The sequence below is a fragment of the Sorangium sp. So ce1153 genome, assembly GCF_051521595.1.
GTDB lineage: Bacteria > Myxococcota_A > Polyangia > Polyangiales > Polyangiaceae > Sorangium.
Genome location: NZ_CP150361.1, coordinates 5,062,058 through 5,119,728, shown reverse-complemented (window position 1 = coordinate 5,119,728; position 57,671 = coordinate 5,062,058). Strand labels below are relative to the sequence as shown.

Genomic DNA, 57,671 nt, shown 5'->3' with positions numbered 1-57,671 from the left:
CGATTCCAGGCAGTACGCCGATCGCGCGGCGAAGGCCGGAGTCCCCGTCGATCTCCAGATCTTCGAGGGCATGCACCACGTCTTCCAGCTCGACGTCGCGCACCTCGAGACCAGCAGGAACGCGCTCGGTCGCGCCGCGCGCTTCCTCCGCGACGCCTTCGATCGCTGCTGAGAGGAACCCGCCAGAAAAGGAGAACCTCCAGTGGCCAACGAAACCCAGAAATATGATGTCGTCATCGTCGGCGGCGGGTCCGCAGGCGCCGTGCTCGCGAACCGCCTGAGCGCAAACCGGGACCGTCGGGTTCTCTTGCTGGAAGCTGGCCAGGCCTACACGCCGGCGAAGACTCCGGACGTGATCGCGAACGCGGACCGCGTGGGCGGCGATCGCGATCACGACTGGGGCTACCACACCCAGGATCACCTCGGGCTCGGTCACGACGTGAACGCGATTCGCGGCAAGGTGCTGGGCGGCAGTTCGGGCGTGAACGCGGCGGTCGCGATCCGCGCCAGGCCGTCCGACTTCGCGCGCTGGGCGACGCACGGCGTCGAAGGCTGGTCGTTCGAGGACGTGCTGCCGATCTACAAGGCGATGGAGAACACGCCCACCGGCGACGACGCCTGGCACGGGCGCACCGGCCCCTTCCCGATCCGGCAGCGGACGATGGAGGAGAACACCCCGTCGATGCGCGCGTTCGCGCTCGCCGCGGAGAGGTGCGGCCTCGCGCGCGTGACCGACTTCAACGGCGCCGAGCAGCACGGGGTGTCGCCCTACACATTGAATGTCGTCGACGGCAAGCGGATCAACACCGGCATGGCCTACCTCACGGAAGACGTACGCCGCCGGGCGAACCTGATGATCAGCGGATGCGTCGAGGTCGACAGCGTCGTATTCGAAGGCCGCCGCGCGACCGGCGTGCGGCTCGTCGGCGGCGAGACCATCGCGGCCGGTCAGGTGATCCTGTCGGCCGGCGCGTACGGCAGCCCCGCGATCCTGATGCGTTCCGGCATCGGCCCGTCGTCGCATCTGAAGGAGCTCGGCATCCCCGTCATCGTCGAGGCTCCGGTCGGCCAGCGGCTGAAGGAGCACCCGTTCTACTACAACGTCTATGCGCTGAAGCCCGAGGCCAGGTCGATGACGCCGGTCGCCGGCGCGATCATCTGGACCCGGTCCAGCGAGGCGGGCGCGGACGAGCTCGACCTTCACATCTCCGGCACGCACATCTTCGATCCGGCCCGGAGCCCGACCGGAGGGGCGATCGTGCTGGCCTGTTCGGTGACGCTGCCGAAGTCGAGGGGATCGATCCGCCTGGCGAGCCGCGATCCCCGTGCGATGCCGCTGATCCGCTTCAACTTCTTCGAGGACCGCAGCGACCTGCGGCGGATGATGGAAGCTGTGCGCCTGTCGCGCAAGATCGGCAGGACCGCGCCGTTCAGCGACGTGGTCGAGCTGGAGATGACCCCCGGCAAGGACGTGCAGGACGACGCCGCCCTGGAGAAGGTGATCATCGCGCAGGTCGACGGCTACTCCCACCCGACATCATCCGTCCCGATGGGCGGACCGAACGATCCGGGCGCGGTCGTCGATGCAGGGGGCGCGGTCCGCGGCGTCGATGGCCTGCACGTCGTCGATGCGTCGATCATGCCGGACATCATCTCGGCGCCGACGAACGTGACGACGATCATGATCGCCGAGGCCATCAGCCGGAAGCTCTGAGGCGACGAGCGCCCCGCGCCGGGAGCGCGGCCCTCGTGCGGTGGCCGCGAGCGTGAGCCGGGCGGCCCGCGCCCCTCAGGGCAGGACGCGCGTCGCCCGGGCCGCCGCGAGCTCCGCGCCGCCCGCCCACGGCGCCTGGGCCTCCAGCTTGCGCAGGACCATCCACGGCAGCGCGAGCACGCCGAACGCCGCGATCAGCAGCCGGCTCTCCTTGCCGGCATCCACCGTTGAATACGGCCGCGTGGGGATCGTGTGCCCGTCGGGCGGGCGAGGTTCGAGGGCACGGATCGCCCAGTCATCGCCGAGATTGATGACGGCAGAATTGCCGCCGAATCGGGGGAGGAACACTCGTCGAATCGAGCAGGCCCCTCACGCACCCTCTGGCACGTTTGATGCCAAACCCCGATGAGGGGTTGCGATGCCTGCCACCATCCTTTTCCTGAGCGCCAACCCTTCCGGCACCGCGCGGCTCGAGCTCGACGAGGAGTACCGCGACATCGAGGACGAGCGGATGCGAGCGCGCCTGCGCGACGCCTTCGAGCTGCGCCCCGTGCTCGCGGCGCGCATCGACGACGTGCGCCGTGCGCTCGCCCTGCACAGGCCCGCTGTGGTGCACTTCGGCGGCCACGGGCAGCACGCCGGGCCAGCCGCCGGCGGACGGGACGTACGCCCGGTACCGGGCGCCGGAGACCGCCCCGGCGAGCGCACGGAGCTCTTGCTCAACGACGACGCCGGGCGCCCCGCGCCGGTCCCCATCGAGGCGCTCGCGGAGCTGTTCCGGCTCGAGGGCGGCTCGGTGCGCTGCGTGGTGCTCAACGCCTGCGCCTCGCTCGAGCAGGCCAAGGCCATCGCGCAGCACGTGGACTGCGCCATCGGGACGTCGCGCGCCATCACCGACAAGGCTGCATTGGCCTTCGCGAAGGGGTTCTACGGCGCTCTCTTCAACGGCGACACGATCGAGAAGGCCTTCGCTTCGGGCCGCAACGAGGTCGCTCTCGTGCGCAGCGACGAGCCCACGGTGTTCGAGCTCTGCCCGCGCGTCCCGGGGACATCGGAGAAGATCCGCCTCGCGGAGCTGCCGAAGGTGCAGTTCAGGATGCCGCTCGCGCGCAATCCGTCCTTCGTCGGCCGCGACGAGGAGCTCGCGCGGCTGCACGGGATGCTTCAGGACGTGCGGCCCGGCGGCAGGCGGCCCGTGATGCTCACGGGAATGGGCGGGATCGGCAAGACGCAGCTCGCTGTCGAGTATGCCTTCAGGCACCACGCGAGCTACCGGGACGGGGTCTACTTCATCAACGCCGCCGGCGACGACTGGCGCCCGGAGCTCAAGAAGCTCGCGATCGAGCTGGGACTGAAGGCGGAAGGCGCGCCGGAGGCGGAACGGCAGCTCCGGCTGGTGGCGGCCCTCGAGGAGTACCTGCGGGCTCGGCCCGAGGCGCTTGTGATCTTCGACTTCGTCGAGAACCCCGCCGATCTCGAGACAGACCGCGCGGCCGGCCTCGTGCCGGCGAGCCTGGGATGCCGGGTGCTCGCGACGACGCGACGGCGCGACGCGCGCTTCGAGAGCATCGATGTCCCTGAATTGCCGGAGGACGCCGCGGTGGAGCTCCTGCTCTCGCGGCGGAGAGCGCGGGAGCCGGCCGACGACCCCGTCGTGGCGCGCACCATCTCCGGGCGGTTCGGCGCGATGCCGCTGGCCATCGCGCTCGCGGCGGCGTTCCTGGGCAAGAACCCCGACATCTCGCTCGCGGGCTACGCGCGCCGGATGGAAAGGTATGGACTGCTGCCGGCGACGGACACGACCGGCGTCACGCCCGAAGAGCTCGCGACGCGGCACGAGGCCACGGTGAAGGCAACGCTGCAATCGCAGTGGGACGCGCTGGAGAACGCCGACGCACGGCAAGTGCTGAAGACAGCCGCGCTGCTGGACGTCGCCGCGGACATCCCGCAGGCGCGCCTCTCGCTGCTCACCGGGCTCGAGAGCGAGGCAGAAGAAGGGTTCCCGGGCCGGCTCCACGACGCGCTCCGGGAGATCAGCGCGCTGTCGTTCCTCGAGCCGATGAGGGGGCGCGACGTTGTCCGCCTGGAGCCCCTCGTCTGGGAGTTCGCGCGGCAGAAGATCGACGCACTGGAGGCGTTCGCGGCGGCCTGCGGGGAGCGGCTTGGCGAGGCGCTCCGGGACATGGATCGGCTGCACAAGGAGGTGGCGAAGAGAAAGATCGATGAGGTGCTCACGGATCTGCGGATCGGGATCAAGCTCGCGGGGGCTCCCGGGCGACCCAGGCTGGAGGCGCTGAGCCGGCCACTGGATCGAGAGTCTCACAGCTTGCGCAGGTGGGATCCGACGAAGGCGCCCGGGTTCCTCCTCCAGCAGCTCCGCAATCGTTGCCTGGACATGGGGATCGAGGAGGTGCGGGAGCGGGCGGAAGCGAAGCTCATGGCGCAGCGGTGGTCCTGGCTGCGCGAGCGCTTTCGGACCAGCAGTGAGTCCGAGGCGCTGGTGCGCACGCTCGATGGGCACACCGATTCTGTGTCCGGCGTGGCGGTGACATCGGATGGCCGATTCGCCATTTCCGCCTCGTGGGATGATACAGTCAAGATGTGGAACCTCGATACAGGGCAGCTCCTCCGCACCCTCGAGGCTCATCCTTTTGATGTGGCCGACGTGGCGGTAACGGCGGATGGACGATTCGCCGTCTCTGCCTCGGGGGACAGCACTCTCAAGGTCTGGGACCTGGCGACGGGCCAGCTCCTCCGCACCCTCGAAGGGCATACCAGCTCCGTGAACGGTGTGGCGGTGACGACGGACGGACGAGTCGCTGTCTCCGCCTCGCAAGACAAGACGCTCAAGGTCTGGAACCTGGCGACGGGCCAGCTCCTCCGCACCCTCGAAGGGCACACCGGTCCTGTGTCCGGCGTGGCGGTGACGACGGATGGCCGATTCGCCATCTCCGCCTCGCAAGACAAGACGCTCAAGGTCTGGGACCTGGCGACGGGCCAGCTCCTCCGCACCCTCGAAGGGCATACCGATCCTGTGCTCGGCGTGGCGGTGACGGCGGATGGTCGATTCGCCGCCTCCGCCTCGCAAGACAAGACGCTCAAGGTCTGGAACCTGGCGACGGGCCAGCTCCTCCGCACCCTCGAAGGGCACACCGGTCCTGTGTCCGGCGTGGCGGTGACGACGGATGGCCGATTCGCCATCTCCGCGTCCTGGGACAAGACGCTCAAGGTATGGGATCTCGCGACGGGGCAGCTCCTCCGCACCCTCGAAGGGCATACGGATGGTGTGCGCGATGTGGCGGTGACGGCGGATGGCCGATTCGCCGTCTCCGCCGCTGCTTACTGGGACGAGACGCTCAAGGTGTGGGACCTCGCGACGGAACAGGCCGTCCGGCCCCTTGAAAAGCATACCTCCGCTGCGGTAGGCGTGGCGGCGACGGCGGATGGCCGATTCGCCGCCTCCGCCTCCTGGGACAAGACGCTCAAGGTGTGGGACCTCGGGACAGGGCAGGTCCTCCACACCCTCGAAGGGCATACCTCTGCTCTTGCCGGCGTGGCAATGACGGGGGATGGCCGCTTCGCCGTCTCCGCCTCCTGGGACAAGACGCTCAAGGTGTGGGGCCTCGCGACGGGCCAGCTCCTCCGCACCCTCGAAGGGCATACCGATACTGTGTACGGCGTGGCGGTGACGGCGGATGGCCGCTTCGCCGCCTCCGCCTCCTGGGACAAGACGCTCAAGGTGTGGGACCTCGGGACAGGGCAGCTCCTCCACACCCTCGAAGGACATACCCGTGCTGTCGCCGGCGTGGCAGTGACGGCGGATGGCCGCTTCGCCGTCTCCGCCTCCTGGGACAATACGCTCAAGGTATGGGACCTCGGGACAGGGCAGCTCCTCCGCACCCTCGAAGGGCATACCGATATTGTGGCCGGCGTGGCGGTGACGGCGGATGGCCGCTTCGCCGTCTCCGCCTCCTTGGACAAGACGCTCAAGGTATGGGATCTCGGGACAGGGCAGCTCCTCCACACCCTGGAAGGGCATACCTCGGCTGTGACCGGCGTGGCGGTGACGGCGGATGGCCGCTTCGCCGTCTCCGCCTCCCCGGACAAGACGCTCAAGGTGTGGGACCTGATAACGGCCGCGCAGCCCGTCACGATCATGGAAATCCACACTCTCGCGCGTTGCTGCGCCACCACGGCCGACGCCAAGACCATCCTCGCTGGAGACATGGCGGGCGCGCTGCACGTCCTCGACTGGATCCATCCGCCGATCCCTTGACGCACCCCGGCGCGTCGGCCGTGGCTGGCCGCCGCGCCACGCTGTCGGCACATGCATCAACGGCTCGATCGGATTGCCACCGTCATGCATACGAATTGTTGCCTAGAGTGACCTGCTGGTGTGCCGCATGGACGATGGCTCGACCCGGCAGGGCCGAGAGTAGTTCCTCACCTGTGCGGTGACTCGCTGAAGTCGTCCGCCGCTGATATCAGGCGAGGTTCGTCCGAGGCCAGTGCCTCAATCCTGGAAAGCGGCCCGAGCCCGACAGGGAGAATTGCCGACGAATCGGGGGAGGAAAACTCGTCGAATCGAGCAGGACACTCACGCATCCTCTGGTACGTTTGATGCCAAACCCCGATGAGGGGTTGCGATGCCTGCCACCATCCTTTTCCTGAGCGCCAACCCTTCCGGCACCGCGCGGCTCGAGCTCGACGAGGAGTACCGCGACATCGAGGACGAGCGGATGCGAGCTCGCCTGCGCGACGCCTTCGAGCTGCGCCCCGTGCTCGCGGCGCGCATCGACGACGTGCGCCGTGCGCTCGCCCTGCACAGGCCCGCGGTGGTGCACTTCGGCGGCCACGGGCAGCACGCCGGGCCAGCCGCCGGCGGACGGGACGTACGCCCGGTACCGGGCGCCGGAGACCGCCCCGGCGAGCGCACGGAGCTCTTGCTCAACGACGACGCCGGGCGCCCCGCGCCGGTCCCCATCGAGGCGCTCGCGGAGCTGTTCCGGCTCGAGGGCGGCTCGGTGCGCTGCGTGGTGCTCAACGCCTGCGCCTCGCTCGAGCAGGCCAAGGCCATCGCGCAGCACGTGGACTGCGCCATCGGGACGTCGCGCGCCATCACCGACAAGGCTGCATTGGCCTTCGCGAAGGGGTTCTACGGCGCTCTCTTCAACGGCGACACGATCGAGAAGGCGTTCGCTTCGGGCCGCAACGAGGTCGCTCTCGTGCGCAGCGACGAGCCCACGGTGTTCGAGCTCTGCCCGCGCGTCCCGGGGACATCGGAGAAGATCCGCCTCGCGGAGCTGCCGAAGGTGCAGTTCAGGATGCCGCTCGCGCGCAACCCGTCCTTCGTCGGCCGCGACGAGGAGCTCGCGCGGCTGCACGGGATGCTTCAGGACGTGCGGCCCGGCGGCAGGCGGCCCGTGATGCTCACGGGAATGGGCGGGATCGGCAAGACGCAGCTCGCTGTCGAGTATGCCTTCAGGTACGAAGCGAGCTATCGCGACGGGGCCTACTTCGTCAACGCCGCCGGCGACGACTGGCGGCCGGAGCTGAAGAAGCTCGCGATCGCGCTGGGACTGAAGGCGGAAGGCGCGCCGGAGGCGGAGCGGCAACTCCGGCTGGTGGCGGCGCTCGGGGACTACCTGCGGGCGCGACCCGAGGCGCTGGTGATCTTCGACTTCGTCGAGACCCCAGCCGATCTCGAGACGGACCGCGCGGCCGGCCTCGTGCCGGCGAGCCTGGGATGCCGGGTGCTCGTGACGACGCGACGGCGCGACGCGCGCTTCGAGAGCATCGATGTCCCGGTGTTACCGAAGGACGCCGCAGTGACGCTCCTGCTCTCGCAGCGGAGAGCACGGGAGCCGGCCGACGACCCCGCCGTGGCCCGCGCCATCAGCCGGCGGTTCGGCGCGATGCCGCTGGCCGTCGCGCTCGCGGCGGCGTTCCTGGGCAAGAACCCCGACATCTCGCTCGCTGGTTACGAGCGCCGGATGGAGAAGTACGGCCTGTTGCGGGCGACGGACACGACCGGCGTCACGCGCGAAGAGCTCGCGACGCGGCACGAGGCCACGATGATGGCGACGCTGCAGTCGCAGTGGGACGCGCTGGAGAACGCCGACGCACGGCAGGTGCTGAAGACGGCCGCGCTGCTGGACGTGGCCGCGGACATCCCGCAGGCGCGCCTGTCGCTGCTCACCGGGCTCGAGAGTGAGGCAGAAGAAGGGTTCCCGGGCCGGCTCCAGGGCGCGCTCCGGGAGATCAGCGCGCTGTCGTTCCTCGAGCCGATGAGGGGGCAGGACCGTGTCCGCCTGGAGCCCTTGGTGTGGGAGTTCGCGCGGCAGAAGATCGACGCCCCGGAGGCGTTCGCCGCGGCCTCCGGGGAACGGCTGGGCGAGGCGCTCCGGGACATGGATCGGCTACACAGGGAGGTGACGCAGAGGGAAATTGACGAGGTGCTCACGGATCTGCGGATCGGGGTCAAGCTCGCGGGGGCTGCCGGGCGCGCCAGGCTGGAGGCGCTGAGCCGGCCGCTGGATCGAGAGTCCAGCGTCCTGCGCAGGTGGGATCCGGCCAAAGCACCCGGGTTCCTCCTCCAGCAGCTCCGCAATCGATGCCTGGACATGGGGATCATGGAGGTGCGTGAGCGGGCGGAAGCGAAGCTCGGGGAGCACCGGTGGTCCTGGCTGCGTGAGCGGTTTCCCTTCAGCCGTGACTCCGAGGCGCTCCTCCGCATCCTCGAAGGGCATGCGAATTCTGTCCAAGGCGTGGCGGTAACATCGGATGGCCGCTTCGCCGTCTCCGCCTCCACCGACAAGACGCTCAAGGTGTGGGATCTCGCGACGGGGCAACTCCTCCGCACCCTTGAAGCGCATACCGAGCCTGTGAATGCCGTGGCGGTGACATTGGATGGCCGCTTCGCTGTCTCCGCCTCCACCGACAAGACGCTCAAGGTGTGGGACCTCGCGACGGGGCAGCCCCTCCGCACCCTCCAAGGGCATGCGGATTCTGTCGAAGGCGTGGCGGTGACATCGGATGGCCGCTTTGCCGTCTCCGCCTCCACCGACAAGACGCTCAAGGTGTGGGACCTCGCGACGGGGCAGCTCCTCCGCACCCTCCAAGGGCATACTCGTGAGGTGATGGCGGTGGCGGTGACATCGGATGGCCGCCTCGCCGTCTCCGCCTCCTGGGACGAGACGCTCAAGGTGTGGGACCTCGCGACCGGGCTTCTCCTCCGCACTCTCGAAGGGCATACCTCTCATGTCGACGGCGTGGCGGTGACATCGGATGGCCGCCTCGCCGTCTCCGCCTCCACCGACAAGACGCTCAAGGTGTGGGATCTCGCGACGGGGCAGCTCCTCCGCACCCTCCAAGGCCATACGTCTTTCGTGCAAGGCGTGGCGGTGACGTCGGATGGCCGCCTCGCCGTCTCCGCCTCCTGGGACGAGACGCTCAAGGTGTGGGATCTCGCGACGGGGCAACTCCTCCGCACCTTCGAAGAGCATACCGGGCTTGTGAATGCCGTGGCGGTGACGTCGGATGGCCGCTTCGCCGTCTCCGCCTCGGGGGACGGCGCGCTCAAGGTGTGGGACCTCGCGACCGCGCAACCCCTCCGTACCCTCGAAGGGCACGCGGATTCTGTTGAAGGCGTGGCGGTGACATCGGATGGCCACCTCGCCGTCTCCGCCTCGCAGGACCAGACGCTCAAGATGTGGAACATCGCGACCGGGCAGCTCCTCCGCACTCTCGAAGGGCATGCCTCGCCTGTGACTGCCGTGGCGGTGACATCGGATGGCCGCTTCGCCGTCTCCGCTTCGGGGGACGGCGCGCTCAAGGTGTGGAACCTCATGACCGGGCTTCTCCTCCGCACTCTTGAAGGGCATGCCTGGCCTGTGACTTCCGTGGCGGTGACGCCGGATGGCCGCCTCGCAGTCTCCGCTGCCGGGGACCAGACGCTCAAGGTGTGGGACCTCGCGACCGGGCTTCTCCTCCACACCCTCGAAGGCCATAGCACGGTGGCGGTGACGCCGGATGGCCGCTTCGCAGTCTCCGCTGCCGGGGACCGGACGCTCAAGGTGTGGGACCTCGCGGCCGGGCAGGTCCTCCGTACCCTCGAAGGCCATACCCAGGCTGTGTACCACGTGGCGATAACGTCGAATGGCCGCTTCGCCGTCTCCGCTTCCCGGGATCAGACACTCAACGTGTGGGATCTCGCGACCGGGCAGATCCTCCGCGCCCTCGAAGGACCCACCAGCTGGGCTTTCGGCATGGCGGTGACGCCGGATGGCCGCTTCGCCGTCTCCGTTTCGGCGGACAGGACGCTCAACGTGTGGGATCTGGTAGAGACGGCCCCGCCCATCACGATCCTGGCAACCCACACGTTCCTACGCTGCTGCGCCATCACGGCGGACGCCAAGGCCATCCTCGCTGGAGACTCCGCGGGCGCGCTGCACTTCCTCGACTGGATCCATCCGCCGCGCGCTTGACGCGCCCCCGGCGGGCTTGCGCTCCGGCGTCAACCGCCCAGCGGCGAGGTTCACGCGCCGCGTAGAGCGGAAACCTCACGCATGATCTGGCACGCGCGATGCGGGACCCCGATGAGGGGTTGCGATGCCTGCCACCATCCTTTTCCTGAGCGCCAATCCTTCCGGCACCAGGCAGCTCGATCTGGACGAGGAGTACCGCGACATCGAGGACGAGCGGATGCGAGCTCGCCTGCGCGACGCCTTCGAGCTGCGCCCCGTGCTCGCGGCGCGCATCGACGACGTGCGCCGTGCGCTCGCCCTGCACAGGCCCGCTGTGGTGCACTTCGGCGGCCACGGGCAGCACGCCGGGCCAGCCGCCGGCGGACGGGACGTACGCCCGGTACCGGGCGCCGGAGACCGCCCCGGCGAGCGCACGGAGCTCTTGCTCAACGACGACGCCGGGCGCCCCGCGCCGGTCCCCATCGAGGCGCTCGCGGAGCTGTTCCGGCTCGAAGGCGGCTCGGTGCGCTGCGTGGTGCTCAACGCCTGCGCCTCGCTCGAGCAGGCCATGGCCATCGCGCAGCACGTGGACTGCGCCATCGGGACGTCGCGCTCGATCACCGACAAGGCCGCGGTGGCCTTCTCGAAGGGGTTCTACGGCGCCCTCTTCAACGGCGACACGATCGAGAAGGCCTTCGCTTCGGGTCGCAACGAGGTCGCTCTCGTGCGGAGCGATGAGCCCGAGGTGTTCGAGCTCTGCCCGCGTGTGCCGGGGACATCGGAGAAGATCCGCCTCGCGGAGCTGCCGAAGGTGCAATTCAGGATGCCGCTCGCGCGCAACCCGTCCTTCGTCGGCCGCGACGAGGAGCTCGCGCGGCTGCACGGGATGATTCAGGACCCGCAGCCCGGCGGTAGGCGGCCCGTGATGCTCACGGGAATGGGCGGGATCGGCAAGACCCAGCTCGCTGTCGAGTATGCGTTCAGGTACGAAGCGAGCTATCGCGACGGGGTCTTCTTCGTCAACGCCGCCAGCGACGACTGGCGGCCGGAGCTGAAAAAGCTCGCGATCGAGCTGGGGCTGAAGGCGGAAGGCGCGCCGGAGGCGGAGCGGCAGCTCCGCCTGGTGGCGGCGCTCGGGGATTACCTGCGGGCGCGGCCCGAGGCGCTGGTGATTTTCGACTATGTCGAGCACCCCACCGATCTCGAGACGGACCGCGCGGCCGGCCTCGTGCCGGCGAGCCTCGGGTGCCGCGTGCTCGTTACCACGAGACGGCGCGACGCGCGCTTCGAGAGCATCGATGTCCCGGTGTTTCCGGAGGACGCCGCGGTGCAGCTCCTGCTCTCGCAGCGGAGGGCACGGGAGCCGGCCGACGACCCCGCCGTGGCGCGCACCATCAGCCGGCGATTCGGCGCGATGCCGCTGGCCATCGCGCTCGCGGCGGCGTTCCTGGGCAAGAACCCCGAGATCCCGCTCGCGGACTACGCGCTTCGGATGGAGAAGTATGGACTGCTGCTGGCGACGGACACGACCGGCGTCGCGCCCGAGGAGCTCGCGACGCGGCACGAGGCCACGGTCAAGGCAACGCTGCAATCGCAGTGGGACGCGCTGGAGAACGCCGACGCACGGCTGGTGCTGAAGACAGCCGCGCTGCTGGACGTCGCCGCGGAGATCCCGCGAGCGCGCCTCTCGCTGCTCACCGGGCTCGAGAGCGAGGCAGAAGAAGGGTTCCCGGGTCGGCTCCAGGGCGCGCTCCGGGAGATCGGCGCGCTGTCGTTCCTCGAGCCGATGAGGGGGCGCGACGTCGTCCGCCTGGAGCCTCTGGTGTGGGAGTTTGCGAAGCAGCACATCGACGCACCGGAGGCGTTCGCCGCGACCTCCGGGGAACGGCTGGGTGAGGCGCTCCGGGACATGGATCGGCTGCACAAGGAGGTGGCGAAGAGAAAGATCGATGAGGTGCTCACGGATCTACGGATCGGGATCAAGCTCGCGGGAGCAGCCGGGCGAGCCAGGCTGGAAGCGCTGAGCCGGCCGCTGGATCGAGAGTCCAGCATCCTGCGCAGGTGGGATCCGGCAAAGGCACCCGGATTCCTCCTCCAGCAGCTCCGCAATCGATGCCTGGACATGGGGATCGAGGAGGTGCGGGAGCGGGCGGAAGCGAAGCTCGGCGAGCACCGGTCGTCCTGGTTGCGCGAGCGGTTTCCCTTCAGCCGTGACTCCGAGGCGCTCCTCCGCACCCTCGAAGGGCATACCGATGCTGTAGACGGAGTGGCGATAACGTCGGATGGCCGCATCGCCGTCTCCGCCTCCTGGGATAAGACCCTCAAGGTGTGGGACCTCGCGACGGGGCAGCTCCTCCGCACCCTCGAAGGGCATACCGATGCTGTGATGGGCGTGGCAGTGACGCCGGATGGCCGCATCGCCGTCTCCGCCTCCTTGGATAAGACCCTCAAGGTGTGGGACCTCGCGACGGGGCAGCTCCTCCGCACCCTCGAAGGGCATACCGATGTTGTGTCCGGCGTGGCGGTGACGCCGGATGGCCGCATCGCCGTCTCCGCCTCCTCGGATAAGACCCTCAAGGTGTGGGATCTCGCGACGGGGCAGCTCCTCCGCACCCTCGAAGGGCATACCGATGTTGTGTCCGGCGTGGCGGTGACGCCGGATGGCCGCATCGCCGTCTCCGCCTCCTCGGATAAGACCCTCAAGGTGTGGGACCTCGCGACGGGGCAGGTCCTCCGCACCCTCAAAGGGCATACCTTTTTTGTGGCGGGCGTGGCGGTGACGCCTGATGGCCGCATCGCCGTCTCCGCCTCCCGGGATAACACCCTCATGGTGTGGGACCTCGCGACGGGGCAGGTCCTCCGCACCCTCGAAGGGCATACCTTTTTTGTGACGGGCGTTGCGGTGACGCCGGATGGCCGCATCGCCGTCTCCGCCTCCTTGGATAAGACCCTCAAGGTGTGGGACCTCGCGACGGGGCAGGTCCTCCGCACCCTCGAAGGGAATACCTTTTTTGTGGCGGGCGTGGCGGTGACGCCGGATGGCCGCATCGCCGTCTCCACCTCCTGGGATAAGACCCTCAAGGTGTGGGACCTCGCGACGGGGCAGGTCCTCCGCACCCTCGAAGGGCATACCAGTGATGTAGGCGGAGTGGCGATAACGTCGGATGGCCGCATCGCCGTCTCCGCCTCCTTGGATAAGACCCTCAAGGTGTGGAACCTCGCGACGGGGCAGGTCCTCCGCACCCTCGAAGGGAATACCAGTAATGTATACGGAGTGGCGATAACATCGGATGGCCGCATCGCCGTCTCCGCCTCCTGGGATAAGACCCTCAAGGTGTGGGACCTCGCGACGGGGCAGGTCCTCCGCACCCTCGAAGGGAATACCAGTAATGTATACGGAGTGGCGATAACATCGGATGGCCGCATCGCCGTCTCCGCCTCCTGGGATAAGACCCTCAAGGTGTGGGACCTCGCGACGGGGCAGGTCCTCCGCACCCTCGAAGGGCATACCGCTGAGGTGCTAGGCGTGGCGGTGACGCCGGATGGCCGCATCGCCGTCTCCGCCTCCAGGGATAAGACCCTCAAGGTGTGGGACCTCTCGACGGGGCAGGTCCTCCGCACCCTCGAAGGGCATACCGCCGGGGTGCTAGGCTTGGCGGTGACGCCGGACGGCCGCATCGCCGTCTCCGCCTCCTGGGATAGGACCCTCAAGGTGTGGGACCTCGCGACGGGGCAGGTCCTCCGCACCCTCGAAGGGCATACCGCTGGGGTGCTAGGCGTGGCGGTGACGCCGGACGGCCGCATCGCCGTCTCCGCCTCCTGGGATAAGACCCTCAAGGTGTGGGACCTTGTAGAGACCGCCCAGCCCATCACGACGCTGGAAACCCATACGTTCATGTATTGCTGCGCCACCACGGCGGACGCCAGGACCATCCTCGCTGGAGACTCTGCGGGCATGCTGCACATCCTCGACTGGCTCCATCCGCCGGTCCCTTGACCCGCCCCCGGCGCGGCGGCCGCGGGCTGGCCGCCGCCCCCCTCGCCCATCGAGGCTCACGTCCTCTTCGTGACGACGCGGAACTGCCTTGCGGTCCAGTCCTCCCCCGGCGCGGATCTCGGGCGCACCTCGCGCTCCGTGTTCTCGTCCGCGTCGAGCGCCTCGCGCAGCCGGTAGAGCGCGTCGTGCGCGGCGGCGTCCCTCGTGGTCAGCGACCGGGTCACGGGCTCGTCGATCGGCGTGTGCAGCAGCCACCAGTAATCTGTATCGCCGACGGTCGCGAAGATCTTGATGATGTCGGTCGACGAGGCGCGCCCCTCGGACAAGAAGAACTGCAACGCGAAAAGGCTCTCCTTCCTGGCAGCCACGGTGGAATACCGCCGCGTGGGCGTCAGGTGCCCCTCGGGCGGCGCGGGTTCGAGGGCGCGGATCCCGTAATCGTCGCCGAGGTCGATGATGGCGACGTTGACATGGCTGTTGCTGTCGTTCACCACGCGGACGAACACCCAGGCGTCAGGCTTCATCACGTACGCGTCGCCGCTCGGCTCGATCACGGTCCCGCCCAGAGGTGGCTTGTCGTGCGACCACTCCGGCGGCGGGGCGAGGAGCTCGATGCGGAGCATGTCCTTCAGCCCTGAAAACGGGGCGGCAACCTCCTGGATGGTCTGATACCGGAGCAGATGGATCAGCCGATCGACCACGGCCCTGGCGGCCTCGGGTGCGTCGACCGACACCGTCCCCACATTCGGAACGGGCTTCCCTGACGCGTCCCAGATCTCGTAGCGTCGATCCTTGTCGATGGCCACCTGGTAATAGTCCGGTGTCCTGCCGGTGCGGAGCTCGAGGAACCCTCGCCCTCCCCGCTCGATCTCGTCTCTCACGGCGCCGAGCGCCTGCTCCTGATCGGTCCCGGGCGGCAGGTCGTCCCGGTGAAAGAGATTGACCGCGCGCCGCAGCGCGATCTCACCCACGTCCTCGAGAACCGCAGGAGCGCCCGGCTTGACGGACGCGATCGCGCCCTCCTCCAGCTTCGCCCAGCTCTCCACGGCCATCGTCGTCTCGACGATGGCGGTGCCCACGCGCCTGTCGCGCTCCGTGAAGTTCGTCGTCTCCGGGAGGTAGATCCCGAACCTGGCGCCCTCGCGGGTCCCCGTCACCTGGCCGGCACCGAGCTTCACCCTCCCCTTCGCCATGTCGATCTCGTTGACCCTCACCGTGCTCACGACCGGCCGCAGCTGTCTCCCGAGGACCTGCCGCGCCCCCTGACCCAGGAGCTGGGGTGTCTGCGACGGGAACCTGCTCTGGACGCCGGCGAGCACGCGCTCGTAGAGCGCCTTCCAGGTCTGGTCGGCGCTCAGCCCGTCGAGCGCCTCGAGGAACGCCGTGGTCAGCACGCCTTGCCGGCCGCCCTTCGCGTCCACCTCCAGCGCTGACTCGACGTCGCGGCACGCCGCGAGGAGCACGTAGTCCCTGGCCTCGGGGAGCCAGGTCGTCCCGATTGCCGCGCGCCGCCCGCTGCCCGTGGCCGCGAGCCGCTGCCACGCGGCGCACAGCTCGTCGTGGGGAGCCACGCCGCCCGTCGGGCGCTCGGTCGTGTCGAGCGTGGGATCGACGCCCTCCGGGGCGCCCGTCGCGCACCGCGGCGCGACGTCGTCTCCACGCGTCGCGCCGCCGGAGTGGCAGCTGTCGAGCACGACGCTCACGGTCGCCTGGTTCTTCGTCGTGAGCGCGTCGAGGTAGTACGCGATGTCGAGATCGCGCAGGTTGCGCGTCGAGGTGTCGCCGATGTCCGTGGGCACGAGCGTCTCGTCGTACCCGTCACGCCCCTTCAGGTCGGGGAAGCTCGTGAGGATGCGGCCCCCGTGGCCGGAGTAATGGATGTACACATGGTCGCCGGGCTGCGTCTCGGCGAGCAGCCTGTCCAGCTCCGCCTTGATGTTGGCGTACGTGGGCCAGGCGCTCCTCGGTCCACCGGGCTGGCCGATCCCGACGTTGGGCGCGACGAGCTTTCTGATCGTGTACGGCATCGGGATCCGGGCACGCAGGAGCTTCTCGACGCGGTCGACGTCGCTCACGCACCCGAGCAACGACCGGTACTCGGCGGTGTTCGGGAGCCGGTTCGGGTAATAGAAATCGATGCCGATGAGCAGCGCCCGGAAGGCCGGGCTCGCGTCCCGAGCGCTGGTCGTCCCCACATCGTCAGACTCCGATTTTGGTAGACCGTTCATGATGTTCCTCGAACGCGTGGGTTATGAAGGCTGCGCCTCGGAGCCAGATCTCGGCCGTGCGGATGGGCCTTCGGTTATATCCATGTGCGGCCCTGTCGCCTTGTTGGACAACCAGCGCGCGGGATGGTCGTACAGCGTGGCTACCTTCAACCCGGTACATCGAATCGTGAACACGAGAGGTCAAGGGAACCCTCTCGCGCTCTCCTCGTTGTCAGCGATCTCCGCGGCATGTGCCCCCTTCATCGGGGCAGATCCGGGCTGGAGGAGATTCCATATCAAAATGAAATCATTGGATTTTTGAAGCAAGCAGCTCCGCTCGGTGACAGAGCTCTCGGAGTCGCGCTGGCTGGGCACGCGCCTCGGCCTCGTGCGACCAGCGTGGCGGCTGCGCGCCTCGCGCCGCCCCGCTGGCGCTTGCTCTCGCGCCGCGGCGCGCCCGGCGCCGCCCGTCCCCCGCCCCCCGCCCCTCAGGGCAGGACGCGCGTCGCCCGGGCCGCCGCGAGCTCCGCGCCGCCCGCCCACGGCGCCTGCCGGTCGCCCAGCGAGGCGCGCACCCGCGCGACCTCGTCCTTCGTGATCGCCGGCGCGCTGTTCCCCCAGCTCGACCGGACGTAGGTGAGCACCAGCGCGATCTCGTCGTCCGTGAGGGTCACGCCGAGGTTGGGCATCACGTCGTTGTACACCGCGCCGTTCACCTCCATCGGGCCGGCGGCGCCGAGCAGCACGAGCCGGATCGGGGTCTCCGGATCGTCGAGCACCCATGAAGAGCCGACGAGCGACGGATAGCGGCCAGGCTTCCCTTCCCCCCTTGCCTGGTGACAGCCGGTGCACGAGCGGTAATAGATCTTGCCGCCCTGGGCGAGGTCATCGGCCGTGACGCCGGCGGCCAGGTCGCCGCGCGGCGGCAGCGCGCGGGCCTCCAGCTTGCGCAGGACCATCCACGGCAGCGCGAGCACGCCGAACGCCACGATCAGCAGGATCACCACGACGTGGGCCGTGTTCTGCTCTCCGTCCCGCGCCTCGTCGCGCTTGCTCGTCGTACCCACGGGCGCTCCTCCGCCGCACATGAAGCGCAGGCGGCCGCGGCCGTCAAGGGCCCATCCAGCGGCCACCGCTGACTCCGGCGCTGAACCCCGGCGTCCGCGCGCCCGAGCCGCGGTGGCGGACTGGCGTCCTAGGCCGTGGCAGCGGCCAGCGGCGCGCTCGCCACCGCCGGGCTCTCGCTCCTCGCCGCGGAGGCGCGCTGCGCCTTCTTGCGGGTGACGCTGCGCTTTCCGTCGATGCTGACGGGCACGTCGCCGTCCACCGTCACCCGGCGCACCAGGCGGTGCTGATGGCCGTAGTCGTTGATCGCGTAGTGCTGGGTGGCGCGGTTGTCCCAGACCGCCACGTCGCCCACGGCCCACCGCCACCGGACGGTGTTCTCGAGGCGCGTGACGTGGTCCTGGAGCACCTGGAAGAGGTGCGCGGAGTCGTGGGAGGAGACGCCGAGGATGTTCTTGACGAAGTGACCGAGCACCAGCGACCGCTCCCCCGTCTCGGGGTGGACGCGCACGACGGGGTGCTCCGTCTCGTAGACCGTCGACGTGAACACCTCCTGGTAGCGCCGCTCGTCCTCCGGCGACACCTCTGGCCGCCGCGCCTGGTAGTCGTACTGGTTGCTGTGGACCGCCCACAGCTTGTCCGCGAGCTCGCGCAGCGCGGGCGACAGCTCCTCGTACGCGGCGACCGTGTTGGCCCAGACCGTGTCGCCGCCGTACTGCGGGATCACGAGCGCCCGCAGGATCGACGCCTTCGGGTACGCGTCGACGAACGTGACGTCGGTGTGCCACGAGTTCGCGCGACCGCCGTACCGCGAGTCGAGCTCGTGGATGTAGTCCGTCCCCTGGACGACCGGGACCGTCGGGTGCGCGACGGGCTTGCCGTCGAACAGGGCGGTCAGCGACTCCTGGGTGACGTTGTCGAGGTGGTGCTGGTTGCGGAAGAAGATCACCTTGTAACGCAGCCACGCCTTGCGGATCTCGCTCACCGTGGCGGCGTCGAGATCGGCCGAGAGGCGCACGCCGCGCACCTCCGCGCCGATCCGGCCGGCGACCGGCACGATCTCGAGGACATTGCTGCTCTGGTTCTGTGTGGCGCTCATGCGGAGTTCTCCTGGTGGCTTGTTCAGCCGGTCCGAATCGTGAGTCTGGATCGTGGGATAGCGTCGCGACGTGGGGCGCGGCAGGCCGGCGGCCCGCTCAGTGCGACGCCGGTTTATGTGCGATGGCGAAGAGCCGCTTCCCCTCGAGCCGGATGCCCTCGGGCGTCCGGAAGGCCTCGAGCTCGCGCTGGATCTCCTCGATGGCCTGGCTGCGCAGCGACTCCGGCAGGTGGCCGAGGAAGTTGCCGAACGAGCTCGCCTGGGAGAAGGCGATGGCGGCGCGCCCGTCGGGTTGATACTGCACGTTCTCCTGGGCCTCGATCTTCTGCACGGCGAAGCCCGCGCCGCCGAGCAGCCCGGAGAGCTCCTCGGCCGTCACCCAGTGGGGCGCGCCGGCCTGGGACTCCGGGTAGCGCGCGTAGGGCTCCCGCGACAGCACCTGCTTCTTGATCGCCTGCAGCCGGTGCGGGTGGTCCTTCGCGCCCGTGGTGAGCCCGATCCGGCCGCCCGGCTTGAGCACGCGATGGATCTGCCGCAGCGGCTCGGTCTTCTCGGGCAGCCAGTGGAAGACGGCATTGAGGTACACGACATCGAAGCTGCCCGAGGGGATCTCGTCGAGCGCGTAGGCGTTGCCGACCCGGAAGGAGAGGTTCGCCTTCGCCTTGCGCTGGGCGATCTCCACGCGCAGCGGCAGCGGGTCGATCCCGAGCACCTTGCCTGTCGGCCCGACGATACCCGCCACGTGCTCCGCGAGCAGCCCGGTGCCGCTGCCGATGTCGAGCGCGTGCTCGCCGGCGCGCACGCCGAGCTCGGCGATCAGCCGCTGGCCATGGCGGAACTGCCGCTCGGCGCTGCGAACCTCGTAGTCCTGCGCGAGCTGCGGCGTATCGAAGACGAGACTGAGTCCACTCATGCGACGGCCTCCGCGGAAACGCGTTGTCCTGGGGCGCTCTCGGCAGGGCGACGCCCTGGTCCGCGCCTCTCCATCCCTCTGCGCCGGCGTCCGGCGTCCCTCGCGCTTCGCACGCGCCGTGCCAGGCGTTTCCGTGCTTCCCGGCCGGGTCTCGCCCGAGGGGTGCTGCGTCACGAGCACGCCGTCAGCAGCTCCTGCTGCGCACGCCGCACCTCGCCCGCCGAGAGCGCGTGAGCGACGGCGCCGTCGACAGGCCGCTCTCTGCTCACCGGGACGGGCGAGATCCGCTCCCGGAGTGCGTTGTACAGCGCAAGCGGATCACTCGGCGCTACCGCTGCGATCCCTTCGCCGCCGCCCCGCCAGCGCTCGTCGTGCCCCAGCTCCCGACCGCGGTGATCGGCGCGGGCGTCTCGACGTGCGCACCGATAGAGCAAAGCTTCGTTTCCACTGTATTTGCTCTCGCGGTGAGCCGATCCGAGGGCGAGCCGCTACTGCCTGACGAGTGCTCCGCAGGCTCTCGCTTTCGCTCATCCCTCCCCATCAGTCCGTTGCCACGGAGCGGCGCGCTCCAGCTCGTTGGGGGGCAGAGCCGCGATGGCGCGCCAGGCGGAACACAGCACGTCCCTCGAGATGATTCTCTGATTTGCTCACTGGAGCATTGATCAACCCGAACAGTTTCGACATGTCCTACACCGTAGCAGCGCCTCTCCGGGGGGAACTGCACGATAGTTCAACTTCACAAAATCAATCTTGTTGTTCGATGATGGGACTTCAGCGCGCCCAGAGCGGGCGAAGGGCGACATCGATGTACAGATCCTTGAATCATGAGCAGGCGCGTCCCCTTGGAAGGCTTCGGTCAGCTGTCTCGGTAGCGTTGATCCTGGCCAGTGGCTGCACGGGAGACCTGGGCGACACTGAAACCAGAGATTCCACGGACGACCCCACGGGGGGGAACCCCACCACGGTGGACCCGAGCGCCTGCGCGGACGGCTCGGTGCGCCCCGGGCGAGCGCCGCTGCGGCGGCTGACCCGCTTCGAGTACAACAACACTGTCCGCGACCTCTTCGGTGACACGACCGATCCGGCCTTCTCGCTGCCGAGCGAGGATGTCGGAAACGGCTTTGGCAACGACGCGGACACGCTGTCGGTCTCGAGCCTGCTGGCCGAGCAGCTGGGCACCGTCGCGGAGGGCGTCGCCCGGCGCGCGACCGCCACCCCCGACGCGCTCGCGAAGCTCGCCCCTTGCGCGAGCAACGTGAGCCCGCAGAGCGAGGAGGCGTGCGCGCGCACCATCGTCGAGCGGATCGCGCCGCTCGCTTACCGGAGGCCGCTCGCCGCTGGCGAGGCGGACGAGCTCCTCGCGCTGTACAGCGTCGGGCGGACGGACGCGACGTTCGACGTCGGCATCGCGACGGTGATCGAGGCGCTGCTCCAGTCGCCAGATTTCCTCTACCGCATCGAGTGGGGCACGTCCGACCCTGAGCACCCCAAGCTCCGCCGGCCCACGGGCGACGAGATGGCGACGCGGCTCTCGTACCTGTTCTGGGGCACGACGCCGGACGACGACCTGCGCCTGGCGGCGCAGGCAGGTGAGCTCTCGACGAAGGAAGGCGTGCGCGCGCACGCCGAGCGCATGCTCGACCACCCTCGGGCCCGGACCACCATCCGGTTCTTCTTCGACAACCTGCTCCCCATCAGCAACCTCGCGGATCTCGAGCGGAAAGCGGAGACGTTCCCGACCTTCTCTCGACAGATCGGCGCGTTCATGCGCGAGGAGACGCAGCGGTTCCTCGAGCACGAGATCTTCGAGGGGACCGGCACCTGGGCGTCCGTCTTGACGGCCCCGTACACGTTCATGAATGGACCTCTCGCGGCGTTCTACGGCGTCTCCGGCGTGACGGGCGACGAGTTCCAGCAGGTGCAGCTCGACACGACCCAGCGCCTCGGGCTCCTCACCCAGGCGGGCCTGATGGCCGGGACGACGCACTCGAACAACACGAACCCCGTGGTCCGCGGCTCGTTCGTGCTCCAGAAGCTGATGTGCCAGAAGATCCCGCTCCCCATGGGCGACATCCTGGAGCGGGTGAAGCCGCCGGATCCGTACTCCGGCGCGACGGCGCGCGAACGCTACAGCCAGCACAGCCAGGACGAGGTCTGCCGGACGTGCCATCAGTACCTGGATCCGGTCGGCTTCACGTTCGAGAACTACGACGCGGTCGGGCTGTTCCGCACGACAGAGAACGACGTCACCATCGACGCGAGCGGCTCGCTCCCGGGCACGCCGGGCACGGTGAACAACGCGACCGAGCTGGTGCAGAAGCTCGCCGAGGCCGAGGAGGTGCATGACTGCTTCGCGACGCGCTGGGCCGAGTACGGCTACGGTCTCACCCTGCGCGCCGAGGACACTTGCACCAAGCAGGCGATAACGACCGCTTTCAAGGCGTCCGGGCACAACGTGAAGCAGCTCCTCATCGAGCTCACGCAGACGGATGCTTTCCACTACATCGCGGATGCCGCCCAGGAGTGATGGTCATGTCCAACTTTCGTTTGAGCCGACGTGCCGTGCTGCGGGGCGCTGGCGCCATCGCCATCGCGCTCCCCTGGCTGGAGATCATGGGCCCCGAGCGCACGGCGCGCGCGGCCCCCGCCCCCGCCAAGCGTTTCCTCGCCGTCTACACGCCGGGCGGGACCGTGATCGATCGCTGGCGGCCGACCGGGAACGAGACGAGCTTCACCCTGGGCCCCATCCTGTCGCCGCTCGCGCCGGTGCAGGACCGGCTGCTCGTCGTCGACGGCCTCGACATGAAGAGCGCGCGCGGTGAGCAGCACCAGGCCGGCATCATCGCCTGGCTCACGGGCAGCGCTCAGGAGGGCTCCACGAACGGCGGCTACGGGAACGGGCCGTCCATCGATCAGGTGATCGCCTCGCAGATCTCCGCCGGCATCAAGGCGAAGGCGAGCATCCAGATCGCCGTGCGCTGGGCGACGGGCAAGTCCCACGGCCTGCTGTCGCCGATGAACGCCGCGAATTTCGAGAACGCCGCGCCGTTCAAGCCGATCCCGCCGCGCCTCGACCCGACGGAGATCTTCACCGAGCTCTTCGGCTCGCTCGATCCCAGCGCCGGCAACGAGGCCGCCCGTCGCCTCGCGCGAAAGAAGTCGATCCTCGACTTCCTCGACGGGCGCTACTCCGCCCTGTCCGCGCGGCTCGGCGCCGCCGACAGGCAGAAGATCGACCAGCACCTGACGAAGATCCGCGAGATCGAGATGAGCATCAACAACGTGCCGGTCGAGACGAGCGCGTGCAAGGCGCCGGAGCGGGTCGACACGTCCGACTACAACCCGCGCACGGGGCTCAACTCCTCCGACACCGGCTCGATCAAGGACACCTCGACCGACGCGGCGATCCCCAAGGTCGGCAAGCTCATGATGGACATGCTGGTGATGTCGCTCGCCTGCGACATCACCGCGGTCGGCACGCTGCAGTGGAGCGACACCGAGGCGAAGCACACCTTCCCCTGGCTCAACCTGACCGAGCACCACCATTTCTACCAGCACGACGGCGGCTTCAAGCCGAACGAGTGCGAGCGCATCTGCAACTGGTATTCGAAGCAGCACCTCTACCTCATCGAGGAGATGGCGAAGATCGACATGGGCGGACACTCGCTGCTCGACGAGAGCGTCGTCTTCTTCGGGTCCGAGCTCTCGGACCCGCCGAGTCACAAGAAGGACAACATGCCGTTCCTGCTGGCCGGCGGCGGCGGCGGCCTGCGCGGCGGGCGCTGGCTCCGTTACCCGAACCGCCCGCACAACGATCTGCTCGTCTCGATCTTGAACCTGTTCGGCGACCCCCGGACGACGTTCGGCGACCAGCGGTACTGCACCGGGCCACTCACGAACCTGACGTAGCCATCCCGGGGGGCGGGGCACCAGCTGCTTCGACAGGAACGAGACGACGTCCGGCAGTTCCAGTTTCTAGACCGGCGCTCACGCCGGAGTGGTGTTACATGAGAGTATATCTTCTTACGATCCCCGTGATGATGGCCGCCCTTGCCTGCGGCTCCGATGGCGACCCGTCCCCGGCAGACCAGGGCACCTCCAGCTCCACGAGCGCTGGCGGCTCAGGCGGGGGAGTCGAGGCGGGCACCAGCGCGAGCTCCTCCAGCAGCGCGAGCTCCGGCGGGGCCGGCGGCAGCGGTGAGACCGGCGGCAGCGGTGGGGCTGGCGGCAGCGGTGGGGCCGGCGGCAGCGGCGGGGCTGGCGGCAGCGGCGGCGAAGACCCGAGCACCGCGGCCGCCAGCATCGACGGCTTTCGCTGGGAGATGCCGTGCGATCGAGACCCGGGCGGCAGCGACGAGTGTTCGACGTCCGCGCGGGTCGACGAGAAAAGGACGTTCGGCGGCTCGCCCGACACGACCTACCAAGTGACGGTCCGTCTACGCGGCGTCGTCGAGACGATGAAGTACAAGGGCGGCACGCCCGACGGCATGCACTTCCGCGTGGGCGGTACGCCCGACAACGCGACATACAACATCTACAGCATCACTGTCTCCGACCCGCCGGAGGTCTATTACCTCAACGACAGCCCCGCCGTGGGTCACGACACGTTCATCATCGATCACACGAAGACCATTCCAATCCGGGGTGGAGCCACCGTGTCTTTCCTCGGCGATGGCCAGAATGCTATAGAGATCGCCAACTTCAAGCATCTGGTCGTGGACGGTATCCCCCCGGCGCCCGAGCCTTATGTCGGTCAGTTCATACAGCTCGATGTGCAGTCCGTCGAGGTCGCGCAGCCCTGACGGCGCTCCGTGACACCGGGAGCTGCGCAGGGCGGGCGCAGCTCTCAGCACCGCGCCCACGTCGCGCCCACGTCACGCCCACGTCACGGTAGAGCACGACACCCCAGGGGACCGACTGGGAAGGCAGGTATCGCCGGGCGACGGCGATACCTGCTCGTCTTGGACCGATACGTGATGTGACCGGATGGCCGGTCCGGGCCGGCCGCCCGGGTGCCTCAGCGGACGTGGATGTCCGGCTTCGGCGCCGGGGCCATCCCCTCGCCGATGTGGAAGCTCGGGTGGGGCGGCTGGTTGTAGGCGCCGTTCTGCCACGAGATGGCGACGCGGTACTGCGGATCGTGCATCAGGGTGTGGATCCGGTTCCCGGCGACCTGGCTCGTCGTGAAGATACGGATCGAGTTGCCGCAGCGGAAAATCACCTCCTCGCGCCAGTCGCCCAGGATGTCCGCGCTGAGGGTCGGGCTGCTCTTCGTGCCGTTGTTCGCGGTGCACCCGTCGGCCGTGAAGTTGCCGCCCTCGCCATCGACCTGGCGGATGCCGTTGCCGTCGAGGAGCTCGCGGCTCAGGTCGGCGTCCCACCAGATGAGGAAATTCGACGACGCGGGGCGGTTCCCGACGCCGTTGCCGTCCGAGCCGCGCAGCAGCTGGCTGTTGTTGACCCACGCCTCGCTCCCCGGGCTGCGAGGATCGACGTCCGCCGCCACGCCCCGGCCAGGGCCCTCCTCGCCGCCGTTGCCCGGCCCCTTCCAGATGACCTCGCACGTGCGGGCGTCGCGCATGGCGTACGCGGGCGACTCCCCGCCCTCGTACGGCATGAACACCTCGAGGCCGGGGCGCGACGGGATGTGATCCGTGACGTGCAGCGCGTCGCCGTGAGCATAGTAGTCCACGGCGCATAGGCCGGTGCCGTCGTTGTCGAAGGTGGCGCCGCCGTTGATGATCTCCTGCTGCGGGTCGTCGTCCACGTTCGCGACGCTGATGGAGTGGGCGCCCTTGCCCCCGAACTTCCCGTTGTCGCGGCTCGAGCTCGAGTCGAACGTCCACAGGTTCGAGAGCTCGCCGTCGCGGTAGTTCCAGGCCGAGAGCGTGGTGCGCGCGTAGTAGCCGCGCCCGAACACCGCGCTCGGGCGCCCTGTGTCGTCGAGGAACGCGATCGTGCCGACGAACCGGTCGACGCGGTTGCCGTAACACTCGTTGTTGCCCCAGCTGCACACATCGCCGCGGCCCACGAGGAACTCGGTCGTGGCGAGCTCGGCGCCGGTCTCCCCGGAGAACACGGTGAGGTACTCCGGGCCGGTCAGGATGTAGCCGTCGTTGTTGCGGTAGTCCCTGGCGTCGTCGTCGCCGGCCGCGGGCCCCTTGCTCAGGTACTCGCCCGTCCCGTCGCGCGTCCCCGGCGCCGTCTTGACGGCCACCTCCGCTTTCCCGTCGCCGTCGAGATCGTAGACGAGGAACGGCGAATAATGCGCCCCGGCCCGGATGTTCACGCCGAGATCGATGCGCCAGAGCCGCTCGCCGTCGAGCGTGTAGGCGTCGAGGTAGGTCTTGCCCGTGCGGCCAGCCTTCGAGTTGTCCTGGAGGTTCGACGGATCCCACTTGATGATGAGCTCGTACCGCCCGTCGCCGTCCACGTCTCCCACGCTGCCGTCGCCGCTCGAGTAGGTGTAGCCGTCCCCGGCGGGCGGCGGCGTCGTCTGGATGGACAGGGATCCATCCTTCCACACCGACGCGGCCTCCGACTCGCCTTGCTCGACGCCGCCGACGACCGGCCGCACCGTGTAGACCGAGCTCGAGGAGCCGCCGCGGTCCACGAAGTTGGTGGAGTCCGTGATCGGCGCGTCGTTGACCTTGGTGCCGTCCCGGTAGACGTTGAAGGCGATGTCGTCGGGATCGTAGCCGAACAGGCGGAAGCCCACGTAGATGCCGCCGTCGGTGGGGACGGCCACGACGCCGCGGTCGAGGTCCTCCATCTGCGCGAACCCCGTCGGCGCGGGAGCGCCCCCGCCCGTGCCCGTGCCCGCGCCGCCGCTGCCCGACGCCGTGCTGGTCGCGCCGCCCGACGCCGTGCTGGTCGCGCCGCCTCCGGACGCCGCGCCGGTCGCGCCGCCTCCGGACGCCGCGCCGGTCGTCGCGTTGTCGCCGCCCGTGCCGGTGCCGTCGCCGCCGACGCCGCCGGCGCCGGTATCGCCCGAACCGCATGCCACGAGCCCGGCAGCGAGCGAAAAACAGATCGAGAGAACAGGGCGCCTCATGAGTTACCTCGCGTTGCCGCTCCTCCTCCGGTCGGCGGTTCGCCTCCAGGCCGTGAGCGGCATGATCATCTGGTTGCTGGCCTAGGTTGCGACATCAGCGCAGACTCAATCACCTCGAGCGCTCAGGTCGTGCGTTTTCTCGGTGTGCTGGAAATCTGAACACCCCTCGCGAGAACGCGGCTGTGCTCCGAGCAGCACCGCGGGACCGACTGGCATGCCAGCGCAGTTTTATGGTGAACCGCATAAAATTGGCGTACGCAAGAAGGCCTGACATGCAGCAGCCGCGCACGCCGCACCGCGCCATCACCAGGACGCTCAGCGCAACGGCAATGGCGGTCGGACGCGCGGCGCCCCGCTGCCTGGCCGCGGCCGCGTCGCTCGGGCTCGCGGCCTGCGAGCAGGGGCCGCTCGACGCCGTCGAGCTGACGCCGACGACGTTGACCCAGGGCATGGTCGCCTACTGGACGTTCGACGAGGGCGAAGGCAAGGTCGTGACCGATCGGTCCGGCAACCGGCGCGACGGCGAGCTCACCGGCGGCACCTGGGTGGAGGACGGCCGCTTCGGGCAGGCGCTGCACTTCGATGAGGGCGAGTTCATGACGGTGGGCCAATTCCCGAACGCCACGTCGAGCTGGACCGTCTCGGCGTGGGTTCGCGTGCTGACCGACGAGCCCCCTGCCGACGACACCCTGAGGACCGTGATCAGCACGGAGAACACCGGTGGATGGGAGCTCAACGTCGACTACGACGGTGAGGCGCGTGGCATACACTTCGGGTTCTGGAAGGGGCCCGAGATCAGCGACTATCACAGGATCCTGTGTTCCTGCCTGGAGCTCCAGCGGTGGACCCACGCCGCGGGGGTCGTCGACGGCGAGGCGCTGTCCATGAGCCTCTACGTCGACGGGCGCCTCTACAGCACCGAGCCCATCGAGAGGACGATCTCGCCCGGCCCGACCAGCCTCTACGTCGGTCGGTGGCCGCAGGAGGGGCGGCTCCTCGTCGGGGACGTCGACGACATCGCGATCTACAGCCGAGCGCTCGCCCCGGCGGAGATCGCCGAGCTCTCCCAGCACTCCGCCCCGGCGGAGGTCGAGGCGGACATCTCGACGGGCACCACCTACACCCTGGTTGGCGTCCAGAGCGGGCGCTGCGTGGACGTCGATGCCGCCGTGTCCACGGCCGACGATCTCGTCCTGCAGCTCTGGAATTGCAACGGCGGCACCAACCAGCAGTTCCGCTTCGAGGCGGTGGACGGCGGGTATTACCGGATCCGCAACGTCAGCAGTGACAAGTGCCTCGACGTCCGCGCCCGGTCGACCGCCGACGGCGCCGTCATCGTCCAGTTCACCTGCCACGGCGCCCCCAACCAGCAATGGTCCGTCACCGAGCTCGGCGGCGGCGCCGTGCGCATCACGTCGCGCCTCAGCGGCAAGGTCATCGACGCTTACGGCTCCCCGCCCGCCAACGGCACCGCCCTGTTCCAGAGGGCTTCCAGCGGCGGCACCAGCCAGCAGTTCAGGCTGAACCCGGTCGGAGCCGGCACCGACGCCAGCACGGGCACCACCAGCGGCCCGGAGCCGTGACGCCCGGCGCCGCTCCGCAGCGCGTGGAACCTGCTCGGCCACATCGACAGCCTGTACGCGCGCCGGCGGCCGGCGCGGGCGACGGCGCCTCGGAAGATCTCCCGCCGGGCGCGCGGCGCCACGCCGCTCGTCCTCCGATCACAGCCACCCCACGAGGCTGAGGCTGCCGAGCAGCGCCGGGCGCGCGCCGCGCGCCGCCTCGGTCTCGGCGAAGCGGACCACCGGATACGGGTGCGCGACGAGCGCGTGCGCCTCGACGACGAGGTCGATCCGCGGCACGATCCCGAGCTCGACGCCGGCGCCGGCGTCCGCGGCGAACGCCCACTGCGCGCTGTGGGCCCCCCGGTACGGCCACGACGCCTCGCCGTCGACGGCGACGTGGAGCGCCCCGAGGCCCATCGAGAACCTCGGGCGCAAGCGCAGCTCGGGCCAGGGGAGCGCCGCGAGCTCGACGAGCCCGAACCGCTGCTGCACGGTCGCGCTGCCCTGCGGCCCATCGACGCGCGGCGCCGTCCCGAGCCCGGCGAGCGAGAGGCGCGCCTCGAGCGGACCGCTCGGGCCGAGCGGCGCGACGCGCAGACGCGCGGCCAGGAGCAGCGCCGGGCCGATGCCGCCCGGGCTCGCGAGGAGCCCGCCCCCCAGCTCGACGCCCCACATCGATCGGCGCGACGGCGGATCGAGCGACCGCTCTGCCTGTCGAGGCGCCTGCCGGCTCACCTGGCTCGGGGGCGGCGCGGCGGCGGGCGCCGCGGAGCGCCGCGAGGACATCAGGAGCTCGAGCTGGCTCGCGCGGAGCAGCTCGACGGCGCGCACCGCGAGCACCTCGGCGATGTGCTCCCGCGCCTCGCCGCGCGTGTCGATCCGCCGCACGATCGTCTTGCTCGTCCGCGGGTCGACCACCCAGAGCTCGGCGGCCTGACCATCCGGCGCCAGGAACAGCCCGATCAGGGCCGCGGAGCCGGCCTGCTGCCCGGCGTCGTCCATCGTCGGCCGGGGGTCGGAGGCCGACCGCGCATCGAGGAGATCCACGTCGAATCCATCGGCGACGAGCTCCCCGCGGATGCGGATCAGCGCCTCGGAGACCGACGGATCGGCGGCGCCGGGCTGCACGAGGACCACACGCGCACGCTCCGCCGACGCCGCGGGGCTCGCCGCGCAGAGGAGGAGCGTGAGGGCCCCGGCCAGCGCCCGCGCGAACCTCACGGCGTTCGAGCGAGGGCCCGCGCTGCCTGCGCGTAGGTTCCGCCCGGGAACCGGCGCAGGTACGCCCGCGCGACGGTCTCGGCCTGCGCGTCGCCGTGGAGCCGCTGCACGATCACCATCTTGCGCCCGAGCGCTTCGGAAGCGTAAGCCCCCTGCGGAGCCTCCTTGAGGTAGGTCTCGAACCAGGCGAGCGCCGCGGCGCCTCCCTCCTGGGTCTCCGCGAGGCGGCCGAGCAGGAACGCCGCGTCCCTGCCCCGTTGCGTCGCCGGAAAGCGCCGGCGCTGGGCGAGGAGCGCCCGCCGCGCGATGTCGTTCCGCCGCGTGTAGCGCGCTGCGTCCGCGAGGACCGAGAGCTCCTCGTTGCTGCTCTCCGCGAGCGAGGCGTCGAGCCCGCGGCGCTGCGCCTCGTCGACGATCACGTCGAGCTTCCCGGCCGCGAGCTTCCCGGCCCAGTCGCGCCTCGGCTCGGCCGCGGGCGCCGCCGCGGCTGTCGGCTCGGCCGCGGCTGTCGGCGCGGCCGCGGGCGCCGGCTCGGCCGCGGGCGCCGCCGCGGTTGTCGGCTCGGCCGCTGGCGCCGGCTCGGCCGCGGGCGCCGGCTCGGCCGCTGGCGTCCCGAGCGGATCCGGAGCCGGCGCCGCGCTGGGCTCCTCGGGGCGGCCGGACGGCGGCGGGGCGGGCGCCGGCGACGCCTCCGCGCCCTGCGGAAGATCGATCTCGCGCAGGAGCACCTCTCCGGTGCGCTGCCGCAGGGTCAGCCACTGCCCGGCGCGCACCGCGATCGGCTTGCCGGGCAGCGGCCCGCTGACGACGACGGCGCCGTTCTCGAGCCGCAGATCGAGGCGCTCGTCCTCGGGCGCCCAGGAAAGCGCGAACGCCGTCCCGGTCACGGTCACGAGGAACGGCCCCGCGTCGAACAGCCACTGCGCCTCCGACCGATGCACCACGCGCGCGTGGACCTCTCCCCGGTCGAGGGCGACCCTGGCGCCCTGCTCGTTCACCGACACGATGTGCGCGCGCGCCATCTCGGCGAGCTGAACCTCGGTGCCGTCGGAGAACCGGACCTTCGGACGGCTCGACGTGTCCGCCTGGACGGAGCCGTCCTGTTGCACGCCGCCGCCCTCCACCTCGTAGGAGAGCTGATCGGAGCGCGTCCCTCGCTGCCACCCGTTGATACCGAGCAGGACCGCGGCGGCCACGGCGAGCGCGAGCGCTCCGCCCCGGAGGGGCGACAGCCGGAAGGCCGGGCGCCTCGCCGTCCGCTCCGTCACGCGGAGCAGCCCCTGGACACGCTGCTGGGGAGACATCGTGCCGAGCGACCGGCGAGCGAGCTCGATCGCGCGCGCGGCCTGCGGGCTGAGCGCCGGGTCCCTCTCCTCGTCAAGCGTCATCCCGCGCCTCCCCTCTCATGCAGTAAGCGGCGAGGGACGTGTCCTTCCCGACCTCGGACGACACGCGCTCCGTTGCCCGGCTGAGCCTGCGCTTCACGGTGGCCAGCGATACCCCGGTCGCCTCCGCGATCTCCGGCAGGCTCATCCCCTCCATGTGGCGGAGCACGAACGCGGTCCGGTCGTCTGCGCTCAGCGTGTCGAGGATCGCATAGAGCCGGCCCAGCGCCTCGCGCGCCTCGCTGTCCGCCGGCTCGACCGCCTGCTCCGGGAGCTCGGCAGTGTCCGCGAGCTGGAGGATGCGCCTCACGCGCCTGCGGCGGAGCTCCCACTTCAGGAGTCGAACGGTCACCGAAAACACGAAGCTCCCCAGCGCATCGGGGTCTCTCAGCCCGGATACCTTGGAGAACACGCGAACAAAGACCTCCTGGGTGACGTCCTCTGCGTCGGCGCCGGGTCCGAGCACGCGCGCGACGATCCGGAACACCTTGGGCGCATGTGCGTTCCACACCGCGGCTGCCGCCCACGGCTCTCCTGCCATGAGCGCGCGAACCACCTCGCTTTCGTCAGTACCGCCACGCTCTGACGGAGCGACGGCAAGGCTGGCTCTACGCACAACGTCATCGCTCCGCGGGCTCGTGACTTTCGCAGATCGGTCGTGAGGAGCGAGCACAGTACCGAGCCGAGGTTCCCGGTGCAAGGCGGTCAGCGCGCACGGCCGGGGACGTCGCTCCCGCAAGCTGCCCTGGTCCCACCACGGGTGTGGCGCGATCGGCGCCGCCACCATCGGAGGAGCCGCGCCGTCGATGACCTTGAATGAAGTCAACATCGCATCGGACGCTCCCGCGCTGCATTGCCCGGATGCCCGGCACGGCGACCACCACCGATGTCCGCGGAGGTCGCAAAGATCCCTGTGGATACTTCGACCCAGCCAGCCAAGCGCACGTCTGTCAGGCAGTAGCGGCGCGCCCTCGAACCGGCTCACCACGGGCGAAATAGCGCGACGACGGAAGATTCCCGTCGTGAAGGCGGGAGCGCCGCGGCGCGGGAGGAGAGGAACGCGCGGCGCGGGGTCAGCCGCGGCGCGCGGCATCGAGGACGCGGAAGGTCTGGTCGGCGCCGGCGCCCGGCTTGCGCCGCGTCCCCCACCCCACCGCGGCGCGGTAGCTCCCGAGGAGCCCGGACGAAGAGAGCTGCTCCTCGTCCACCGGGACGGGCCGCTCGGCCTCCGGCGCCACGTAGAGCGCGTCCACCGGGCAGTACGCCTCGCACATGAAGCACGTCTGGCAATCGCCCTGGCGCGCGATCACGGGCGCGCCCCCCGGGACGCGATCGAACACGTTGGTGGGGCAGACGTCGACGCAGAGATCGCACCCGATGCACCGGGTGTCGCTGACGAGCTCGATCATGGCGCGTGCGCCTCCACGGCGGTCGCCCCGGCGGACGCCGGCGCGGGCGACTCGGGCCGCACCCACACCTGGTCGAGCCCCCCGGTGATCAGCCGGCGCTGCTGCGCCGGATCCTGCCCCGGGTGGTCCTTGTGCTTGTGCATCCCGCGCGTCTCGGTGCGCGCGCGCGCCGCGTTGAACATCCAGCGCGCGGTGGCGACCATCGCCGCGCCCTCCCGCGCCCGGATCGCCTCGCGCACCTCCGCCGCGGGCCGGGCGTGCCGCACGTCGCGCCAGAGCGCGTCGAGCCGGTCGAGCGAGATCGCGAGCCCCCGCTCGGTGCGGAAGAGGTTCTTGTCGTACGGGAACACCTCGTCCTGCACCGACCGGATCACCCCCTCGGCGTCGAGCTGCCGTGCGCCGCCGGCGGCCGGGAGCGCCGCGCGGCCGGCGCCCTCCACCTTGCGCTGGCCGGCGCGGGCGCCGACGCCGCGCGCGAAGACGGCGGCTCCCTCGCCGGCCCACTGCCCCGACGAGATGGCCCACGCGGCGTTGTGGCTGCCGCCGCCCGTGAACCCGCCGCAGATGAGCTCCCGCGTGGCGGCGTCGCCCGCCGCGTAGAGCCCCGGCGCCGACGTCGCGCACGCGTGGCTGGTGATGCGGATCCCGCCGGTGCCGCGCACGGTGCCCTCGAGCCGCAGCGTGACCGGGAAGCGCTGCCGGAAGGGGTCGATCCCGGCGCGGTCGAACGGCAGGAAGAAGTTCGGCTGGGCCGTGCGCATCCACGCCTCGAGCGCCTCGTCGGCCTTGTCGAGCTGGGCGTAGACGGGCTGGGTGAGCAGGGTCTCCGCGATCACGGACCGGCCGCGCGCGGAGCCGGCGCCCTCGATGACCCGCCCGTCCTCGTAGTAGAACGTCGCCCAGTTGTAGAAGAGGGTCTTGGTGACCGACGCGAAGGCCGGCGCGATCGCGTATGCGTTGGAGAACTCCATGCCCGACATGTCGGCGCCCACCTCGGCGGCCATCAGCCCGCCGTCGCCGGTGAGCACGTTGGTGCCGAGCGCCTTGCTCAGGAACGCGCAGCCGCCGGTCGCGATGACCACGGCCCCGGCCTTCACCGCCCACCGGTGCCCGAGTTGCCGGCAGACGCCGGCGGCGCCGGCGACCGCGCCGCTCGCGTCGACGAGGAGCTCGAGCGCCGGGCTGTGATCGAGGATGCGGACGCCCGCGAGCTTCACCCGGTTGCGCATGAGGCGCATGTACTCGGGCCCTTGCAGGCTGCGGCGGACGGGCTGCCCGCTGTCGTCGATCGGGAACGGGTAACCCCAGCTCCCGAGGTCGTTCACGCTGGTCCACGTCTTGTCGAGCACGCGGTCCATCCAGCCGTGGTCGGCGAGGTGGCCGCCCAGGCCCTCGCGGCTCGCCTTGGCCGCCGCGCGCGCCTCCTGGACCGGGGGCACGTACCACACGCCGACCCCGGACGGCGCGGTGGCGCCGCTGCTGCCGCAATAGCCCTTGTCGGCGAGCACGACGCGCGCGCCCTTCGCCGCTGCGGCGAGCGCCGCCCAGGTCCCCGCGGGCCCGCCGCCCAGGACCAGGACATCGGTCTCCAGCGTCAGCGTGTCGCTCCCGTCGAGGACGCGTCCGACCTCTCCCTCAGGCTCCAGTACCTCGCTCATGATTGGACGACTCCCTTGCTCAGGCCAACCGACATGGAATGCAGCGCACATGCCATTGCGCGCCCGTCGTGATTCTCCCGCGGCCGGCGTCGCTGGTTGCTGGTGCGGCACCATGGCTTGCTGATCGGGTGCTGCTCTGCGCGCACTCCGGCGCTCGCGCGAGCGCTCCGGCGCTCGCGCGAGCGCTCCGGCGCTCGCGCGAGCGCTCCGGCGCTCGCGCGCGCACGAGCGAGCCCGTCGCGCGCGAGCGCGAAGGAGCGCGGGGCTCGCGCTGGCTCACCGGAGCCCGAAGCCCATCGACAAGAGCGCCGCGCGCAGCCGGTCGCGCCCGCGCAGCGCCTGGGCCGACTCGACGCGCGCGGCCGAGTGGCGGCTCCAGCTCCCCTGCACGCCCATGCGCTCCTTCGCGTAGAAGCGCTCCATGAGCCGGTCGTAGGCCTCGATCGCGCCCACGCTTCGCTCGAAGGCGCCGTAGCGCTCGTGGTGCAGGACGACCTCCTGCGAGAGCCGCGGCTTGATGCTCGCGGGGGTCGCCGGGTCGGGCCAGCCGACGCACAGGCCGAAGGTCGCGAACACCTGCGGGGGCAGCCCGAGCTCGGCCGCGACCGCCTCAGGGGTGTGCTCCTCCTGTTCGTCGATCTCTCCGGGCGCGCGCCGGGCACGAGACGTGATTCACGGCATCGACGCCTCGACACAGGCGCCCGAGGTGCTGCCGGCGAGCCCAGGTGCCGCGGCCACGGCGCGTGACGCTCCGTGGAGGCGAGGCCGACCAGGCTCATCCTATATAACGGACGAACATTCCGCTGAAACGGACATATCAATCCATCGCCGAGGAGCAACGCGAGCGCGGGCGCGCCGGGGTGTGGCGAATGTGGCGAAAAAGGGAGCAGATGAAGAGTCCGCTCGCCGCGCATCGCGCGTGAGCTGCCCTGATTTCGCGCGCTGAAGCCCGTCGAGCGCGGTGGCTCGCGTGCTGGCCCGCTCCTGGCATTGCGCCAGGCTTATGGAGTTTTCCGTTGTGGCTCTCGCCGGGTTTGGCCTCGCCGTGCTCACGACGGGGTGTGGCAAGGAGGAGCGAGCGCTCGCGGAGGAGGGCCCGGCGCAGCCGGCGGTGGTCGAGCAGCGCGCGGTCGATCCGCCGCTCGTCGCGACCGAGATGGCTGTGCCCGGCGACCTGCCGGCGTTCGTCGTGACGGGGCGGGCCGACGCATGTCCGCGGATGATCTTCCTGCACGGCATGTGCGGCCACGGGCTGGGCTACGTGCAGGCGTTCCAGGCGGCGGCGCGGGAGCACGGCGGGGTGCTCGGGCTCCAGGGCAACATCCCCTGCGGCGGAGACGGCGTGTTCACCAAGTACTCGCCCAGCATCGAGGAGCAGGACGGCCGCATCCGGAGCGCGCTCGCGGCGTGCGACGGCGAGGCGGAGGATCTCGTCGTCATCGGCTACTCGCAGGGGGCGAACCTCGCGGAGCGCCTCGCGCAGCGGTGGCCGGAGCGGTACTCGCGGCTCGTGCTCCTCGGCGCGCCCACGACGCCCTCGGCCGCGCGCCTCCGGGGCATCCGGGGAGCGGTGATGATCAGCGGCGAGTTCGACGCGAAGCACCGCATGAAGGAGGGAGCGAGCGGCCTCATGGCGGCGAAGATCCCGGCGGTCTACCGGGAGATGCCCGGCGCGCAGCACGGAGCGATGCCGGACGCCGAGCGGGTCATGGATGAGGCGCTCGACTGGCTCGACGCGAACGCGCTGCCGCGCCGCTGAGGGCCAGGCCGGGGCTCGTCCCGCGTGTGCTATGGAGCTCGTGCCCATGGTCGAACGTGCATTCTCCGGGGCGCCGGAGGCGAGCGCCGCGCAGGCGCCTTCGAGCGCCGCGCCGTCGAGCGAGCCCGGAAGCGCCGCGCTGGACCCCTCCGATCCGCTCGGCGCGCTGAACCAGGCCTTCCTCGACGCCTACGCCGCGCGACGGGAGGCCGTCCTCGCCGGCATCGAGCCGATCATCGCCCAGATCGACGACAGCCTCATCCTGCGGCGCGGCGGCCGGCGGCTCGAGGGCCCCGCGCGCACGCGGCGCTACCACGAGCTCAAGGTCGTCGCGCACGTCCCCCTCGCCGTCCACGCGCTCCTGTCGGGCCAGCGGGGCGCGCTCGACGGCGGCGCGCGCGCGCGCCTCGACGCGCTCCGGCGCCGCATCGTCGCGGCGGCGAAGGGGCTCGAGCGCCGCGGCTTCACCCCCGAGCAGCTCGCGCGGCAGCGCCGGATCCTGGACGCCTCGATCGCGCTGCTCGACGAGGCGCTCGCCGCGGGCGTCGTCGCGCCCGAGGCGCTGTCTGCCTTCACGCGCGCGCAGACCCCGGACGTGCTCCTCAACGCCGAGGACGCGGCGCGCGACCAGATCGAGACGATGCACGCCACGGTCGAGGCCTGGAAGCAGCAGATGACCGCCGAGGAGCGCGATCGGCTCCGGGCCGTGGTCGCCGTCTCGCACATGGCCCGCCCCGGGAACGTGGCCGCGCAGTACTTCTCGGTCACGCTCGGAGAGACGTGGCAGGGCCGCTTCGATCAGGAGAACCTGCGCCCGGGCAAGCGCGTGCTCACCGCCGAGGCGACGTTCGACGAGGCGGAGGCGTTCGCGCTGCTCGCCACGCACGCGCTCGACGCCGGCGTGGCCACGCGCTTCTTCGGCGAGGAGACCCGGCTCGCGCGCGACATCCTGGCCGACGCGGCGGAGCGGATCCTCGCCGGCATGTTCCACAAGGAGCCGGAGCCGCCGGCGCAGCCGGTCGAGACGTAGCCACCCCGCCTGGCGGGTGGCGACCTCGGGCTCTCGGCTCACGGCCCGGCGCGCGGCGTCTGGGTCGTTTCGCGCCACGCTGGGCGGCGCACCCAGGCACGTCGCTCGCGGTTACCCGGGCTTCACGCCGTCTGCGGAGACTCCCGGACCGGCTGCGCGGCCGGTGCTTGCGCAGTCGGCGCCTGCGCGGCCCGCGGCTGCGCGGCCGGCGCCGCTGCGGCCGGCGCCGCTGCGGTCGACGCCGGCGCGGCCGGCGCCGGCGCGACGGGGGCTGCTCCCCTTGCGGCGCGCGCCCGCCCCTCCAGGATGGACGCGCTCCGCGTCTCGAAGAGCGTGCGCAGCGCCGCGTAGCGCTCGGCGAGCTCGGGCGCGTGCTCCAGCGCGTTGGCGAGCTGCTTGTTCTCCGCCTCCAGGAACACCAGCGCGTCGCTCAGCGCGATCTGCTCCATCTCGCGTGCATACAGCGAGAGGGTCTGAACCGCGCCCGAGAGCCGCCCAACGCGCTCGAGCCGCTCGGCCAGCGCAGGCGCCCGCCGCGGGTCAGGGGCATACTTCCCCAGGTCCGCGATCAGATCCAGCCCGGCGGCCTCGCGCAGCGCGTCGAGCACCTCGGCGCGCAGCTCGGACGATACCTTGCGCAGGCGGCGGTTGCGCGTGTCCGGGTCCGTCGGGCGGAAGCCGGCCGGCGGTCGGGGCAAGCTCGTCGGATCGAGGATCGGCAACACGCGGTTCTTCGCAATGGTGTCGTCGAAATCGGCCTCCGGCGCAGCCTCGCCTGTGCGCATGGGCTCGGCGCTGGCGGGCTTCACGGGGCTCGGGGTCGTCGTCTTCTTGCGCGATGTCATGGCTCCTCTTGCGGGGTACATGCGCCGCAAGAGCCGTCATCTCCCCTGCGGCGCGCAGGTCCGCACAGGGCTTTTCAAGGAAGATGCCAGTGGTAACACGCAGGGACACAGGCGCACGGAGCGCGCTCGACCGGACAGGCCACGCAACCTGCTGCGGCAGTCCGTTGCGCGATTGCGTAAACACGTGCAGCCGGAGAGAGCTCATTCATCGGCCGGCGATCCATCATGCCTCGATCGAGGATCCATCATGGCCCGACCGAGGATCGCTCCTCCCCCGACCGACGATCCATCGTGGCCTGACCGAGGATCGATCTTCCCCCCGGCCGAGGATCCATCGTGACCCGACTGAGGATCGATCCCCCTCGACCGAGGTGCGATGGTCCACGCGAGGCTGCTCTGCGCGGGAGCGCTCCACGCGAGGCTGCTCTGCGCGGGAGCGCTCCATGCGCCGCCGCTTCCGGTCACCCGCGCGACGCCGCGACGCCGCTCCCGGTCACCCGCGCGACACCGCGCCGCCGCTCGCGCTGCGGCACCGCTCGACGTCCTCCCAGAAGGTCGGGTACGTCTTCGCCACGCAGGCGGGGTCCTCGATCGTGATCCCGGGCCGGCACAGGCCCAGGATCGCGAAGCTCATCGCCATGCGATGGTCGCTGTAGCTGTGCACCAGCGCGGGCGTCAGCGGGCGCGGCTCGACGCGGAGCCAGTCGTCGCCGTGGGTCACCTCCTGCCCGAGGCGGCGGAGCTCCGCGACCGTCGCGGCGAGCCGGTCCGTCTCCTTGATCCGGATGTTCGCCACGTTCCGGATCGTCGTCGGCCCGTCGAGGAGCGGCGCGATCGCCGCCAGCGTCATCACCGTGTCCGAGATATGGTGCATGTCGACGTCGATGCCGCGCAGGCGACCGTCGCCGCGCACCGTCGTCGCGTTCGCCTGCTTGCTCACGCGCGCGCCGGCTTGCTCGAGCAGCTCGATGAACCGGTAGTCCCCCTGCAGCGCGCCATCGCCGAGCCCCGGCACGGTGATGGCGCCGCCCGCGGCGGCGGCGAGCGCGAACGGGTAGCTCGCGGACGAGGCGTCGGGCTCGATCGGGTACGCCCGCGGGCGGTACCCCGCGGCGGGGTGAACCGTGAAGCCGCCGGCCGCCTCGTCGATGCGGCCGCCGAAATCCGCGACCATGCGGCGCGTGATCTCGACGTAGGGGCGGCTCACCAGCTGGCCCGCCACGCGCAGGTCGATGGCGGACTCGGCGAACGGGCCGGCCATCATCACCGCCGAGAAGTACTGGCTGGAGCGATCGCCGCGCATCGTCAGGGTGCCGCCCTTCAGCCGGCCGCCCCGGATCCGGAGCGGCGGGCAGCCGGTCGGGCAGTCGACGTCCGCCCCGAGCTGCCGCAGGCCGTCGACGAGATCGGCGATGGGGCGCTTGGCCATGTGCTCGTCGCCGACGAGCACCACCTCGCCGGGCACGAGGCACGCGAGCGCCGCCAGGAAGCGCACCGTGGTGCCGCTGTTCCCGATGAACAGCTCGCGCTCCGGCGCGCGCAGCCGGTGCCGCCCCCCCTCCACCACGAGCGTGCTCGGCCCGGCGTCCTGGATCCGGATCCCCAGCGCCTCCAGCGCGGACCGCATGTGCCGCGTGTCGTCGCTGTGGAGCACCCCCTCGAGCGTGCTCTCGCCGTCGGCCAGCGCCGCCAGCACGAGCGCGCGGTTCGTGATGCTCTTCGAGCCGGGGACACGCCAGGTCAGCTCGGGGGGCGAGGAGAGGGGGACGATGGAGAGAGGACCGGCGGGGATCATGGGGGCGGCAGACTAGATCTTCGCGGCAGCGCTGGCTACGTGCGGCAGGAGGACCGTCGTGTCGGGATCGGGCCCGCCGCGCGCGCCGGGCCTGTGCTGCCCTGAACGTCGGGGCTTCGCCGCGCACCACACCGCGCGGGCCCACGGCTCGCCGCCATCGCCGCTCGACGAGCGCGCTCTCTCCTGGTCGGCTCGCTCGTGAGGCTCGTCCGCCGAGGCCACACGCACAGGACCCCCTCCACGATGCCCTCGTTGCTTTCTCGCCAGGTCCAGCCCGAACGCCGCCGCGGCAGCCGCTGCCGCCGCCTCGCCGTCACCGTGCTGGGGCTCTTGCTCACCGCAGCGCAGATGACGACAGCCGCGGCCGCAGCTCCCGCGCAGCCCGCCGCAGCTCCCGCGCAGCCCGCCGCAGCTCTCGCGCAGCCCGCCGCAGCTCTCGCGCAGCCCGCCGCAGCTCCCGCGCAGCCCGCCGCAGCTCCCGCGCAGCCCGCCGCAGCCACGGCGCGGGAGATGGCGGCCGGGCACTATGCGAAGGCCCGGGCGTTCTACGAGAGGCGCGACTGGTCGCGGTCGCTGGCCGAGTACCTCGCCTCGCGGCAGCTCTATGCGAGCTGGGCCGCGACCTCCGGCGCCGCGCTCTGCCTGACGCAGCTCGGGCGCCACGACGAGGCGCTGGAGATGTTCGAGGCGCTGCTGCGCGACTTCGGCGACCGGCTGCCCGCCCCGGCGAAGGAGGCAGCGCAGCGCCAGCTCGACGAGCTGCGCCAGCTCGTCGGCATCGTCGAGGTCGACGGTGCCGAGCCGGGCGCGCTGGTCGTGGTCGACGGGCGGCACCGCGGCGAGGCGCCGCTCCCCGCGCCCCTCCGGCTCACCTCCGGCAGCCACTGGGTGCGCGTGTTCAAGGAGGGCTTCGAGCCGCTCGAGCAACGCATCGAGGTCGCGGGCGACCGGCTCGTGCGCGTCAGGGCGCGGATGCGGCCGCTCGCGCGCATGGGGCGCCTGCGGGTCGCGGAGAAAGAGGGGCGGCAGGTCGAGGTCGTGGTGGATGGCAACGTCGTGGCCAGAGCGCCCTGGGAGGGGCTGCTCTCGCCCGGCGAGCACACGGTCGCGCTGCGCGGAGAGGGCCGCTTCGGCACGCCCCCCGTGCAGGTCGAGGTGGAGGTGGACAGGACCGTGCCGCTGACGCTCTCGGCCGAGGACCTCGCCGCGTCGCTGCGGGTCGAGCCGGTGCCGGTCAACGCCACCGTGGCGATCGACGGCGTGACCGTGGGCCGCGGCCTCTGGGAGGGACGGCTGCGCGCGGGCGCGCACCGGGTGGAGACCGCCGCGCCCGGGTTCCTGCCAGCGTCGCTTCGGGTGATCCTCGGGCGCGATCACACGCAGGTCGCGACCGTGACGCTGGAGCGCGACCCGAGCTCGCCCTTCTGGCGCAGGCCCGCGCGCCCGGCGCGCTTCGTCGTCGAGGCCGTCACGGGCGCGGTGCTCGTGCCCAGCTTCGGCGGCGGGGTCGCGGGCACGTGCATCCGCAGCTGCGAGGCGTCGCTCGGCGCGGGCGGCTCCGCCGTGCTCCAGGCGGGTTACGAGCTCGGCATGGGCCTCGGGCTCGGAGTCACCGCCGGCTACGTCGCGGCGGGGCAGCGCCTCCACGGCCGCACCATGGAGGTCACGCCGGTCGGCCTGCCGCCCAACCAGGGCACCATCGACGATCGGCTGGCGCTGCGCGGCGCGCTCCTCGGCGGGTGGATCGGCTTCACGCTGCCCCTGGACGAGCGCGTGCCGCTGCACTTCCGCCTGGGCGCGGGGCTCGTCGCCGGCGAGCTCCTGGACGAGCGCACGAGCGGCGCGTTCCGGGCGCGCAGCGGCGCGACCTACGAGCTCGCGCCCTTCCTCCAGCGGCACCCGGCGCGCTTCTTCCACGCGACCCCCGAGGTGCGGATCGGCCTGCCGGCCGGGCGACACATCGAGCTGAGCGCGGGCATCGCCTTTCCCGTGCTCGTCGACCTCGCGGAGCCCGCGTGGGACGCGACGCAGGCCGTGCTCGCGGGGGAAGACGGCCATGCCGCGTTCCCTGCCGAGCGCCTCGCTGGCCCCTTGCTCGTCACGATCGTGCCCGGAATCGGCGCTCGTTACGAGTTCTACTGAGCAGAACGGACGCTCGTTCGACGCCACCGACCGACAGAGATGAAGGGATTCGATATGCCCATGGCTTGTCCGGCACGCCCACTCGGCCGACGCGCGCTGGCGATCTTCTGGACTTTCATGCTGGCCCTGCTGCTCGGCTGCAGCGAGGCCGCCGATCCGCTCGACGCGCGCGCCCTCGGTCGGCAGTTCCCCGAGCAGGCCGACGCCATCCTTCAAGGACCGTTCGCTTTCACCCTGGCAGGAGATGCGTTCGAGTCCCTGCGGACCGTCGATGCGCTTGTCGGCCTGTCGGGCGAGACCGGGCTGCGTTCCCGCTTCCCGCCGGGCGGCGATGGCGCCGTCCGCTTCCCCCTGCCGGACGGCTCGGAGGTGGAAGTGCGGGAGCTCGGCGTGCTGGGCAAGGCCGCGGTGGCGGAGAACGCGATCTCCTATGCGCGCCGGGGCGGGACCTCGTTCTGGACCGCCCTGGACGACGGCTACGAGGAGTGGCTGCTGGTCGAAGCAAGCGCGGTGCGGCGCGACGCGCCCGTGGCCACCTGGCAGGTCGATGGGGCCGCGCTGCGCCAGGCGGGCGAGGCCGTCGAGATCGCGGACGCGCGTGGCGCGCTGCAGATACGCGTGACCGCACCCGAGGCTTATGCGGCAGGCGGGAGGCCGGTCGGCGCGCGGCTCGTCGCGCAGGGAGCGCGGCTCGAGCTGTGGGTGGACGCCGACGGGGAGACCGTGCTGGTGGACCCGCGGTGGAAGCTCAAGAGGAAGATGAGTACCGCCCGCAGCGGGCACACCGCCACACAGCTCGCCGACGGGCGGGTGCTCGTCGCGGGCGGCTTTCTCTACGGGGACATTCTCGACAGCGCCGAGGTGTTCGACCCGGTCTCCGGGACCTGGACGGACGCAGGGACCATGCGCAGCCCCCGCGATGAGCACACCGCCACGCTGCTGCGTGACGGACGAGTGCTCGTTGCGGGCGGATACAACAAGGAAAGATGGCTCGACAGCGCCGAGGTGTTCGACCCGGTCTCCGGGGCCTGGACAGACGCAGGGGCCATGAGCAGCCCCCGCCTGGAGCATACCGCGACGCGCCTGCGGGACGGACGGGTGCTCGTCACCGGTGGTATCGGCGACGGGTCCGACAGCGCCGAGGTGTTCAACCCGGCCTTCGGGACCTGGACGGACGCAGGAACCATGGCCCGCGCCCGCCACGAGCACACCGCTACGCTACTGCTGGACGGTCGGGTCCTGATCGCCGGCGGGGATGCCGACGAGGCGCTGGAAGCTGATACCGCCGAGGTGTTCGACCCGTCCGTCGGGAGCTGGACAGACGCAGGGACCATGCGCACTCCCCCCCAGCAGGCGCGCACGGCGACGCTGCTGCAGGACGGACGGGTCCTCGTTGCAGGCGGCTATAGCAACGAGGGAATGTCCAGCGGCGCCGAGGTGTTCAACCCGACCTCGGGCACCTGGACAGCTGTCGGGCCCATGCTCTCCGGCAGGGCTGCTCATACTGCCAATCCGCTCCCGGACGGACGGGTGCTCATCGCCGGCGGCGCCGGCGGCCGTGGATCGCTCGACCGTGCCGAGGTGTTCGACCCGGTCGCCGGCACATGGCGGCCCGTCGATGCCATGCTCGCCGCCCGCCAGGGGCACTCCGCCACGCCGATGCCCGATGGCCGGGTGCTCGTCACAGGAGGGGTCGCGCTCGATACCGTCGAGGTGTTCGACCCGGCCTCGAGCCCGTGGCTGGACGCCGAGCCCATGGCCGCCGACCGCACGGACCACGCCGCCGCGCCGCTGCCAGACGGGCGGGTGCTCGTCACCGGCGGTACGGGGGACGACGGAGATCCTGACAACGCTGCGGTGTTCGATCCCGCCTCGAACACATGGACGAACGTCGGGCCCATGCTCACCGCCCACGTTGAGCACACGGCCACACCGCTCGCTGACGGCCGGGTGCTCATCGCCGGCGGCATCAGCAGCGAAGGAGAGCCCGACAACGCCGAGGTGTTCGATCCGGCGTGGGGCACGTGGATGGGCGTCGGGCCCATGCTCACTGCCCGCTCTGGGCACACCGCCACGCCGCTGACGGACGGCCGGGTGCTCATCGCCGGCGGTTACCACCTCGGAGGATTGCTCGAAAGCGCCGAGATGTTCGACCCGACCTCGAACCGCTGGATCGACGCTGCACCCATGCAAACCGTCCGGACTGGGCATTCCGCCACGCCGCTGCCGGACGGCCGGGTGCTCATCGCCGGCGGTCACCACTCCAGAGGGGAGCTCGACAGCGCCGAGGTGTTCGACCCGGCCTCGAACCGATGGATCGATGTTGCACCCATGCAAACCGCCCGCACCGCGCATACCGCCACGCTGCTGCCAGACGGTCGAGTGCTCGTCGCAGGCGGCTTCAATCTGAGCAAAGAGCTCGATAGCGCCGAGGTGTTCGACCCGACCTACGGCACGTGGCAGCCGGTACCATCCATGCTCACTGCCCGCTATCGACACACCGCCACCCTGCTGTGGGATGGGCAGGTCCTCGTCGCCGGCGGCAGCGCGACCGATCCGGATGCTGTGGTTCTCTACCTCGACGATGCCGAGGTGTTCGACGTGGCCGCAGGCACGTGGTCACGTCTCGGATCGATGCTCACCGCCCGCGCTGGACATACGGCTACGCCGCTGCCGGGAATGCAGATGCTCGTCACGGGCGGCAAGAGCCGCGAGGGAAGCCTCAGAGAGGCCGAGGTGTTCCGCCCGATGCCGAACGGCAGCGTCTGCGAGGCACCCATCGAATGCCAGAGCGGCTCCTGCGCCGACCGCGTCTGCTGTGATCAGCGCTGCAACATGTACCTGTGCGAAGCGTGCTCGGACCACCGGGACGCCTCCGCCGACGGCGTCTGCACGTCGCTGCACCCCGACTACCCGCCCTTCGCCTGCTCGCCCCAGACCGGGGCGCAATTGAAGCCTTGCCGCTCGGTCCACGACTGCGTCGACGGATCTGTCTGCGATGAATCGGGCGACTGCGTCCTGCCACCGCCCAGCGGCGGCTACGTCGACCAGGGCGGCTGCCGCCTCGGCACCCCCGCGGCATCACGACCGTCCGCGAGCGGCCCGCTGGAGCTCGGCCTGTTGACGCTCGCCGCCCTCTCGACGGCGCTGCGCAGGCGCCGGCGCGGTGAACCCGATCTCCGCTGAGCGCCTCCTGAAAAGGAACCGCGGCGCTCCGCGCGCAGGAGGAATGATCGGCGCCCAGCGGCTCGCCGGCGAGGGTGAACTGGTTCGCGTCGCCCTGGTCCTGCGCCGCGAGGAACGCCTGGATCCGGTCGCTGAGCGCCTGCTCGCGCTCGTTACACGCCGCTCTCCTCGCCCCAGTCCCCGGCCGCCGCCCACGACATCGTCTCCGTCGACCGCGCCAGCCCGAACCGCCCGTCCCGGTCGACCGCGATGACGCCGCCGGTCATGTCGAGCCGCTCCGCCAGGTGCGCGATGATCCCCCTCGCGGCGTCGACCGCGCTCTCTCCGGCGCGCATCCGCTCCGCGGCCGAGTGCGCCACCGCGAGCCGGATCATCCCCTCGCCGTAGCCGGTCGTCGACACGGCCCCGGCCTCGTCGTCGGCGTACGTGCCCGCCCCGATGAGCGGCGAGTCCCCTACCCGCCCGACGCGCTTGTTCACCGTGCCGCCCGTGCTCGTCGCGGCCGCGGTGAGCCCGCTCGCGTCGCGCGCCACCGCCCCGACCGTGCTGCCGGCCCACGAGGTCGTGCGGCCCGCGCCCCGCTGGGCCGCGGCGAGCGCCTCCCGGGCGGCCTCCGTGATGAGCGCGGCCTCGCCCACGGGCGAGAACCCCTTCATCCGCGCGAACCGCGCGGCGCCGTGCGCGGCGTAGAGCACGTGCCGGCCGTCCTCGAGCGCCGCGCGCGCGATCGCGATCGGCTCGGCGAAGTCCGAGAGCGCGCAGACAGCGCCGGCCCGCAGCCCGCGGCCCTCCATGATCGACGCGTCGAGCTCGACGTGGCCCTCCTCGTTGAGGCACGCGCCCGTGCCCGCGTTGAAGAGCGGATCGTCCTCGAGGACGCGCACCGCGCGCTCGACCGCGTCGAGCGCGCTCCCGCCCTCGGCGAGCACGCGCGCCCCCGCGCGCGCGGCGATGAGGCACCCCGCCGCGTGCAGCGGCCTCCGCTCGGGAGCGACGTTGCCCGCGCCGCCGTGGACCAGGATGGAGCGCTGTCCGCCGCGCCCGCCCAGATGATGGATGACGTGCTTCACGGTCGCGGCACGGTACCGCGGCGCGCGCCCGGAGGTCCACGCCGGCCGCCGCTCACTCGGGCGGGAGCGCGCTCCGCTTCGCCTTCAGCTCGTAGGCCATCCCGCACGGCAGCGCCGCGAACACCGGCGCGACGCTGAGCTCGCCGGCCACGAGGTCCTCGCAGCGCGACCCCGCCGTGGGCGCGAACTCGTAGGAGAGCGTCGCCTCGAACCGCCGGACGTCGTCGCTCGCGCTGCCGAGCTGCCCGCGCGCCCGGTCGCGGCGCTCGACCGAGCAGGGCAGCCCCGGCGGCGCGTCGCCGCTGCGCATGTCGACCACCACGCGCCCATCGATCGAGAAGCCCATCCGGTCCTCGTCGACGACGCCCTGGATGACGGCGGCGCCGTTGTCCCAGAACAGGGCGCCCTCGTCGCGCGCGAGCTCGACGTCGAACTCCCACAGGCGCGTCGCGCCGAGCGTCCCCTCGCCGCACGTGTTCGCCGTCTGCGTCCCGACCACGTGGAACTCACCGAGCGCGGTCCCCGGAGCCGGCGCGGCCTGGTCGCCGAAGGCGTCGGCGCACGCCGTCAACATGGGCAGCACGGGCAGCGCGAGCAGCAGCATCCGCATCGACGCCGCCTACCAGACGGCCACGGCGCCGGACAAGAAAGCGCGCGCTGGGCACTCGTCATGCGCGCCATGGAAAGAAAAAACGGGCCGGGTGCTTCGCTTGCACCCGACCCGTCCCGTGGGCCTCTACCGGAGGCCTTCTGGACCCCGCTTGATCCCGCCTGTGCGGCGCCTCCCCTGCCCCATCGCGACGAGCGATTGACCCCGGAGCACCGGTGAGAACCGTTCCCGGAAGACCTGAGTCTTCCACGATTCCCTCTCTGCCGGCCTCGCGGAGGTCGCGATGGCGTTCAACAGGTTGCTAGGCGCCGGACCTGGCCGAGCGCGGATGCGTCTCGCAAGGCCCCGATGACCCTGCGTCACGCTCCACGAGGGTCAGCTGTTCCCAGCCTCCGGTATAGAAGAGCCACTGGTACTGTGCATGGTGTCCATCCCTCCTCCGGCGTGCCGGCACCCCGCGCCGGATCGAAAGAGATCGTCCGGCATGGCAGGGGTGTTCGATTGCGGATCAGCGGAGAGCCCGCCGATCTGGTATCGACCTCGGTACCACGGTGCTCCGCGGCAGGACCATCCTGGAGCTGACGCTCCGTCCGAAGCCGAGGACCAGCCTATCACCGCTGTTCAAGCGAGCAAGGGGCTCACGCACCGAAACATGCAAAGTGACTCACTTCCTTTTTCTCGGTTGCTTCTCGGTTGCCGCAGCGACCAGGCGGAAGCGCGCAGGGTGGCTTGACGGGACTCGACGCCGCGCGATCAAGCGGGACAGCACGGCGAGCGCTCCGATGGAACGTCGGCGAGGACGGCCGCGCGGCGACGTCCACCGGTGGCTCCGCCGCGCGGGCGGCGCGTCAACCACGCCGCGGCGCGGGCCGGGCGCCCGCTACACGTGCACGAACCAGCTCGCTTCCTCGCTCTCCGGCAGCGCCGTCGCGAGGACCGCGAGCATCGCGTCGATCTCTTCCTTCGTGTGCACGCCGCTGCGCAGGATGGCCGCCGGGCCCTCGCCCGCGGGCACCACGACGGACTCGACGGCGAGCGCCGTCTCGACGCCGTACCCGTAGGACGCCAGCGTCACGACCGCGGTCGCCTCCCGGTCGTCGAGCAGCCGGCGGATCGTCATCGTGCGCCGCACGCGCTCGCTGTCCTCGGCCCACGACGCGAGCCACGCGCGCGTGGCCTCGTCGAGACCGACGAGCACGAGCTGCGCGGGCGGCATCGCGTCGGGGTCGGCGGCGGCCACCGCGGCGCGGTGGAAGCCCCGGACCTCGCGGCACCACAGCGGCGGCGCGCCGTCGACCCGGACGAGGAAGCCATAGGGGCCACGAGCCCCCTCTCGCTCGGAGCCCCCCGAGGAAGCGGAAGAGAAACTGTCGTTCGACACGAAGGGAGACGATACACGAGCTCTGCTCGGCGGAGGAAGCCCGCTCGATTGCGCAGCACGTCGAACCGACACGGCTCCGCCCTGGTCACATGCGGCACCTGGGTGCGTTCCCCGCTCGCTCCGCGCTGTTCGCTGTTCGCAAGGTCCTCGCAGGGTTCCCACGCTTCCGACCGTTCCCATCGTTCCCACCGTTCCCGCAACGAGACCGCCACACGCCCTGGATTTCGGCTAAGGTGGCGCCCGCCTCCCCCGTGGAGCCCGTCCGGGACGGGGTGCGCTCTGCACCTACGGCGACGCCCCTCCCGACAGGCTCCAGCCCGCAGCGCGGGTCGGGGCGGCGGCGGCAGCGCTCGCCGTCGGGCACGCCGGCGCGGCACCCGGCGCAGAGGCTCGCCGGCGCACGTTCCGCGCACGTTCCGCGTCACCCTCGATCCCGATCCGACACGCAGGCCATGAAGCTCACGTCACAACAAATCATCGAGATCGTCACCGCGTTCTGCGCCTACTTCGGCGTCGCGTACGCGCTCAACTCGTTCGCGCCGCCGCGCTTCCGCGTGCTGGCGCGGTACGGCTCGGTCGCCGCGGGCGTCGCGCTGTTCTTCTATGGCCTGGATCGGTACATCGACGAGCACGCCCGCGCCGTGGACCTGGCGAAGGTGCTGATCGCGATGGGCGCCGCGCTCTGCGTCTTCTACGAGACGCAGCGCGAGGGGATGCGCCGGCCGGTCGCGGAGCGCTGGAAGCGGTTTGTCGGCGTGGCGCTCGGGGTCGCCGCCATCATCGCCTACTTCAACGGCTTCCGCTTCGGCTATCCCAAGTATTACCACCGCTGGGATCAGTTCCATTACTACATGGGGGCCAAGTACTTCCCCGAGATGGGGTACGACGGCCTCTACAAGTGCGCGCTGATCGCGCAGGACGAGCTCGGGGTCGTCACGTACACGAACGAGGACACCGGGCGCCCGGTCAAGCTCGACATGTCCAAGGAGGTGCGCCACCCGGACAAGAAGATCCGGAACCTCGGCGGCGACAACCTCCTCATGCCGGCGAGCGAGGTGCTCGCCAGCCCCGAGGTCTGCAAGGCGCACTTCTCCCCGGAGCGCTGGGAGGCGTTCAAGGCTGACGTGCAGTTCTTCCGGACGTCCTCGGACAAGGGCTACTGGGAGGACATGCAGAAGGACCACGGCTACAACCCGCCGCCGGTCTGGACGATCATGGGCAAGTTCTGGGCGGACCTCCAGCCGGCCAGCACGCGCTACCTCCAGTTCCTCGCCAGCTTCGATATTTTCTATCTGCTCGGGGTGTTCGTCGCCCTCTACTGGGCCTTCGGGTGGCGGGTCTTCGCCGTCGCGGCGATCTTCTGGGGCTGCCAGTCCTCCGCGCCGTTCTACTGGACCGGCGGCGCGTTCCTCCGGCAGGACTGGCTCTTCTACCTCGTCCTGTCGGCCTGCCTCATCCGCAAGCGCTACTTCAAGCTCGCCGGCGCGAGCATGGTCTACGCCGGCCTCCTGCGCGTCTTCCCGGGCCTGCCCGTGATCGGCTGGCTGACCGTCGCGGGGATTTACCTCGTCCGCCACAAGCGCATGGCGAGGTCGCACGTGCAGGTGCTGATCGGGGGCGTCCTCGCCGCCGCCGTGCTCGTGCCGCTGAGCATGAAGGTCTCCGGCAAGGACTCGTACGTGCAGTTCTACGAGCACACGCTCAAGGTGCACGACCAGACGCCGCTGACGAACCACATGGGCCTCCGCGTGCTCGTCGCACACAAGCCCGGGGCCGGCGTCGAGTCCGGCCGGATGAAGTACACGAAGGACACGAAGCTCGTCGACCCGTTCGAGGTCTGGAAGCGGATGCGCAACGAGCGCTACGCCAGGTACCGCTGGGTCGCCTACGGGATCATCGCCGCCAGCCTGGCCGCCTTCGTCTACGTGTGCCGGCGGATCCGCTCGCTGTGGGTGGCCCAGTGCCTGGCCCAGATCTTCGTCATCCTGCTCTCGCAGCTCACCTGTTATTACTACTCGTTCATGATCCTGACCGCGCCGCTCACCCGGCTGAAACGGCAGATCGAGGTGCCCCTGTTCGGCCTCGCCGCGCTCAGCCAGTTCATCTGGATCACGTTCTACTATAACGACGACAAGTACACGGCGCTGACCGCGGTCTCACTCGCCTTCTGCTATTACCTGCTCTGCCTGTTCTCGGGTAAGCCGGCGCCGTGGTCGCGGCGCGACGAGCCGGAGAGCGTGGACGACGCGGACGACGCGAAGCCGGCGGCCCAGCAGGCCTGAGGCGCTCGACCCTCCGCGCCGGCAGACCTCGGCGGCGCACCCCCGCGATACCTGGAAGCGAACGATGACGGACGTAGTGCGAGAGCATCCTGAAGAGCCCGGCGACCTCCAGGGAGAGGGGGGCCGCGCGAGCGACCCGGGGGCGCCGGCCGACCGGGACGACAGGCCGCCCCGGCGCGGCGACGAGCGGGCGGTCCACGCCTTCCGGAAGGTCCCGCGGACGGGCGTCATCTACGTGACGACCGAGGCCGCGCGCCTCGGGTTCAACGCGGGCGGCGACGAGGGGCCGGACGGCTGGTGCAACCTCGGCCAGGGTCAGCCCGAGACCGGCCCGCTGCCGGGCGCGCCCGAGCGCTGCGGCGCGGTGCCGATCGCCGGCGACGACCAGGAGTACGCGCCGGTGGCGGGCCTGTGGGAGCTGCGCGAGGCGATCGCCTCGCTGTACAACCGCGCCTACCGGCGGGGCATGCCGTCGCGCTACACGGCCGAGAACGTCGCCGTCTCGGGCGGGGGCCGCATCGCCCTCACCCGCGCCGCGGCGGCGCTCGGGCAGATCAACCTCGGCCACTTCCTGCCCGACTACACCGCGTACGAGGAGCTGCTCGACGTCTTCCGGCTGTTCTCGCCGATCCCGATCCTGCTCGAGGGCGAGCGGGGGTACTCGTTCTCGGTCGGCGACCTCCGCCGCGAGATCCTGGGGCGCGGGCTGAGCGCGATCCTCGCCTCGAACCCCTGCAACCCGACCGGAAAGCACGTGCGCGGCGAGGAGCTCGCCGCCTGGGTCCGCACGGCGAAGGAGCTCGATTGCGCCCTCTTGCTCGACGAGTTCTACTCGCACTACGTCTACGGGATGGGCGACGTGGCGCCGATGGAGAGCGCCGCGCGCTACGTCGAGGAGGTCGACCGCGATCCGGTGGTGATCTTCGATGGACTGACGAAGAACTGGCGGTACCCTGGGTGGCGCGTCACCTGGACGCTCGGGCCGCGCGAGGTCATCGAGGCGGTCGCGAGCGCCGGCAGCTTCCTCGACGGCGGCGGCTCGAAGCCGATGCAGCGCGCCGCGGCAGAGCTGCTCACCATCGAGCACACCCGCGCCGAGACGACGGCCATCCACCGGACGTTCTCGCGCAAGCGCGAGCTCCTGCTCGCGGGGCTGCGCAAGCTCGGGGTGACCATCGACGCGGAGCCGGAGGGCACGTTCTACGTCTGGGGCTCGGTCGCCGACCTGCCCCCGGGGCTCTCCGACGGGCACGGCTTCTTCCGGGCGGCCCTGGGGGAGCGGATCATCGTCGTGCCGGGCGAGTTCTTCGACGTCAACCCGGGCAAGCGCCGGGCGGGGCGGCCGTCGCGGTTCCGCCATCACGTCCGCTTCTCGTTCGGCCCGAGCGAGGAGGTCCTGGTCCGGGCGCTCGGGCGGCTCGAGCGCATGGTAGGCGAGCGTCGCCGGGCCTGACACCGGCGGCGCCGCGCGGCGGAGCGGGAAGACGGCGCCGAGCGCCAGGTCTTGTCGCGCTGCACGTCTTCCGACATGGTGGGGGAGCGCGTGGCCAAAGATCCGTGGAGTGATTGGAACGACGACGACCCCGGTAACTTCCAGCCGGGCGATACGATCGGCCCCTACGAGCTGCTGTTCCCTGCAGCCGTGGGCGGCATGGCCGCCGTGTGGGCTGCGCGGCTCAGGCGCCCCAACGGCTCCGTCCAGATCGTCGCCGTCAAGCTGCTGTCGGACGCGATGCGGGGGGACGACGACGCGCGGGCGATGTTCCTCGACGAGGCGTGCACCGCGTCGCGCATCCTCCACCCGAACGTGGTGCACATCCTCGCGTACGGCGAGGTCCGCGACCGGCCGTACCTCGCGATGGAGTGGATCGACGGCGCCCCGATCGCGAAGATCTTCGCGAACCAGAAGGCGAAGCGCGCGCTCCTGCCGCTCGGCTGGGTGCTCCACGTGATGATCGACGCGTGCGCCGGCCTGCACGCGGCGCACGAGGTCCGCGACGACACGGGCGAGCTGCTCAACCTGATCCACCGCGACGTCACGCCCGAGAACGTGATGGTGACGTTCGACGGCATGGTCAAGGTCGTCGACTTCGGCGTCGCGAAGACGCGGGCGCGCGCGCAGATCAGCCGCGTCGGCGCGATCAAGGGCAAGACGGGGTACTTCTCGCCCGAGCAGGTCATGGGCGGGGCGCTCGACCGCCGCAGCGATCTCTTCTCGATGGGCGTGCTGCTCTACCTGCTCGTCACGGGCCACACGCCGTTCCGCGGCAAGGGCCCGCTCGAGGCGATGCAGCAGATCGCGAACCGCAACCCGCAGCCGCCGCGCGAGATCATGCCCGAGGTCCACCCGGAGCTCGACCGCATCATCATGCGCGCGCTCGCCAAGAACCCGAACGAGCGGTACCAGACGGCCGCGGAGCTGCGCCGGGATCTCGAGCAGGTGAGCGTGGCCGTCCGCGAGAGCTACAGCGACAAGCAGGTGGGCCAGCTCGTGCGCGATCTGCTCCCCGGGGTCGCCGAGGCGCGCAAGGAGCGGATCGATCAGGCGATCGACGAGCTCGACCGGATCCTCGCGGAGCGCGCCCACCCGCACAAGCCGCAGGCCTCGCGCCCCGAGGACGCGACCGAGGTGATGCTCCGGCGCATCTCGATGCTGCCGATCCTGCAGGACGGGCAAGAGGCGACGGAGGACGGGGGCTCGGCCGACGCGGCGCCGCCGTCGTCCAGCGCCGGGCCCGCGAGCTCGCGCATGTCGGGGCCCGCGAGCTCGCGCATGTCGGGCCCGGCCAGCTCGCGCATGTCGGGCCCGGCCAGCTCGCGCATGTCGGGGCCCGCGAGCTCGCGCATGTCGGGCCCGACGAGCTCGCGGCGGTCGAACCCGGATCCGATGCGCAAGTCGAACCCGGACGCGACCCGCAAGTCGAACCCGGATGCAACGCGCAAATCGCACCCGGACGCGACGGTCTCGCCGCTCGACTTCCCGGCGGGGCTCTCGCCGCTGCCGCTGGTCCCGCCGCCGCTGCACCCGGGCCGCGCGCCGGCGCACGCGGGTCCTCCGGCGCACGCAACCGACCCCACGGACGCTGTCGCGTCGCTCCCCGAGCGGCGCGCGCGCACGGCGCCGGCGAGGGGGTCGTTCGTGCGCACGGCGCTGGTCACGCTGGCCGTCCTGGGCCTGGCCGCGGTGGTCTCGCTCCTGCTGGCCCGGCGCTCCGCCGGCCTGTCGTTCGGCTCGCTGATGTCACCCTTCACGAGCCCTGCTGCGCCCGCGCCGACCCTGGATCCGCGCGACGCCGCGGCCGATGCGGCGGCCGCGCCGGCGCCGGCGCCGGCGCCAGACGCGAGCGCGGCCGCCACGGCCGCCGTGGTTGACGCCGCGGCCCCGGCGTCCGCCGCCGCAGCCGAGGCGTCCGCCGACGCCGCCGTCCCCGCCGACGCGGCGGACGCCGGTGCGGCCCCCGCCGACGCCGCCGCGCCGCTCACGAGCGGGCAGCCGGCCTACGGGCCGGGCGCTGCGCCCGCGCCGGCGACGCCCTACCCGGCTCCCCCGGTCGCCCCCGCCCCGCGCGTCCCAGGGCCGATGCCCACGCCGACCGTCACCGGGGCGCCGCCGCCGCAGCCCTCGGGGCAGCCGGCGCCCGCGGTGCAGCCCGCACCCGCGGTGCAGCCCGCGCCCGCGGCGCCGTCGACCCCGCCGAGCCCCGCGCCTGCCCCGCCGCGCGCGCCCGTCCCGACGCAAGCCCCGCCGCGCGCGCCCGTGCCAACCCCGCCGCAAGGTCTCGACCTGGCGCCGCGGTAGCGCCGCCGGCCCGCCACGGCGGCACCGCCGGCCGCCCACGGCAGCACCCACCGGCCTGCTAGGGCGGCACCGCCGGCGCGCCACGGCGGCACCGCTGGCCCGCCACGGCGGCACCGCCGAGCCCCGGGCGCGCTGGCCCTCTGCCCGCGACCCCCGCTTCCTGCGCCGCCGCTGGTGGCGCGCTCAGTCCTTCTTCGGCCGATCGAGCGCAGTCTTGTCGGGCAGCGGCGACGGCGGTGCCGGGGTGGCCCGGGACGCCGCCTTCTTCAGGGACGACTCCGCGAGCGACACGAGCGTCGCGAGGTGCACCGGCTTCGAGAGCAGGAAGATCGCGTGGCGCCGCAGCGCGCGGATGCGGGCCTGCTGCGACTCATCGGCGGTCACGACGAAGACCGGCGTGTCCCGGTTCAGCGCGCCCTTGGCCGAGAGCCCGTCGAGGACGCTGAAGCCGTCGACGAGCGGCATGTGCAGGTCGAGCACCACCAGATCGAACTTGCGCGCGGAGAGCCGGCGCAGCGCCGGCGCCCCGCCGTTCGCCTCCTCGACGTCCCCGAGCGAGCGGAGCGCGCGCGCAAACATGCCTCGGATCGCGGGGTCATCGTCGATGACGAGGATGCACGTCACAGCATGACGATGTTTGCACGAACAGGGAAGCGTTGGAAGGCCGGCGCCGGTTTCTGCACCACGCGGGGCGAGCGTCTCCGCGATCGCCGTGGCGCCGCGCTCGCCGATCTCGCGAGCTCCGCGCCCGCTGCGCGCCTTCTCACACCGGCGCTAGCCCGCGGCGCTCGGCCCGACCTCGCGCGACGCGCGACGCGCGACGCGCGCGCGGCGCACGCACAGCGGAGACGGACGCACCTCATCGCAGCTCCTGTGTTCGGCGGCCCGAGGCCGACATGGACGCCACCGATGGGGTGCGGTACACGCGTGGCGAGACCGCATCGCCACCGCAAAGGAACGATCCATGGGCAAATTCACCATCACGAACGAGATCAACTGCAGCGTCGATACGTTCTGGAAGCTGTTCCTGGACAAGACCTTCAACGAGGAGCTCTACAGGAAGGAGCTCGGTTTCCCCGAGTACACCATCACGGAGCAGTTCGAGACGGAGAGCGAGATCGTCCGCAGGTCGGCCGGAAAGCCGAAGATGAACTTGCCCGGCCCCGTGGAGAAGCTGCTCGGCTCCGGCTTTCGCTATACCGAGGAGGGCAAGCTCAACAAGGCGACGAAGGTGTGGACCTTCAAGCTGACGCCAAGCACCCTGGCGGACAAGATGCGCAACGAGGGCGTGGTCCGCGCCGAGGCGCTCGGCGACAACAAGACGCGTCGGATCGCCGAGCTCGTCATCGAGGCGAAGGTCTTCGGCGTGGGCGGCTTGCTCGAGAGCAGCGCCGAGAAGGAGCTGCGGCAAGGGTGGGAGAAGAGCGCGGTCGTCATGAACAGCTGGATCGCCCAGGGCAGAGCGGTGTAGCCGCGCCGGCGCGACCGCCCAGCCAGGCCCGGCCGCGCGCGGGCACGGCGTCCCGGAGAGGCGACGCCTGACAGCCCACCAAGCAGCCCACCACAACAGGCATGGCGGCGAGCGGCCGCCCGGCCGTCCATCCGTGTCCGGGCGAGGACACGGCGCTGCACGTTCCGGGTCAAAGCGAGAGATCAGCGGTCTCGACGCTTGCCGGAGCGGGGCGCAGGGACCAGGGCCAGGGCCATGGAGCACGTGGTCATCCTCGGCGCGGGCTTCGGCGGCCTCTACGCGGCGCGGGCGCTCCGGCGCGAGCCGGTGCGCGTGACCGTGGTCGACCGGCGCAACCATCACACGTTCCAGCCCCTCCTCTACCAGGTCGCGACGGCGGGCCTGAACGCGAGCGACATCGCCGCGCCCATCCGGCGGGTGCTCCGCAAGCAGAAGAACACGAGCGTCCTCCTCGCCGAGGCGACGGCGATCGATCCCGTGCAAAAGAAGGTGATCTTCGAGGACGGCGAGCTCGGCTACGACAGGCTGATCCTGGCGGCCGGGGCGTCGCACTCCTACTTCGGGCACGACGAGTGGGCGGCCTTCGCGCCCGGGCTCAAGACCGTCGAGGACGCGCTGGAGATCCGCCGGCGCGTCCTGCTCGCCTTCGAGGCGGCCGAGCGCGAGCCCGATCCCGCGCGGCGCAGCGCCTGGTTGACGTTCGTGGTGGTCGGCGGGGGCCCGACGGGCGTCGAGCTCGCCGGGGCGCTCTCGGAGCTCGCCAGGCACACGCTGGTGCGCGAGTTCCGGCACATCAACCCGTGCAGGGCGCGCATCATCCTGCTGGAGGGGGCAGGACAGGTGCTGCCGTCGTACGTCCCGGAGCTCGGGGAGAAGGCGCGGAAGCAGCTCGAGGCGCTCAACGTGGATGTGCGGACGGGCTGCCTCGTCACCGGGATCGACGAGGAAGGGGTCTCGATCGGGGACAAGCGGATCGAGGCCAGGACCGTGCTCTGGGGGGCCGGCGTGGCAGCGTCGGGCGTCGCCCGCACGCTCGGCGTGCCGCTCGATCGGGCAGGCCGCGTGCTGGTGCAGCCGGACCTGACGGTGCCCGGCCACGAGGACATCTACGTCATCGGCGACCTCGCGTCCCTGAAGCAGGAGGACGGGACGCCCGTGCCGGGCGTGGCGCCCGCGGCCATCCAGGAAGGGCGCCACGCCGCGCGCAACATCGCGCGCACCCTGCGGGGGCAGCCGCGGCTGCCGTTCCGCTACCACGACAGGGGCTCCATGGCGACGATCGGGCGCGCCGCCGCCGTCGCCGACTTCGGCAGGCTGAAGCTCTCCGGGTTCCTGGCGTGGCTCGCGTGGCTCGTCGTCCACGTCCTCTTCCTGATCGGCTTCCGCAACCGCTTCATGGTGCTGTTCTCGTGGGCCGTGTCGTACCTGACGTACGAGCGCGCCTCGCGGCTCATCACCGGCGAGACGCCGCGGCTCCTCGAGGAGGAGCCTCACCGCGCGCCGGAGCTCGAGCCGCGCAAGGACGACGGCGCCGCCAGGAACCAGCCGATGCCGGAGCACGCGCGCACCTGAAGTGAGAGAAGCTCACCCGCCGAGCGGCGTCTTGCGCTCATCTGGATCTTTGCGCGCTAGCTGCGTTAGGGTCGTTGATCATGGATATCCCTCCCGGTCAGGGCCCCTCAGCTCACCTCTCGCGATCTCTCTTCGCCAGTGCAGCACCTCTGGCCGCGCTCCTTCTCGGCGCATCCTCTGCCTTCGCGCAGGCGCCCCCTCCCGCGGCGTCCGCGCCGCCGGGCGCCGCCGCCCAGGCGCAGCCGGCGCCCTACGGGACCCCGGCGCCGTACGGCGCGCCCGCCCCGTACGCGCAGCAGCCCGGCTACTACCCGCCGCCGGGGTACGCCCCGCCGCCGGGGTACGCCCCGCCGCCCGGGTACGCTGCGCCGCCTGGCTCGCCGCCGGTCGGGCCGAGGATCATGAACTACGAGGAAGGGCAGACCGTCCCGGAGGGCTACCGCGTCGAGGGCAGGGCGCGCCGCGGGCTGGTCATCGCCGGCGCGGTGACGTTCGGCGTCACGTACCTCCTCTCGGCGATGGTCGGGCTCGTCGCGGAGGCCGGCGACCGCGCGAGCGGCGGCAGCGGAGCGGCCTACATGCCGCTCTACATCCCGCTCGCCGGCCCGTTCGTCACCATCGGCACGGCGGAGGCCAAGGGCGGCGGCGTCTTCATCCTCATGGTCGACGGGCTGGCTCAGGTCGGCGGCGTCGCCATGTTCATCGGCGGCCTCGCGGCGCCCGAGAAGAAGCTCGTCCGCAACGACGTCTCCCTCTCGGTGAAACCGATCGTCACGGCCGACACGCTCGGGCTCGGCCTCTCCGGCTCGCTCTGAGCGCGGGCCGCCGTCGCCGCGAGCTCACGTCACGACCGGCGGCGTCTCGTCCATCGTCTTGACCGCGCGCTTGGCCCTGCGGCGCACGTCGACGTGCAGCGACTCGTCGAAGTTGATGGCCGAGAACGCCGCGCGCGCCTCGATGTTCTTGCCGAGGGCGGC

38 protein-coding genes (2 of these 38 running past the window's edge) are annotated in these 57,671 nt (G+C 71.2%); 19 read left to right on the top strand and 19 right to left on the bottom strand.

Annotated features, from left to right (window positions below; genetic code table 11):
- A protein-coding gene (locus WME85_RS18245) for an alpha/beta hydrolase (RefSeq protein ID WP_437839858.1) crosses the window boundary here: on the top strand, positions 1–172 show its 3' end. Its footprint begins 776 nt before the window's first position; 172 of the gene's 948 nt are visible here — the last part of the coding sequence; its start codon lies beyond the left edge, outside the window; the stop codon is at positions 170–172.
- A gap of 30 nt (positions 173–202) precedes the next feature.
- The gene (locus tag WME85_RS18240) at positions 203–1,714 is read left to right on the top strand and encodes a GMC family oxidoreductase (protein WP_437839856.1); all 1,512 of its coding nucleotides are present in this window, start codon (positions 203–205) and stop codon (positions 1,712–1,714) included.
- Between the two features lie 75 nt (positions 1,715–1,789).
- On the opposite strand, the gene WME85_RS18235 is transcribed toward WME85_RS18240, so the two are convergent.
- Positions 1,790–2,062, bottom strand: coding sequence for a hypothetical protein (locus WME85_RS18235; RefSeq protein ID WP_437839854.1), 273 nt, complete (start codon positions 2,060–2,062; stop codon positions 1,790–1,792).
- A gap of 70 nt (positions 2,063–2,132) precedes the next feature.
- On the opposite strand from WME85_RS18235, the gene WME85_RS18230 reads away from it, so the two are divergent.
- The 3 genes from WME85_RS18230 (at position 2,133) to WME85_RS18220 (ending at position 14,176) form a co-directional block, all read left to right on the top strand.
- The gene (locus tag WME85_RS18230) at positions 2,133–5,990 is read left to right on the top strand and encodes an AAA family ATPase (RefSeq protein ID WP_437839853.1); all 3,858 of its coding nucleotides are present in this window, start codon (positions 2,133–2,135) and stop codon (positions 5,988–5,990) included.
- 370 nt (positions 5,991–6,360) lie between these two features.
- Positions 6,361–10,200, top strand: a complete 3,840-nt coding sequence (locus WME85_RS18225; protein WP_437839851.1) for an AAA family ATPase — start codon at positions 6,361–6,363, stop codon at positions 10,198–10,200.
- A gap of 124 nt (positions 10,201–10,324) precedes the next feature.
- Positions 10,325–14,176, top strand: coding sequence for a CHAT domain-containing protein (locus WME85_RS18220; protein ID WP_437839850.1), 3,852 nt, complete (start codon positions 10,325–10,327; stop codon positions 14,174–14,176).
- Between the two features lie 56 nt (positions 14,177–14,232).
- On the opposite strand, the gene WME85_RS18215 is transcribed toward WME85_RS18220, so the two are convergent.
- From WME85_RS18215 to WME85_RS18200, 4 genes are all read right to left on the bottom strand, one after another.
- Positions 14,233–16,404: a caspase family protein gene (locus WME85_RS18215; protein WP_437839849.1), complete on the bottom strand. Its 2,172-nt coding sequence runs from the start codon at positions 16,402–16,404 to the stop codon at positions 14,233–14,235.
- Between the two features lie 467 nt (positions 16,405–16,871).
- A complete protein-coding gene (locus tag WME85_RS18210; protein WP_437839848.1) occupies positions 16,872–17,450 on the bottom strand; it encodes a c-type cytochrome in 579 nt (192 codons plus the stop codon).
- 128 nt (positions 17,451–17,578) lie between these two features.
- Positions 17,579–18,547 (bottom strand): TauD/TfdA dioxygenase family protein, encoded by a 969-nt coding sequence (locus WME85_RS18205; RefSeq protein WP_437839846.1) that lies wholly within the window; start codon positions 18,545–18,547, stop codon positions 17,579–17,581.
- Positions 18,548–18,644: 97 nt separating this feature from the next.
- Positions 18,645–19,460: a class I SAM-dependent methyltransferase gene (locus WME85_RS18200; protein WP_437839845.1), complete on the bottom strand. Its 816-nt coding sequence runs from the start codon at positions 19,458–19,460 to the stop codon at positions 18,645–18,647.
- A gap of 964 nt (positions 19,461–20,424) precedes the next feature.
- Between WME85_RS18200 and WME85_RS18195 the strand changes: the two genes are divergently transcribed.
- The 3 genes from WME85_RS18195 (at position 20,425) to WME85_RS18185 (ending at position 24,262) form a co-directional block, all read left to right on the top strand.
- Entirely contained in the window at positions 20,425–21,987 is a 1,563-nt protein-coding gene (locus tag WME85_RS18195; RefSeq protein WP_437839843.1) for a DUF1592 domain-containing protein, read from the top strand.
- Positions 21,987–23,369 (top strand): DUF1552 domain-containing protein, encoded by a 1,383-nt coding sequence (locus WME85_RS18190; RefSeq protein ID WP_437839842.1) that lies wholly within the window; start codon positions 21,987–21,989, stop codon positions 23,367–23,369. The genes WME85_RS18195 and WME85_RS18190 overlap by 1 nt, the downstream gene beginning before the upstream one ends.
- A gap of 128 nt (positions 23,370–23,497) precedes the next feature.
- Positions 23,498–24,262, top strand: coding sequence for a hypothetical protein (locus tag WME85_RS18185; protein WP_437839841.1), 765 nt, complete (start codon positions 23,498–23,500; stop codon positions 24,260–24,262).
- Between the two features lie 215 nt (positions 24,263–24,477).
- Here WME85_RS18185 and WME85_RS18180 read toward each other — a convergent pair whose 3' ends face one another.
- A complete protein-coding gene (locus tag WME85_RS18180; protein ID WP_437839840.1) occupies positions 24,478–26,514 on the bottom strand; it encodes a rhamnogalacturonan lyase in 2,037 nt (678 codons plus the stop codon).
- A 272-nt stretch (positions 26,515–26,786) separates the two neighbouring features.
- On the opposite strand from WME85_RS18180, the gene WME85_RS18175 reads away from it, so the two are divergent.
- Positions 26,787–28,097, top strand: a complete 1,311-nt coding sequence (locus WME85_RS18175) for an RICIN domain-containing protein (RefSeq protein WP_437839839.1) — start codon at positions 26,787–26,789, stop codon at positions 28,095–28,097.
- A gap of 138 nt (positions 28,098–28,235) precedes the next feature.
- Here the strand turns inward: WME85_RS18175 and WME85_RS18170 are convergent, their stop codons facing one another.
- The 6 genes from WME85_RS18170 to WME85_RS18145 form a co-directional block, all read right to left on the bottom strand.
- Positions 28,236–29,300, bottom strand: coding sequence for a hypothetical protein (locus tag WME85_RS18170; RefSeq protein ID WP_437839838.1), 1,065 nt, complete (start codon positions 29,298–29,300; stop codon positions 28,236–28,238).
- The gene (locus WME85_RS18165; protein ID WP_437839837.1) at positions 29,297–30,688 is read right to left on the bottom strand and encodes a FecR domain-containing protein; all 1,392 of its coding nucleotides are present in this window, start codon (positions 30,686–30,688) and stop codon (positions 29,297–29,299) included. The genes WME85_RS18170 and WME85_RS18165 overlap by 4 nt, the downstream gene beginning before the upstream one ends.
- On the bottom strand, positions 30,678–31,226 hold the full coding sequence (locus WME85_RS18160) for an RNA polymerase sigma factor (protein WP_437839836.1): 549 nt from the start codon (positions 31,224–31,226) through the stop codon (positions 30,678–30,680). Before WME85_RS18160 ends, WME85_RS18165 begins: the two co-directional genes overlap by 11 nt.
- 532 nt (positions 31,227–31,758) lie before the next feature.
- The gene (locus tag WME85_RS18155; protein WP_437839835.1) at positions 31,759–32,094 is read right to left on the bottom strand and encodes a 4Fe-4S binding protein; all 336 of its coding nucleotides are present in this window, start codon (positions 32,092–32,094) and stop codon (positions 31,759–31,761) included.
- Entirely contained in the window at positions 32,091–33,752 is a 1,662-nt protein-coding gene (locus tag WME85_RS18150) for an FAD-binding protein (protein ID WP_437839833.1), read from the bottom strand. Before WME85_RS18150 ends, WME85_RS18155 begins: the two co-directional genes overlap by 4 nt.
- A 276-nt stretch (positions 33,753–34,028) precedes the next feature.
- Positions 34,029–34,328, bottom strand: a complete 300-nt coding sequence (locus WME85_RS18145) for a hypothetical protein (protein WP_437839832.1) — start codon at positions 34,326–34,328, stop codon at positions 34,029–34,031.
- 442 nt (positions 34,329–34,770) lie between these two features.
- Between WME85_RS18145 and WME85_RS18140 the strand changes: the two genes are divergently transcribed.
- Together WME85_RS18140 and WME85_RS18135 are read left to right on the top strand one after the other, a co-directional pair.
- Complete coding sequence (locus WME85_RS18140; RefSeq protein WP_437839831.1) at positions 34,771–35,511, top strand: alpha/beta hydrolase; 741 nt, start codon at positions 34,771–34,773, stop codon at positions 35,509–35,511.
- A 46-nt stretch (positions 35,512–35,557) separates the two neighbouring features.
- Positions 35,558–36,541, top strand: coding sequence for a hypothetical protein (locus tag WME85_RS18135; protein WP_437839829.1), 984 nt, complete (start codon positions 35,558–35,560; stop codon positions 36,539–36,541).
- 122 nt (positions 36,542–36,663) lie between these two features.
- Here the strand turns inward: WME85_RS18135 and WME85_RS18130 are convergent, their stop codons facing one another.
- Together WME85_RS18130 and aroA are read right to left on the bottom strand one after the other, a co-directional pair.
- Positions 36,664–37,386: a hypothetical protein gene (locus WME85_RS18130; protein WP_437839828.1), complete on the bottom strand. Its 723-nt coding sequence runs from the start codon at positions 37,384–37,386 to the stop codon at positions 36,664–36,666.
- A gap of 493 nt (positions 37,387–37,879) precedes the next feature.
- Positions 37,880–39,181, bottom strand: coding sequence for a 3-phosphoshikimate 1-carboxyvinyltransferase (aroA, locus tag WME85_RS18125; protein WP_437839827.1), 1,302 nt, complete (start codon positions 39,179–39,181; stop codon positions 37,880–37,882).
- 510 nt (positions 39,182–39,691) lie between these two features.
- Between aroA and WME85_RS18120 the strand changes: the two genes are divergently transcribed.
- Positions 39,692–41,323 (top strand): PEGA domain-containing protein, encoded by a 1,632-nt coding sequence (locus WME85_RS18120; protein ID WP_437839826.1) that lies wholly within the window; start codon positions 39,692–39,694, stop codon positions 41,321–41,323.
- Positions 41,324–41,362: 39 nt separating this feature from the next.
- Complete coding sequence (locus tag WME85_RS18115) at positions 41,363–44,509, top strand: kelch repeat-containing protein (protein ID WP_437839825.1); 3,147 nt, start codon at positions 41,363–41,365, stop codon at positions 44,507–44,509.
- 152 nt (positions 44,510–44,661) lie between these two features.
- Here WME85_RS18115 and WME85_RS18110 read toward each other — a convergent pair whose 3' ends face one another.
- The 3 genes from WME85_RS18110 to WME85_RS18100 form a co-directional block, all read right to left on the bottom strand.
- On the bottom strand, positions 44,662–45,579 hold the full coding sequence (locus WME85_RS18110) for an isoaspartyl peptidase/L-asparaginase (RefSeq protein ID WP_437839824.1): 918 nt from the start codon (positions 45,577–45,579) through the stop codon (positions 44,662–44,664).
- A gap of 52 nt (positions 45,580–45,631) precedes the next feature.
- The gene (locus WME85_RS18105; RefSeq protein ID WP_437839823.1) at positions 45,632–46,189 is read right to left on the bottom strand and encodes a hypothetical protein; all 558 of its coding nucleotides are present in this window, start codon (positions 46,187–46,189) and stop codon (positions 45,632–45,634) included.
- Positions 46,190–47,069: 880 nt separating this feature from the next.
- Positions 47,070–47,570: a hypothetical protein gene (locus WME85_RS18100; RefSeq protein ID WP_437310589.1), complete on the bottom strand. Its 501-nt coding sequence runs from the start codon at positions 47,568–47,570 to the stop codon at positions 47,070–47,072.
- A 452-nt stretch (positions 47,571–48,022) separates the two neighbouring features.
- On the opposite strand from WME85_RS18100, the gene WME85_RS18095 reads away from it, so the two are divergent.
- The 3 genes from WME85_RS18095 to WME85_RS18085 all read left to right on the top strand — a co-directional run bounded on the left by WME85_RS18095 (position 48,023) and on the right by WME85_RS18085 (position 53,651).
- Positions 48,023–49,852, top strand: coding sequence for a hypothetical protein (locus tag WME85_RS18095; protein WP_437839821.1), 1,830 nt, complete (start codon positions 48,023–48,025; stop codon positions 49,850–49,852).
- 64 nt (positions 49,853–49,916) lie between these two features.
- A complete protein-coding gene (locus WME85_RS18090) occupies positions 49,917–51,305 on the top strand; it encodes a pyridoxal phosphate-dependent aminotransferase (protein WP_437839819.1) in 1,389 nt (462 codons plus the stop codon).
- Between the two features lie 90 nt (positions 51,306–51,395).
- Entirely contained in the window at positions 51,396–53,651 is a 2,256-nt protein-coding gene (locus tag WME85_RS18085; protein ID WP_437839818.1) for a serine/threonine-protein kinase, read from the top strand.
- A 183-nt stretch (positions 53,652–53,834) separates the two neighbouring features.
- Here the strand turns inward: WME85_RS18085 and WME85_RS18080 are convergent, their stop codons facing one another.
- The gene (locus WME85_RS18080; protein WP_437310585.1) at positions 53,835–54,275 is read right to left on the bottom strand and encodes a response regulator; all 441 of its coding nucleotides are present in this window, start codon (positions 54,273–54,275) and stop codon (positions 53,835–53,837) included.
- A 340-nt stretch (positions 54,276–54,615) separates the two neighbouring features.
- Between WME85_RS18080 and WME85_RS18075 the strand changes: the two genes are divergently transcribed.
- The 3 genes from WME85_RS18075 to WME85_RS18065 all read left to right on the top strand — a co-directional run bounded on the left by WME85_RS18075 (position 54,616) and on the right by WME85_RS18065 (position 57,509).
- Positions 54,616–55,122 carry a DUF2505 domain-containing protein gene (locus WME85_RS18075; RefSeq protein ID WP_437839816.1) on the top strand — a complete coding sequence of 169 codons (507 nt, stop codon included), beginning with the start codon at positions 54,616–54,618 and terminating at the stop codon, positions 55,120–55,122.
- A gap of 234 nt (positions 55,123–55,356) precedes the next feature.
- Positions 55,357–56,694, top strand: a complete 1,338-nt coding sequence (locus WME85_RS18070; RefSeq protein ID WP_437839814.1) for an NAD(P)/FAD-dependent oxidoreductase — start codon at positions 55,357–55,359, stop codon at positions 56,692–56,694.
- An 80-nt stretch (positions 56,695–56,774) separates the two neighbouring features.
- On the top strand, positions 56,775–57,509 hold the full coding sequence (locus WME85_RS18065; RefSeq protein WP_437839813.1) for a hypothetical protein: 735 nt from the start codon (positions 56,775–56,777) through the stop codon (positions 57,507–57,509).
- A 24-nt stretch (positions 57,510–57,533) separates the two neighbouring features.
- Here WME85_RS18065 and WME85_RS18060 read toward each other — a convergent pair whose 3' ends face one another.
- Positions 57,534–57,671: the 3' end of a tetratricopeptide repeat protein gene (locus WME85_RS18060; RefSeq protein WP_437839811.1), read on the bottom strand. Its footprint extends 1,374 nt past the window's final position; only the last 138 of its 1,512 coding nucleotides appear in the window; the start codon falls outside the window, past its right edge; it ends in the stop codon at positions 57,534–57,536.

Excerpts from the sequence above, each read along its gene's own strand:
- WME85_RS18215 (WP_437839849.1), bottom strand. The coding sequence starts at position 16,404 with ATGAACGGTCTACCAAAATCGGAGTCTGACGATGTGGGGACGACCAGC.
- WME85_RS18090 (WP_437839819.1), top strand. The coding sequence starts at position 49,917 with ATGACGGACGTAGTGCGAGAGCATCCTGAAGAGCCCGGCGACCTCCAG.
- WME85_RS18180 (WP_437839840.1), bottom strand. The coding sequence starts at position 26,514 with ATGAGGCGCCCTGTTCTCTCGATCTGTTTTTCGCTCGCTGCCGGGCTC.
- WME85_RS18065 (WP_437839813.1), top strand. The coding sequence starts at position 56,775 with ATGGATATCCCTCCCGGTCAGGGCCCCTCAGCTCACCTCTCGCGATCT.
- WME85_RS18175 (WP_437839839.1), top strand. The coding sequence starts at position 26,787 with ATGCAGCAGCCGCGCACGCCGCACCGCGCCATCACCAGGACGCTCAGC.
- WME85_RS18095 (WP_437839821.1), top strand. The coding sequence starts at position 48,023 with ATGAAGCTCACGTCACAACAAATCATCGAGATCGTCACCGCGTTCTGC.
- WME85_RS18115 (WP_437839825.1), top strand. The coding sequence starts at position 41,363 with ATGAAGGGATTCGATATGCCCATGGCTTGTCCGGCACGCCCACTCGGC.
- aroA (WP_437839827.1), bottom strand. The coding sequence starts at position 39,181 with ATGATCCCCGCCGGTCCTCTCTCCATCGTCCCCCTCTCCTCGCCCCCC.
- WME85_RS18200 (WP_437839845.1), bottom strand. The coding sequence starts at position 19,460 with ATGAGTGGACTCAGTCTCGTCTTCGATACGCCGCAGCTCGCGCAGGAC.
- WME85_RS18220 (WP_437839850.1), top strand. The coding sequence starts at position 10,325 with ATGCCTGCCACCATCCTTTTCCTGAGCGCCAATCCTTCCGGCACCAGG.
- WME85_RS18160 (WP_437839836.1), bottom strand. The coding sequence starts at position 31,226 with ATGGCAGGAGAGCCGTGGGCGGCAGCCGCGGTGTGGAACGCACATGCG.
- WME85_RS18105 (WP_437839823.1), bottom strand. The coding sequence starts at position 46,189 with ATGCGGATGCTGCTGCTCGCGCTGCCCGTGCTGCCCATGTTGACGGCG.
- WME85_RS18165 (WP_437839837.1), bottom strand. The coding sequence starts at position 30,688 with ATGACGCTTGACGAGGAGAGGGACCCGGCGCTCAGCCCGCAGGCCGCG.
- WME85_RS18150 (WP_437839833.1), bottom strand. The coding sequence starts at position 33,752 with ATGAGCGAGGTACTGGAGCCTGAGGGAGAGGTCGGACGCGTCCTCGAC.
- WME85_RS18130 (WP_437839828.1), bottom strand. The coding sequence starts at position 37,386 with ATGACATCGCGCAAGAAGACGACGACCCCGAGCCCCGTGAAGCCCGCC.
- WME85_RS18185 (WP_437839841.1), top strand. The coding sequence starts at position 23,498 with ATGATGGCCGCCCTTGCCTGCGGCTCCGATGGCGACCCGTCCCCGGCA.
- WME85_RS18070 (WP_437839814.1), top strand. The coding sequence starts at position 55,357 with ATGGAGCACGTGGTCATCCTCGGCGCGGGCTTCGGCGGCCTCTACGCG.
- WME85_RS18120 (WP_437839826.1), top strand. The coding sequence starts at position 39,692 with ATGGCGGCCGGGCACTATGCGAAGGCCCGGGCGTTCTACGAGAGGCGC.
- WME85_RS18155 (WP_437839835.1), bottom strand. The coding sequence starts at position 32,094 with ATGATCGAGCTCGTCAGCGACACCCGGTGCATCGGGTGCGATCTCTGC.
- WME85_RS18205 (WP_437839846.1), bottom strand. The coding sequence starts at position 18,547 with ATGAGCGCCACACAGAACCAGAGCAGCAATGTCCTCGAGATCGTGCCG.
- WME85_RS18225 (WP_437839851.1), top strand. The coding sequence starts at position 6,361 with ATGCCTGCCACCATCCTTTTCCTGAGCGCCAACCCTTCCGGCACCGCG.
- WME85_RS18075 (WP_437839816.1), top strand. The coding sequence starts at position 54,616 with ATGGGCAAATTCACCATCACGAACGAGATCAACTGCAGCGTCGATACG.
- WME85_RS18190 (WP_437839842.1), top strand. The coding sequence starts at position 21,987 with ATGGTCATGTCCAACTTTCGTTTGAGCCGACGTGCCGTGCTGCGGGGC.
- WME85_RS18230 (WP_437839853.1), top strand. The coding sequence starts at position 2,133 with ATGCCTGCCACCATCCTTTTCCTGAGCGCCAACCCTTCCGGCACCGCG.
- WME85_RS18135 (WP_437839829.1), top strand. The coding sequence starts at position 35,558 with ATGGTCGAACGTGCATTCTCCGGGGCGCCGGAGGCGAGCGCCGCGCAG.